Source organism: Halomonas sp. IOP_31, assembly GCF_021151495.1.
GTDB lineage: Bacteria > Pseudomonadota > Gammaproteobacteria > Pseudomonadales > Halomonadaceae > Modicisalibacter > Modicisalibacter zincidurans.
In genome coordinates this window covers 1-57,671 of the sequence record NZ_JAIRBP010000011.1, presented here as the reverse complement: position 1 = coordinate 57,671, position 57,671 = coordinate 1, and the positions used below count along the sequence as shown (strand labels likewise).

The 57,671-nt window shown below is 65.6% G+C and carries 49 protein-coding genes and 1 tRNA gene (1 of these 50 running past the window's edge); 22 read left to right on the top strand and 28 right to left on the bottom strand.

What is annotated here, in order from left to right:
- From rapZ to mgtE, 3 genes are all read left to right on the top strand, one after another.
- Positions 1 to 238, top strand: the 3' end of a protein-coding gene (rapZ, locus tag K7I12_RS07910) for an RNase adapter RapZ (RefSeq protein WP_031383121.1). The gene continues 653 nt to the left of window position 1, outside the view; the window shows 238 of its 891 coding nt (coding positions 654-891); its start codon lies beyond the left edge, outside the window; the stop codon is at positions 236 to 238.
- Positions 225 to 494, top strand: a complete 270-nt coding sequence (locus K7I12_RS07905) for an HPr family phosphocarrier protein (protein ID WP_031383120.1) — start codon at positions 225 to 227, stop codon at positions 492 to 494. The genes rapZ and K7I12_RS07905 overlap by 14 nt, the downstream gene beginning before the upstream one ends.
- A gap of 109 nt (positions 495 to 603) precedes the next feature.
- Positions 604 to 1,959, top strand: a complete 1,356-nt coding sequence (mgtE, locus tag K7I12_RS07900) for a magnesium transporter (RefSeq protein WP_231663823.1) — start codon at positions 604 to 606, stop codon at positions 1,957 to 1,959.
- Between the two features lie 117 nt (positions 1,960 to 2,076).
- Here the strand turns inward: mgtE and pmbA are convergent, their stop codons facing one another.
- On the bottom strand, positions 2,077 to 3,417 hold the full coding sequence (gene pmbA, locus K7I12_RS07895) for a metalloprotease PmbA (RefSeq protein ID WP_031383118.1): 1,341 nt from the start codon (positions 3,415 to 3,417) through the stop codon (positions 2,077 to 2,079).
- A gap of 67 nt (positions 3,418 to 3,484) precedes the next feature.
- Between pmbA and yjgA the strand changes: the two genes are divergently transcribed.
- Positions 3,485 to 3,991, top strand: a complete 507-nt coding sequence (yjgA, locus tag K7I12_RS07890) for a ribosome biogenesis factor YjgA (RefSeq protein WP_031383117.1) — start codon at positions 3,485 to 3,487, stop codon at positions 3,989 to 3,991.
- Between the two features lie 138 nt (positions 3,992 to 4,129).
- On the opposite strand, the gene tldD is transcribed toward yjgA, so the two are convergent.
- From tldD to K7I12_RS07855, 7 genes are all read right to left on the bottom strand, one after another.
- Positions 4,130 to 5,584 carry a metalloprotease TldD gene (tldD, locus tag K7I12_RS07885; RefSeq protein WP_231663822.1) on the bottom strand — a complete coding sequence of 485 codons (1,455 nt, stop codon included), beginning with the start codon at positions 5,582 to 5,584 and terminating at the stop codon, positions 4,130 to 4,132.
- A complete protein-coding gene (locus K7I12_RS07880) occupies positions 5,581 to 9,510 on the bottom strand; it encodes a YhdP family phospholipid transporter (RefSeq protein WP_231663821.1) in 3,930 nt (1,309 codons plus the stop codon). Before K7I12_RS07880 ends, tldD begins: the two co-directional genes overlap by 4 nt.
- Positions 9,511 to 9,514: 4 nt before the next feature.
- Positions 9,515 to 10,978 (bottom strand): ribonuclease G, encoded by a 1,464-nt coding sequence (rng, locus tag K7I12_RS07875; RefSeq protein WP_231663820.1) that lies wholly within the window; start codon positions 10,976 to 10,978, stop codon positions 9,515 to 9,517.
- A gap of 32 nt (positions 10,979 to 11,010) precedes the next feature.
- Positions 11,011 to 11,613, bottom strand: a complete 603-nt coding sequence (locus K7I12_RS07870; protein WP_031383113.1) for a Maf family protein — start codon at positions 11,611 to 11,613, stop codon at positions 11,011 to 11,013.
- A gap of 40 nt (positions 11,614 to 11,653) precedes the next feature.
- Positions 11,654 to 12,139, bottom strand: a complete 486-nt coding sequence (mreD, locus tag K7I12_RS07865; protein WP_031383112.1) for a rod shape-determining protein MreD — start codon at positions 12,137 to 12,139, stop codon at positions 11,654 to 11,656.
- Entirely contained in the window at positions 12,136 to 13,053 is a 918-nt protein-coding gene (gene mreC / locus K7I12_RS07860) for a rod shape-determining protein MreC (protein ID WP_268871190.1), read from the bottom strand. The genes mreD and mreC overlap by 4 nt, the downstream gene beginning before the upstream one ends.
- Positions 13,054 to 13,149: 96 nt before the next feature.
- Complete coding sequence (locus K7I12_RS07855) at positions 13,150 to 14,187, bottom strand: rod shape-determining protein (protein ID WP_031383110.1); 1,038 nt, start codon at positions 14,185 to 14,187, stop codon at positions 13,150 to 13,152.
- A 198-nt stretch (positions 14,188 to 14,385) separates the two neighbouring features.
- Here K7I12_RS07855 and gatC point away from each other — a divergent pair, with 198 nt between their 5' ends.
- The 4 genes from gatC to K7I12_RS07835 all read left to right on the top strand — a co-directional run bounded on the left by gatC (position 14,386) and on the right by K7I12_RS07835 (position 18,324).
- Positions 14,386 to 14,673 carry an Asp-tRNA(Asn)/Glu-tRNA(Gln) amidotransferase subunit GatC gene (gene gatC / locus K7I12_RS07850; RefSeq protein WP_031383109.1) on the top strand — a complete coding sequence of 96 codons (288 nt, stop codon included), beginning with the start codon at positions 14,386 to 14,388 and terminating at the stop codon, positions 14,671 to 14,673.
- A gap of 53 nt (positions 14,674 to 14,726) precedes the next feature.
- Positions 14,727 to 16,232 (top strand): Asp-tRNA(Asn)/Glu-tRNA(Gln) amidotransferase subunit GatA, encoded by a 1,506-nt coding sequence (gene gatA / locus K7I12_RS07845; protein ID WP_231663819.1) that lies wholly within the window; start codon positions 14,727 to 14,729, stop codon positions 16,230 to 16,232.
- Entirely contained in the window at positions 16,232 to 17,707 is a 1,476-nt protein-coding gene (gene gatB, locus K7I12_RS07840) for an Asp-tRNA(Asn)/Glu-tRNA(Gln) amidotransferase subunit GatB (protein ID WP_031383107.1), read from the top strand. Before gatA ends, gatB begins: the two co-directional genes overlap by 1 nt.
- Before the next feature lie 65 nt (positions 17,708 to 17,772).
- Entirely contained in the window at positions 17,773 to 18,324 is a 552-nt protein-coding gene (locus K7I12_RS07835; protein WP_031383106.1) for a cupin domain-containing protein, read from the top strand.
- A 164-nt stretch (positions 18,325 to 18,488) separates the two neighbouring features.
- On the opposite strand, the gene K7I12_RS07830 is transcribed toward K7I12_RS07835, so the two are convergent.
- Positions 18,489 to 19,988, bottom strand: a complete 1,500-nt coding sequence (locus tag K7I12_RS07830; RefSeq protein ID WP_031383105.1) for an aldehyde dehydrogenase — start codon at positions 19,986 to 19,988, stop codon at positions 18,489 to 18,491.
- Positions 19,985 to 21,391 carry an aspartate aminotransferase family protein gene (locus K7I12_RS07825; protein ID WP_231663818.1) on the bottom strand — a complete coding sequence of 469 codons (1,407 nt, stop codon included), beginning with the start codon at positions 21,389 to 21,391 and terminating at the stop codon, positions 19,985 to 19,987. Before K7I12_RS07825 ends, K7I12_RS07830 begins: the two co-directional genes overlap by 4 nt.
- Before the next feature lie 266 nt (positions 21,392 to 21,657).
- Between K7I12_RS07825 and K7I12_RS07820 the strand changes: the two genes are divergently transcribed.
- Positions 21,658 to 23,037, top strand: coding sequence for a glutamine synthetase family protein (locus K7I12_RS07820; protein ID WP_231663817.1), 1,380 nt, complete (start codon positions 21,658 to 21,660; stop codon positions 23,035 to 23,037).
- Between the two features lie 59 nt (positions 23,038 to 23,096).
- Here the strand turns inward: K7I12_RS07820 and K7I12_RS07815 are convergent, their stop codons facing one another.
- The 14 genes from K7I12_RS07815 to hemA form a co-directional block, all read right to left on the bottom strand.
- Positions 23,097 to 23,651 carry a glycine zipper 2TM domain-containing protein gene (locus tag K7I12_RS07815; protein ID WP_231663816.1) on the bottom strand — a complete coding sequence of 185 codons (555 nt, stop codon included), beginning with the start codon at positions 23,649 to 23,651 and terminating at the stop codon, positions 23,097 to 23,099.
- Between the two features lie 237 nt (positions 23,652 to 23,888).
- Positions 23,889 to 25,178, bottom strand: a complete 1,290-nt coding sequence (locus tag K7I12_RS07810; RefSeq protein ID WP_231663815.1) for an NAD(P)/FAD-dependent oxidoreductase — start codon at positions 25,176 to 25,178, stop codon at positions 23,889 to 23,891.
- A 131-nt stretch (positions 25,179 to 25,309) separates the two neighbouring features.
- Positions 25,310 to 26,674, bottom strand: coding sequence for a glutamine synthetase family protein (locus K7I12_RS07805; RefSeq protein WP_031383100.1), 1,365 nt, complete (start codon positions 26,672 to 26,674; stop codon positions 25,310 to 25,312).
- Between the two features lie 120 nt (positions 26,675 to 26,794).
- On the bottom strand, positions 26,795 to 27,859 hold the full coding sequence (locus K7I12_RS07800) for an ABC transporter substrate-binding protein (RefSeq protein ID WP_231663814.1): 1,065 nt from the start codon (positions 27,857 to 27,859) through the stop codon (positions 26,795 to 26,797).
- A gap of 37 nt (positions 27,860 to 27,896) precedes the next feature.
- Positions 27,897 to 28,694: an ABC transporter permease gene (locus tag K7I12_RS07795; RefSeq protein ID WP_231663813.1), complete on the bottom strand. Its 798-nt coding sequence runs from the start codon at positions 28,692 to 28,694 to the stop codon at positions 27,897 to 27,899.
- On the bottom strand, positions 28,691 to 29,608 hold the full coding sequence (locus tag K7I12_RS07790) for an ABC transporter permease (RefSeq protein ID WP_231663811.1): 918 nt from the start codon (positions 29,606 to 29,608) through the stop codon (positions 28,691 to 28,693). The genes K7I12_RS07795 and K7I12_RS07790 overlap by 4 nt, the downstream gene beginning before the upstream one ends.
- A gap of 10 nt (positions 29,609 to 29,618) precedes the next feature.
- Complete coding sequence (locus tag K7I12_RS07785; RefSeq protein ID WP_231663809.1) at positions 29,619 to 30,755, bottom strand: ABC transporter ATP-binding protein; 1,137 nt, start codon at positions 30,753 to 30,755, stop codon at positions 29,619 to 29,621.
- A gap of 83 nt (positions 30,756 to 30,838) precedes the next feature.
- Complete coding sequence (locus tag K7I12_RS07780) at positions 30,839 to 32,131, bottom strand: NAD(P)/FAD-dependent oxidoreductase (RefSeq protein ID WP_231663807.1); 1,293 nt, start codon at positions 32,129 to 32,131, stop codon at positions 30,839 to 30,841.
- Positions 32,132 to 32,272: 141 nt separating this feature from the next.
- Positions 32,273 to 33,211 carry a LysR family transcriptional regulator gene (locus tag K7I12_RS07775; RefSeq protein WP_051907382.1) on the bottom strand — a complete coding sequence of 313 codons (939 nt, stop codon included), beginning with the start codon at positions 33,209 to 33,211 and terminating at the stop codon, positions 32,273 to 32,275.
- A gap of 4 nt (positions 33,212 to 33,215) precedes the next feature.
- Positions 33,216 to 33,992, bottom strand: coding sequence for a HesA/MoeB/ThiF family protein (locus K7I12_RS07770; RefSeq protein ID WP_031383093.1), 777 nt, complete (start codon positions 33,990 to 33,992; stop codon positions 33,216 to 33,218).
- 66 nt (positions 33,993 to 34,058) lie between these two features.
- Positions 34,059 to 34,562 carry an Lrp/AsnC ligand binding domain-containing protein gene (locus K7I12_RS07765; RefSeq protein WP_031383092.1) on the bottom strand — a complete coding sequence of 168 codons (504 nt, stop codon included), beginning with the start codon at positions 34,560 to 34,562 and terminating at the stop codon, positions 34,059 to 34,061.
- 189 nt (positions 34,563 to 34,751) lie between these two features.
- Positions 34,752 to 35,591, bottom strand: coding sequence for a peptide chain release factor N(5)-glutamine methyltransferase (prmC, locus tag K7I12_RS07760; protein WP_031383091.1), 840 nt, complete (start codon positions 35,589 to 35,591; stop codon positions 34,752 to 34,754).
- Positions 35,591 to 36,676, bottom strand: a complete 1,086-nt coding sequence (gene prfA / locus K7I12_RS07755; RefSeq protein ID WP_031383090.1) for a peptide chain release factor 1 — start codon at positions 36,674 to 36,676, stop codon at positions 35,591 to 35,593. The genes prmC and prfA overlap by 1 nt, the downstream gene beginning before the upstream one ends.
- A gap of 8 nt (positions 36,677 to 36,684) precedes the next feature.
- Complete coding sequence (gene hemA / locus K7I12_RS07750) at positions 36,685 to 37,959, bottom strand: glutamyl-tRNA reductase (protein ID WP_031383089.1); 1,275 nt, start codon at positions 37,957 to 37,959, stop codon at positions 36,685 to 36,687.
- A 292-nt stretch (positions 37,960 to 38,251) separates the two neighbouring features.
- Here hemA and miaB point away from each other — a divergent pair, with 292 nt between their 5' ends.
- Complete coding sequence (gene miaB / locus K7I12_RS07745; protein WP_031383088.1) at positions 38,252 to 39,601, top strand: tRNA (N6-isopentenyl adenosine(37)-C2)-methylthiotransferase MiaB; 1,350 nt, start codon at positions 38,252 to 38,254, stop codon at positions 39,599 to 39,601.
- Positions 39,602 to 40,048: 447 nt separating this feature from the next.
- Here the strand turns inward: miaB and K7I12_RS07740 are convergent.
- Positions 40,049 to 40,127: transfer RNA gene (locus tag K7I12_RS07740), tRNA-OTHER, on the bottom strand.
- Between K7I12_RS07740 and K7I12_RS07735 the strand changes: the two genes are divergently transcribed.
- The 4 genes from K7I12_RS07735 to lnt all read left to right on the top strand — a co-directional run bounded on the left by K7I12_RS07735 (position 40,089) and on the right by lnt (position 43,803).
- Positions 40,089 to 40,838, top strand: coding sequence for a PhoH family protein (locus tag K7I12_RS07735; protein WP_150113149.1), 750 nt, complete (start codon positions 40,089 to 40,091; stop codon positions 40,836 to 40,838). The genes K7I12_RS07740 and K7I12_RS07735 overlap by 39 nt on opposite strands.
- Positions 40,835 to 41,368, top strand: coding sequence for an rRNA maturation RNase YbeY (gene ybeY / locus K7I12_RS07730; protein WP_031383086.1), 534 nt, complete (start codon positions 40,835 to 40,837; stop codon positions 41,366 to 41,368). The genes K7I12_RS07735 and ybeY overlap by 4 nt, the downstream gene beginning before the upstream one ends.
- Positions 41,365 to 42,249, top strand: coding sequence for an HlyC/CorC family transporter (locus tag K7I12_RS07725; RefSeq protein WP_231663806.1), 885 nt, complete (start codon positions 41,365 to 41,367; stop codon positions 42,247 to 42,249). Before ybeY ends, K7I12_RS07725 begins: the two co-directional genes overlap by 4 nt.
- 87 nt (positions 42,250 to 42,336) lie before the next feature.
- Positions 42,337 to 43,803: an apolipoprotein N-acyltransferase gene (lnt, locus tag K7I12_RS07720; protein ID WP_231663805.1), complete on the top strand. Its 1,467-nt coding sequence runs from the start codon at positions 42,337 to 42,339 to the stop codon at positions 43,801 to 43,803.
- A 49-nt stretch (positions 43,804 to 43,852) separates the two neighbouring features.
- Here lnt and K7I12_RS07715 read toward each other — a convergent pair whose 3' ends face one another.
- On the bottom strand, positions 43,853 to 44,377 hold the full coding sequence (locus K7I12_RS07715) for a zinc ribbon-containing protein (protein WP_031383083.1): 525 nt from the start codon (positions 44,375 to 44,377) through the stop codon (positions 43,853 to 43,855).
- A 241-nt stretch (positions 44,378 to 44,618) separates the two neighbouring features.
- On the opposite strand from K7I12_RS07715, the gene leuS reads away from it, so the two are divergent.
- The 4 genes from leuS to hutC are packed head-to-tail and all read left to right on the top strand — an operon-like array spanning position 44,619 to position 49,556.
- Entirely contained in the window at positions 44,619 to 47,228 is a 2,610-nt protein-coding gene (gene leuS, locus K7I12_RS07710) for a leucine--tRNA ligase (RefSeq protein WP_031383082.1), read from the top strand.
- A gap of 48 nt (positions 47,229 to 47,276) precedes the next feature.
- Positions 47,277 to 47,786, top strand: a complete 510-nt coding sequence (locus tag K7I12_RS07705; protein WP_031383081.1) for an LPS-assembly lipoprotein LptE — start codon at positions 47,277 to 47,279, stop codon at positions 47,784 to 47,786.
- On the top strand, positions 47,783 to 48,841 hold the full coding sequence (holA, locus tag K7I12_RS07700; RefSeq protein WP_231663804.1) for a DNA polymerase III subunit delta: 1,059 nt from the start codon (positions 47,783 to 47,785) through the stop codon (positions 48,839 to 48,841). The genes K7I12_RS07705 and holA overlap by 4 nt, the downstream gene beginning before the upstream one ends.
- 7 nt (positions 48,842 to 48,848) lie before the next feature.
- Entirely contained in the window at positions 48,849 to 49,556 is a 708-nt protein-coding gene (hutC, locus tag K7I12_RS07695) for a histidine utilization repressor (RefSeq protein WP_231663841.1), read from the top strand.
- Positions 49,557 to 49,664: 108 nt separating this feature from the next.
- On the opposite strand, the gene K7I12_RS07690 is transcribed toward hutC, so the two are convergent.
- Positions 49,665 to 51,008 (bottom strand): YjiH family protein, encoded by a 1,344-nt coding sequence (locus K7I12_RS07690; RefSeq protein WP_231663803.1) that lies wholly within the window; start codon positions 51,006 to 51,008, stop codon positions 49,665 to 49,667.
- A gap of 72 nt (positions 51,009 to 51,080) precedes the next feature.
- Here K7I12_RS07690 and hutI point away from each other — a divergent pair, with 72 nt between their 5' ends.
- The 4 genes from hutI to hutH all read left to right on the top strand — a co-directional run bounded on the left by hutI (position 51,081) and on the right by hutH (position 56,571).
- Positions 51,081 to 52,292 (top strand): imidazolonepropionase, encoded by a 1,212-nt coding sequence (hutI, locus tag K7I12_RS07685; protein WP_031383077.1) that lies wholly within the window; start codon positions 51,081 to 51,083, stop codon positions 52,290 to 52,292.
- On the top strand, positions 52,282 to 53,238 hold the full coding sequence (gene hutG / locus K7I12_RS07680) for a formimidoylglutamase (protein ID WP_031383076.1): 957 nt from the start codon (positions 52,282 to 52,284) through the stop codon (positions 53,236 to 53,238). Before hutI ends, hutG begins: the two co-directional genes overlap by 11 nt.
- A 109-nt stretch (positions 53,239 to 53,347) precedes the next feature.
- Entirely contained in the window at positions 53,348 to 55,039 is a 1,692-nt protein-coding gene (gene hutU / locus K7I12_RS07675) for a urocanate hydratase (RefSeq protein ID WP_231663802.1), read from the top strand.
- A complete protein-coding gene (gene hutH, locus K7I12_RS07670) occupies positions 55,039 to 56,571 on the top strand; it encodes a histidine ammonia-lyase (protein ID WP_231663801.1) in 1,533 nt (510 codons plus the stop codon). The genes hutU and hutH overlap by 1 nt, the downstream gene beginning before the upstream one ends.
- Positions 56,572 to 56,725: 154 nt before the next feature.
- On the opposite strand, the gene K7I12_RS07665 is transcribed toward hutH, so the two are convergent.
- Positions 56,726 to 57,328 carry a Yip1 family protein gene (locus tag K7I12_RS07665; protein WP_231663800.1) on the bottom strand — a complete coding sequence of 201 codons (603 nt, stop codon included), beginning with the start codon at positions 57,326 to 57,328 and terminating at the stop codon, positions 56,726 to 56,728.
- Positions 57,329 to 57,671 lie beyond the last annotated feature (343 nt).

The following is a 57,671-nucleotide window of genomic DNA, read 5'->3' as shown; positions in this document are numbered from 1 at the left end:
GGATGTCGGCGCCATGGCCGACGATATCCGCGACTGGCTCGAACGCTGGTTGCCCGCCTACCGCGCCAGCAACCGCAGTTATCTGACGGTGGCGATCGGCTGCACCGGCGGCCAGCATCGTTCAGTGTATCTGACCGAACGTCTGGCGCAGCACTTTACCGGCCGTTACCGGGTGCGAATTCGTCATCGGGAATTGGGCATCCACGCCGCCGTGGGAGCCGCCGATGCCACAGCGTGAGCTGACGCTGATCAACAAGCGCGGCCTGCATGCCCGTGCCGCGACCAGGCTGGTCCAGTGCTGTCAGGGTTACGACGCCAGCGTTACCGTTCATCATCAGGGTCGCAGCGGCGATGCCGCCAACATCATGTCGTTGCTGATGCTCGCCGCGCCCTGTGGCAGCCGGCTGACCATCAAAGCCGAGGGCCCGCAGGCCAGCCAGGCGCTCGATGCGCTCGAGGCGTTGCTCGCGGCACGTTTCGAAGAGGATCTGTAAGCGTCCATCGGCGAACGTGCGACCGCGCGACGGATCGTTGCCCTTCGAGCCCGGCCACGATGTTAGAATGACGCCGCCCACCGCGGGGCGATCAAGGACGCCGACTGCCATGAGCCAGAATCCAAGCCGACTACAGCCTCGCCTCGATCGGCTCAACGCAGCCTTGGAAAACGGCGCCCTGGATCAGGTCCGACGCATGCTCAACCGCGGCCTGGCACCGGTCGACGTGGCTCATCTGCTCGAATCGACCCCGCCGCGCGAGCGCGAGGTGCTCTGGGCACTGGTCGACCCCGAGTTGCAGGGCGACGTCCTGCAATATCTCAACGATGATATCCAGACGGTGTTTCTCAGCCGCATGGACACCCAGCAGCTGGTCTCGGCCACCGAGCGGCTCGACGTCGACGACCTGGCCGATCTGCTGCAGCGCCTGCCCAACACCGTCACTCTCGAAGTGCTGGCCTCGATGGAGGCGCAGGAACGCCAGCGTCTGGAGACCGTCCTCGCCTATCCCGAGGACACCGCCGGCGGGCTGATGAACACCGATGCGCTGACGATCCGCCCGGATATCACGCTCGACGTGGTTTTGCGCTATCTGCGTCGTCATGAGCGCCTGCCGGACACCACCGACACGCTGTTGGTGGTGACCCGCGACGACAAGCTGATCGGCAGCCTGCCGATCAACCGCCTGCTGGTTTCCGACCCGTCGATGCTGGTCCGCGAGGTGATGGATACCGACATGGTCCGCATTGCGGCGATGACCGGCGAGAGCGAGGTCGCCAAGCTGTTCGAGAAGTTCGACCTGGTATCGGCGCCAGTGGTCGGCACCGATGGCCACCTGCTGGGCCGAATCACCATCGACGACGTGGTCGACGTGATCCGCGAGAACGCCGAGCATCAGGTCATGAGCATGGCCGGCCTCGACGACGACGAGGACACCTTCGCTCCGGCCTGGCGGACCAGTCGGCGACGGGCAGTCTGGCTGGGCGTCAACCTGATCACCGCATTCATGGCGGCAGCGGTGATCGGGCTGTTCGAGGGCACCATCCAGCGTGTCACCGCCCTTGCGGTGCTGATGCCGATCGTCGCCAGCATGGGCGGCATCGCCGGCTCCCAGACGTTGACGGTGCTGATCCGCGGCATCGCCCTTGGCCATGTCTCGGGCAACAACATGCGCTGGCTGCTCAGCCGCGAGCTGATCGTCAGCGTGCTCAACGGCCTGCTCTGGGCGCTGGTAATCGCCGCCATCGCCGTGGTCTGGTTCGACGACCTGACGCTGGGCGCCATCATCGCCGCAGCGATCGTCATCAACCTGCTGATCGCCGCGCTCTGCGGCACCCTGCTGCCCGTGGCGCTCAAGAAGCTCGACATCGACCCGGCGCTGTCCGGCAACGTGATTTTGACCACCGTCACCGACGTGATCGGCTTCATGGCCTTCCTCGGCCTGGCGACGCTGTTCTACCTATAGGAGACGGAAGACCGACGCTTCGCGTCTCGAAGAGGGAAGAACGGCGCTATGCGCCTGGAAGAAGAACAAGTAGCAAGAATCATTTTGCCTCTTCCCTCTTCTGGCCGTAGGCCCTCTTTAGCCCCCCGCCACCATCATGTCGTCGATCAGCCAACTGCCGGTATGCACGCTGCCGCGGGTATCGACATCGTCGCCCACCCCGAGCAGATTGCCGAACATGCCGCGCAGGTTGCCGGCGATGGTGAACTCCTCGACCGGATATTGCAGCTGGCCGTTCTCGACCCAGAAGCCGGCCGCCCCGCGTGAATAATCGCCGGTCACGCCGTTGACCCCCTGGCCCATCAGCTCGGTGACCACCACGCCGCTGCCCATCCGCGCCAGCAGCGCCTCGGGTGTGCTCAACGGCGCGTCCAGCCGCACATTGCGCGCACCGCCGGCGTTGCCGGTGGTGGTCATGCCGAGCCTCCGCGCACTGTAGGCCGAGAGCATGTAACTGGCGATCCGCCCCTGCTCGACGTAGACGTTGTCGCGGGTATAGACCCCATCGTTGTCGAACGGCGCACTCGCCATCCCACCGATCTCGCGCGGCTTCTCCTGGAGCGACAGCCACTCGGGAAACAGCGTCTCGCCGAGGCTGTCACAGAGAAACGAGGCGTCGCGATAGAGCGAGCCTCCAGCGATGGCACTCAGCAAGTGTCCGATCAGCCCGCCGGCCAATTCAGGGGCGAACATCACCGGCATGCGACCGGTGGCCGGGCGCTTGGCGCCGAGCCGCCGCAAGGTACGCTCGGCGGCGCGCCGGCCGATCGCCTCGGGCGAGGCCAGCTTGGCCGGATCGCGCTCGCTGGAATAATCGTAGTCGCGCTGCATGCCCTGCTCGTCCTGAGCGATCAGCATGCACGACAGCGAATGCCGGCTACCGCATTGGCTGCCCATGAAGCCGTGGCTGTTGGCATAGACCCGTACGCCTTCACCGCTCGACAGTTCGGCGCCTTCGGAGTTGCTGATGCCCGCCACACCGCGCCCGGCCTGTTCGCAGGCCAGGGCCATCTCGATCGCCTGATCGGTCGACAACTGCCATGGATGGTGGACCTTCAGATCCGGCAGCTCGGTGGCCATCAACGCCTTGTCGGCCAGGCCGGACGCCGTGTCCTCGCCGGTCTGACGGGCGATTGTCAGGGCTCTGTCGACCAGCGCGCGGATCGACGCCTCGCTGGCGTCCGACGATGAGGCGCTGCCCTTGCGCTGGCCGACATAGACGGTGACGGCAATGCCCTGGTCGCGCGCCAACTCGACGGTCTCCACCTCGCCCATGCGCACGCTGACATTGATCCCCTGGTCGACGCTGGCGCCCACCTCGCAAGCGTCGGCACCCGCCTCGCGGGCCTGCTCGAGCGCGGCCGCCGCACGCGCTTCCAGCAGCGCCTGCTGCGCACTCGCATCGAAAGCCTGTGTCATGTTGGTCTCCTTGTGCGAAGGCTGGCTGGTATACTGCGCCAACCTCCCAAATGCTTATGGAAATGGCATGTCATTCGAGTCCCCCGCCGATCTTCCGGAACGGTCGAGCAAGTCCCAACTCAAACGCGAAATGCTGGCGCTGCAGGCGCTGGGCGAAAAGATCATCGCCCTGCCCGCCCCGCAGCGCGCCCGACTGCCGCTGTCCGAGGACATGCTCGCGGCGGTCGAGGAAACCTCGCGCATCCGCTCCCACGAAGGCCGCCGCCGGCACATGCAGTACGTCGGCAAGGTCATGCGGCGCGAGGACATCGCCGCCATCCAGGCCGTGTTCGACGAATTCGAGCAGGAAAAGCTGCGCCGCGATCACGCCTTCCACCGCCTTGAACAGTGGCGCGACCGGCTGGTCGAGGACGACGGCGAGGCGCTCGAAGCCTTTATCGCCGAACACCCCCACGTCGACCGTCAGGCGCTGCGCCAGCTGATCCGCAATGCCCAGAGCGAGCGCCAGCGCGGCAAACCGCCGACCAACGCCCGCAAGCTGTTCCAACTGATCCGCGATACCGCCAGCATTTAATAGTGCTATACCCGCGGGACGTAGCCGAGCGATGCTCAGGCAAGGCGAACAGCGGCGAGGCAGCGGAGTTTACAAGTTCGTAAATGAGCATGCCGAGCCGATGTTCAACGCCGCATGAGCGAGCGCAGGCACGTTCGTTCACGATTGCGTGCCGCCGACCGTCAGCTCGTCTAATTTCAGCGTCGGCTGGCCGACGCCCACCGGCACGCCCTGGCCCTCCTTGCCACAGACGCCGATCCCGCTGTCCAGCTGCATGTCGTTGCCGATCATCGACACCCGCCCCATCGCCTCGGGGCCATTGCCGATCAACGTCGCTCCCTTGACCGGCGCGGTGATGCGGCCGTCCTCGATCAGATAGGCCTCGCTGGCCGCGAACACGAACTTGCCGGAGGTGATGTCGACCTGCCCACCGCTGAAGCTGACCGCGTAGAGGCCGCGCTTGACGCTCTTGACGATGTCCTCGGGGTCGTCCTGGCCGGCCAGCATGTAGGTGTTGGACATCCGCGGCATCGGCATGTGCGCGTAGGATTCACGCCGCGCATTGCCGGTCGGGCTCATGCCCATGAGCCGCGCGTTGAGCTTGTCCTGCATGTAGCCGGTGAGGATGCCGTCCTCGATCAGCGGCGTATAGGCGCCGGGCGTGCCCTCGTCGTCGATCGACATCGAACCGCGCCGCTCGGCCAGCGTGGCGTCGTCGACCACGGTCACCCCCCTGGCGGCGACTGGCTGGCCGATGCGCCCGGCGAACGCCGAGCTGCCCTTGCGATTGAAGTCCCCCTCCAGGCCATGGCCCACCGCCTCGTGAAGCAGGATGCCCGGCCAGCCGGCGCCCAGCACCACCGGCAATTGGCCGGCCGGCGCGTCGACCGCCTCGAGGTTGACCAGCGCCTGGCGCACGGCTTCCTTGGCGTAGCGCTCGGCGACGTTCTCGTCACGCAGCCGCGACATCGCATAGCGCCCGCCGCCGCCGGCGCTGCCACGCTCGCGGCGACCGTCGCGCATGGCGATGACGCTGACGTTGAAACGCACCAGCGGGCGGATGTCCGCCGCCAGCGTGCCGTCGCTGGCGCGCACCAGCACCACTTCATGGACGCCGCTCAGCGAGGCGCTGACCTGGGCGACGCTGGGGTCGGCGGCGCGGGCGACGCGATCGGCCTGCTTGAGCAGGGCGATCTTGTCTTCCGCAGACAGCCCCGATAGCGGATCGATGCCGGCATAGCGCTGCGCCGCCGCCGCGCTGTGTACCGGCACCCGCATCAGCCGGGAACCGCTGCGCGCGATCCCCGAAGCGGTGCGCCCGGCCTCGGCCAGCGCATCGGCGGTGATCTGGTTGGAATAGGCGAAGCCGGTCTTTTCTCCGGCCAGCGCGCGTACGCCGACGCCGCCGTCGATATTGAAGCTGGCGTCCTTGACCTCGCCGTCCTCGAGGACCCAGTTTTCCTGCCAGCTACGCTGGAAATACAGGTCGGCATAATCGATGCCCGGCCCCAGCGCCTGTTCCAGGCCCGGCTCGAGCGCCTCGGCATCCAGGCCGCCGGGGGCGAGCAGGGTAGTTATGGCCTCGTCGAGAGGCGAATGGGAGCGTTGCGTCATTCGGCATCTTCCACGGTGATTCGCGGCGAGGTCCAGGGCCCCTCCACGCGATAGTAAATTCTCGTGACCTTGTCGAGCCAGCCACCGAAGACCTTGTCCGCCAGAAACAGCGCGCCGCCGACATAGGGCGCGCCGCCGACATAGGGCGCGCCGGCGATCACGGCGGCCAGAGGCAGATTCTGGCTGACCGGCACGGTGACCCCAAGAGTCAGATCGAGCTGGCGCGCCAGCAGATCCACGCTGCCATCCAGGGTGAATTGGGTGGAGGTCCCGTCGATTTCAACCGGCCCGCGGGTTTCCAGACGTCCACCATACAGTGTGGCATCGCCGCTGACACTGTCGAATGCGGTGCCTTCGCCGGTGACGTCGGAGAAATCCAGGCGCAACCGGCGCAGCAGGTTGTCGACGTTGAGCAACCCGACCAGCCGCGCAGAGGGCGATTCGAGGGTGCGGAAACTACCGTCGCTCAGACCCACTTCAATGCTGCCCCGCGAACGCGCCAGGGCGAATTGCCAGGGCGCGCCCGGCCAGGCCAGTTGGGTCTGTACCTCGGTGCGCGTCGAGTTGATGGCCACCGGCTGATCGAGCGTCGCCAACGCCGTGCCCAGATCGCCGCCGCTGATCGATAGCCGTGAACGAGTCAGGCTCGCCTGCTCGCCCGAGGCCTCCCAGACCAGTTCGCCCTGCGCGGTTATCTCGCCCAGCTTCAGCGAGACCGGATCGAGCCGCAGGCGGTCGGGGGATTCCCGCCAATTCGCCTCGAAAGGGCCGAATTGACGGCCGCTGCGCGACAGCGTGGCGATGCTCAACCGGCCTGCCGGCACCTGGGTCAGCCAGTCGGGCAGTGGTGCGGGCTCGGGCGGTGCGGTGACGATCTCGCTCTGCAGGCTGGGTGACGAGGCGTCGTTCTGTTCGCCGCCACCGGCGAGCAGCGGGTCAAGATTCAAGCGTGCGAGGCTAATAGCCAGCGGCGCGGCCTGCCTCGGCCGATATTCGGCGCGCCCCTGCATCAGCGAACCCGTCAGGCCCAGCGACCAGCCATATTCGTTCAGCGGGCTGGCCGAGGCCTGCAGATCGCCGAGGCAGCGCTGCTGGTAGTACAGGCAGTCGGTTTGCAGGTTAAAGCGCTGCAACCGACTCAGCGCCGAGCGGCCGTTGGCCTCGGCTTCATCCGCGGCCGAGGGCAGCGATACCTCGGCCAGCGCTTGCTGCCAGCCTGCCAGCGACAGCCGCGGGGTGTTCCAGGCGATGTCCCACCCGCTGCCACTCGGCCATTCAGGATCGACCGGCCAGTTTTCCAGCCAGGCCTGACCCTGGCCGCCTTCGGGGCCCAGCGAACGCCAGCGCAGACGCAAGCGCTCGGCCAGCTCGAGCTCGACCACACGATCGGGGATCGAGGCCGTCACGGCAAGCGGGACCCGGGCATCCAGCGTCTTGCCGAACGGCGCCGGCAGGTCGATGGCCAGACCCTGGAGATCGCTATTCAGGCTCAGGCTCGGCTTGTCGGCCTCGAGGTCGAGTTCGGCCGTATAGGGAAAATAGCCGCTGATCAGGCCGCCGAGGCCATCGACTCCCGCCCAGTCCAGCAGCCCGCGAGCCAGGGCGCGACCCTCCAGGGTCACCCCCTGGCCGCCGACATCGAAGTCGGCAAGCAGCGGCCCCTCGAAGACCCGTGCGCCGAGTTGACCGGTCAGGGTGTCGCTGCCAGATTCGCCGAGGTATTTATAACGCAACGCACCATTGACGTTACCCAACTCCAGATCGGCCTGGGGCAGACGGATCGACGGTGCATCGACACGGGCCTGCAGATCGACATCGACGGGCGCGTCTACCGATTCCGGAGTATCCATGGCCACAGCGAGGCGCAGTTGGCCGTCGACTCGCCCTTCGCCTCGCCAGTCGCTGAAACTCTCCAGGCCATCGAGCGGTGCGGCGGCCAGAAAGTCGAACAGGCCTTGAACGGGGCCAGCGACCGGCCCTTCGACCGTCAAGCGTTCGTCGGCCAGCGATACCTTGGCGCCTTCGCTGACCAGGCCCAGCGTCTCGGCATGCTCCACCGTCGCCTCGAGGGTCTGGTTATTCAGCGTGAGTTGACCACTGAGCGCGTCGAGCGCCGGCCATTCGGGGTCGTAGGGCAGGTAGCCCCGTTCGACGTCGAGGGCCAGGCGCAGCTCGGCGCTCTTGCCGAGTTCATCGGCGTCCTCCTGGGTCGCGCCAGTCTCCTCGCCATCGAGGTCGCCATCAAGAGTCTGACTGAACTGCAGCGAGCCGCGCGGGACATAGCCGGTGATGCCCGAGGTCAGCCATTCACGCAGCTCGCTATCGAACACCTCGAGCGGCAACCACTCGCCCAGCGGCGTCTGCGTCGCATCGACATTGCGCATGTCGAGGTTCAACGCGAATTGCCCGGGCCGCTGGCGGGCGTTTTCGCCCGGTACCGTCAGCTGAAAGTCGCCGTCGACCGAAGCGCCGCGCCAGCCGAGCGACAACTCCTCGCCAGCGACTTGCGGCTGCTCGCCGTTCAGCGACCAATTGACGCGACCGCTGGCATAATCGAGCGACAAGGGGGCAGGAAACAGCTTGGGAAAGCGCAGCTCGACACCCTGCCGGCCGGCGAATTCGACGTACCCGGTGCGACCGTCGGCCTCGACCCAGGCATCGAAAGGGCCGCCACCGGGGGCGTCCTGCCAGGGCTGGGCGGTCATCTCCTGCAAGGCGGCGCGCGCCTGCCACTGGCCCTGCTGTCGGCCCACCTGCAGGCCCTCGACGCGACCCCCGGGCTTGAGCGCATCGAGCATCGATTGCCAGCGCTCGGGCAACGGCAGCCGCCGTCGCCAGGCCATCAGCTCATCCACCGAAAACGCCGAGCTGCGCAGCCACCAGTCATCGCCCTCGCCGGCCAGTTGCAGACGCTCGGGCAGCGACGAGGCGCCGTCCCGGGCATCGTTCATGGACAAGCTATTGACCCAGGCATTCCATTCATCGCCGTCACCGCGCAGCCACTGCCCGCGGGCCTGGATATCGCGCAGTTCGAGGGTGCCCTCGCTGTCCGCGACACTCAGCTCGGGTATCGACAGGGCCAGCCGAGCATCCTCGACGCGCCCGTCGCGCCAACGCGCCCACAGCTCGGCCTCGCCACTCACCCGCTCGAGACTCAAGGGCTCACGGCGTGTGAGCAGCCGACCCAGCCGCGTCAGGCTGCCCAGATCCGTGCGCGCCTGAAGTGCAGCGCTGAAATCATTCAATCCCTGGGACCCGGGCAGGACTTCGAGCACCACGGAAAGCGATTGCTGCGACTGGTCGGCGACGAACAGTTGCCCCTCGAGATGGGCACGCCCCGATTCTTCGGCGATCAGTAACTGAGGCGCCCGTAACGTCAGCGTCTCGTCGAGGCCGTGCAGCACCACCCGCAGGTCGTTGAACACCACCCGCTGGCGCAGCAACAGCTGTACCCAATAGTCAAGCCGCGACAAGTCCATGCCGCCCTCGGGTATCACGTAGGGCGGGATTTCGGCCGGTCCCGGCCATTGCCAGCGGCCTTCGCTATCCTGGTAAAGATGCAGCGTCGCCTGGCTGATGCGCGCTTCGCCGAGCACCGGCTGCCGCGCAAGAAGCGAGGCAGCAGTGTCCAGGCGCAGGTCGGCGTACTCGATCTCGAGCAGCGGAAAGGGATCGCTGCCTGCCTGCGACATCAAGCGCAGATCGTCGATACGCAGCGCCGGATCGAACCATTGCAGGCGCCCTTCGAACGCCTTCATCGTCAGACTCGCATTGAACTGTTGCGACAGCTCGGCGACGATTCGCCCACGCACGGCGTCGAGCTGCGCGACCCTCAGACGCAGGCCGCCGATCAGCAACGCCAGCAGGACCAGCGCCAGGGCCGTCAACGTCAGGGCCCATCGCAGGGTTAGACGGAACGGGCTCATGGGCTCACATCAGCACGATGTCGTACTGCTCCTGGGAATAATGACCTTCGACCTGGAAGCGAATCGTCTTGCCGATGAAGATCTCCAGATCGGCGACCGCCGCGGACTCTTCGTCGAGCAGGCGGTCGACCACTTCCTGCGAGGCGAGCACCATGTAGGTATCGGGACTATAGGCACGCTCCTCGCGCAGGATCTCGCGAAAGATCTCGTAGCACACCGTTTCCGGCGTCTTCAGCGTGCCCCGCCCCTGACAGGTCGGGCACGGCTCGCACAATGTCTGTTCGAGGCTTTCGCGGGTCCGCTTGCGGGTCAGTTGCACCAGTCCCAGCTCGGTGACGCCGGTCAGCTTGTTCTTGGCATGATCGCGCTCCAGCGACTTCTCCAGCACCCGCAGGACCTGACGCTGATGCTCGTTGTCCTCCATGTCGATGAAATCGATGATGATGATGCCGCCGAGATTGCGCAGGCGCAGCTGGCGGGCAATGGTGGTCGCCGCTTCGAGGTTGGTCTTGAAGATCGTCTCCTCGAGATTGCGGTGCCCGACATAGCCGCCGGTGTTGACGTCGATGGTGGTCATCGCCTCGGTGGGATCGATCACCAGGTAGCCGCCCGACTTGAGCTGAACCTTTCGGCCCAGCGCCTTGTGGATCTCGTCCTCGACACTGAACAAGTCGAAGATCGGCCGTTCGCCCGGATAGTATTCGACGCGCTCGACCACGTTGGGCATGAACTCCTCGGCGAATTCGATCAGCCGCTGGTAGTTCTCGCGCGAATCGATGCGCACCTTCTCGATGTCGTCGCGCATCACGTCGCGCAGCGTGCGTATGTACAGCGGCAGGTCGTCGTAGAGGCGGCTCGGCGCGGCCGCGGTCAGCTTGCGTTCGTCGACCTTGCGCCATAGCCGCAGCAGGAATTGCATGTCGGCAATCAGTTCGTCGGCGCCCACGCCCTCGGCCGCGGTGCGAATGATGAAGCCGCCGGGCACGTCAGCGTCGTGATCGGCCAGGCAGGATTCGACCAGCGTCCTGAGGCGCTCGCGCTCGACGTCATCCTCGATGCGCTGGGAAACGCCGGTGTGCGGCGAGTCGGGCATGTAGACAAGATAGCGCGAGGGCACCGACAGATGAGTGGTCAGACGCGCCCCCTTGGAACCGATCGGGTCCTTGGTAGCCTGCACTATCAGCGACTGCCCCTGTTGCAGCAACTGGCTGATCGACGCCTGCTCATCGCTCGGGGTGTTGGGCGGCAGCACCTCGTTGGCATGGATGAAGGCGGCCCGTTCCAGACCGATGTCGATGAATGCCGCCTGCATGCCGGGCAGCACGCGCACGACCTTGCCCTTGTAGATGTTGCCGACGATACCGCGACGCCGGCTACGCTCGATGAAGGCTTCCTGCAGGACACCGTTTTCGACCACGGCGACGCGGGTTTCCATCGGGGTCAGGTTGATGAGTACCTCACCACTCATGCGGGAATCCTTGTGCTAAGCTCTTGGCTCGATTATGACACAGCGCCGGCGCCGTCAGGCCATAGTGCGAGGCCCTGACGCTCAAGCAATTGCGCGGTCTCGTAAAGCGGCAGGCCGACCACTGCCGAATGGCTGCCTTCGATGCGCTCGACGAACATCGCCGCACGCCCCTGGATGGCATAGCCACCGGCCTTGTCGGCGGGCTCGCCGGTCGCCCAGTAGGCGGCCATCTCGGTCGCGGCGATCGGGCGCATCGCCACCCGCGTGGTCACGCACGCTTGCAGCAATCCCTGCGGGCCGGTCACTGCCACCGCGGTCATCACCGAATGCCAGCGCCCGGACAAGGCACTGAGCATCGCGCAGGCATGCTCGCGATCGCGCGGCTTGCCGAGAATGGCACCATCGATCACCACCGCGGTATCCGAGCCGAGTGTCACCAACGTGCTGCCGGCCGCCCCCGCCAATGCCTTGTCGCGGGCCAGCCGCGACACATAATCGCCAGCGCTTTCACCGGCGTGGGGCGTCTCGTCGATAGCCACCGGTGCCACCTCACTCGTCACGCCAATGCTCGTGAGCAATTCACGGCGTCGCGGCGAAGCCGATGCCAGGCGCAGCACAGGGGCAACAAGCGTCATTGGCGTCTCCTTGACGAACTATCGCCGGCATGAGGCGGATTCAGCTCACCCCCAGGCGTCGCCGTAGCATTTGCAGCAAGGTATAGAACCAGGGCCATAGCACCGCGCCGATCAGTGCCGGCAGTAGGAAGGCGAGATTGATCGCGAAGGGCCCGAAGATGATCCGCAGCCACTGCTCGAGCAGTTGTGCGATACCCAGCAGCACGAACACCAGCACCGCCTGTTGAACCAGCGCGTAGGCGCGCATGCGCTGATAGACCAGCAAGGCGAGAAAGGCGATCAGCGCCATCACCAGTGCATTCTGGCCAAGTGGCGCGCCCTCGATCAGGTCGAGCAGTAGACCGAGGATGAAGCCGTGGAACACGCCGATCCGTTGCGGTGCGACCACGCACCAGTAGATCAGCACCAGGCCCAGCCAGTCGGGGCGCCAGACCAGCCAGGCATCGGGAAGCGGCATGACCTGCAGACACAAGGCCAGAAACAGGCTGATCCAGGTAGTCGCCAGGCCGCGCAGGGACACGTTCATGGCTGCTCCTTGGCGGCGCCTTGGCCGGGCTGTGGCTGGCCGGTGGCGGCCTCGACGGCAACACCGACCGCGTCGCTGCTGATCCGCGTTGCGCGCGGCGGCGGAAACAGGATCAGAAAATACCGCGAGCTTTCGGGCTGGGCGATCGGCTCGGCGCTGACCTGGGCGAACGGCTCGCCGGGATCGTGGACCACTTCGCTGACGCGAGCCACCGGGAAGCCTTCGGGAAAACGCCCGCCCAAACCGGAAGTCACCAGCAGGTCGCCGGCTTGGATGTCGGCCGTATCGGGCACATTCAGCACATCCAGGGTGTCGTAACTGCCGGTCCCCTGGACGATGAACCGCAGCCCGTTGCGGGTGCTCTGCACCGGTACCGCATGGCTGGCATCGACGGCCATCAGGACTCGGCTGGTGTAGGCGGACACCGAGACTACCTGGCCGATCAGCCCCGAAGCGTCCATCACCGGCAAACCGACACGCACGCCGCTACTGCGGCCGCGGTCGATGACCATCTGGTAGGTAAAGGGGTCGGAGTCCAGCGACAGCAGTTCGGCGCCGATATACGGCACCTGACGACGTTGCGCTGCGGACAGCAACTCTCGCAGACGCGTGTTCTCGGCAGTCAGGCTGGCCATGCGCTTGACGCGGTAGGACAGCGTCAGCAGTTGCTCGCGCAGGCGGCGATTCTCCTCGACCAGCTCGCGCTGGTCGGTGATCATCAGCGCCCCCCAGGAAAGTGCATCGCTGGGCAAGCTGACCAGCCACTGCACCGGGGTGACCAGGGTCGACAACTCCGCACGAAATTCCGCGAATCGCGGCAGGCGGTGCTCGGCAAACATCAACGCGAAGGCGATGAAGGCGCATAGCAGCATGCGATAGCCGGGGGCGGGCCCCTGCGAAAACAGCGGTTTGATAGATCGACTCCCTACGAGCTGACCACGAAAGCGGGCCGCATTCGAGAAGGCGGCCCATCTGCGACGATCAACGGCGGCGCAAAGCGCTGCCATTGATCAATCGCTGGAAAGCAGTTCGAAGGTGTGCTGGTCGATCATCTCGAGGGCCTTGCCACCGCCGCGGGCCACACAGGTCAGCGGATCCTCGGCGACGATCACCGGCAGACCGGTTTCCTCGGCAATCAACTTGTCCATGTCGCGCAGCAGGGCGCCACCGCCGGTCAGCACCAGGCCACGCTCGGCGATATCGGAGGCGAGTTCCGGCGGCGATTGTTCCAGCGCGCTCTTGACCGCGGCAACGATGGAAGCCAGCGGGTCCTGCAAGGCATCGAGAATCTCGTGGGAATTGAGCGTGAAGCTGCGCGGAATGCCTTCGGCCAGGTTGCGGCCACGCACGTCGATCTCGCGCAGCTCGCCACCCGGATAGGCACAGCCGATCTCTTCCTTGATGCGCTCCGCCGTGGCCTCGCCGATCAGGCTGCCGTAGTGGCGACGCACATAGGCGGTGATCGCTTCGTCGAAACGGTCGCCACCGACACGGATCGACTCGGAGTAGACCACGCCGTTGAGCGAGATGATGGCGATCTCGGAGGTACCGCCGCCCACGTCGACGACCATCGAGCCCTGGGCTTCCTCGACCGGCAGTCCGGCGCCGATGGCGGCCGCCATCGGCTCCTCGATCAGGAACACCTCGCGGGCGCCCGCCCCTTCGGCGGATTCCTTGATGGCACGCCGCTCGACCTGGGTCGACATGCACGGCACGCAGACCAGCACACGCGGGCTCGGGGTCAGGAACGTGCTCTGGTGAACCTTGCGAATGAAATGCTGGAGCATCTGCTCGGTGACGGTGAAGTCGGCGATCACGCCGTCTTTCATCGGGCGGATCGCGGTTATGTTGCCCGGGGTACGGCCGAGCATGCGCTTGGCGTCGACCCCCACGGCCGCGACAGAACGCATATTGCCCGACTGGCGGATCGCGACTACCGAGGGCTCGTCCAGGACGATACCGCGACCGCGTACATAAATCAGTGTGTTGGCGGTACCCAGATCAATCGACAGATCGCTGGAGAACAGCCCCCTCAAACGTTTAAACATGGAAGTCTTTCACCTAGTCCAGACCGGAACCCTGTGCGGAGGCAAACGGTATCATCGCGGGGGCAGCCCGGCAAGCGAGATGCCCTTCCAAGCGAGTTATGCTACCGTATCAAGCTATTTTCCCAACGGTCGATTGCGGCGCATCGCACCGCAATCGACCCGCCTTGCCTGAAGCCTTCATTGAGGACCGCAGACGTTATGGCGCTTGAACTCCAAGACGTGCGGCGAGCCGCCTTTCTCGCTCGCCTAGGCCTGAACGACGACGAAGCCGCGGGCTACGTGGACGACCTGAGCCGAATCCTGGACATGGTCGATCGTCTGCAGGCCGTCGACACCAGCGGCGTGGCGCCGCTGGCCCACCCGCTCGACGCCACCCAGCGCCTGCGCGCCGACGAAGTGACCGAGAGCGACCAGCGCGAACGCTTTCAGCGCTGCGCACCGGCCGTGGAAGACGGCCTGTATCTGGTCCCCAGAGTCGTCGAATAAGTCGCTGGCGACTGCGCAAGAAAGACCAAGCCTTTCAGGGAGCCCCTCTGTTCATGCATGACAAGACCTTGACCGAGCTGGCCACGGCGTTGGCCGCCGGTGAGTTCTCCAGCCGCGAGTTGAGCGAGACGCTGCTCGCGCGCATCGCGCGCCTCGACGGCGAACTCAACAGCTTCATCACCGTAACGCCAGACGCCGCCCTCGCGGCTGCAGACCGCGCCGACGCCGCGCGCGCGCGGGGCGAGGCCGGTCCGCTGAGCGGCTTGCCACTGGCCTTGAAGGACATCTTCTGCACCCAGGGCGTGCGCACCAGTTGCGGCTCGCGGATGCTCGACAGCTTCGTCGCGCCCTATGACGCCACGGTGGTCGAGAAACTCGCCGCCGCCGGCAGCGTCAGCCTCGGCAAGACCAACATGGACGAGTTCGCGATGGGCTCGTCCAACGAGAACAGCTACTACGGCCCGGTCAAGAATCCCTGGGACCTGTCCGCGGTGCCCGGCGGCAGCTCCGGGGGCAGCGCCGCGGCGGTCGCCGCCGGGCTGGTTCCGGCCGCGCTGGGCACCGATACCGGCGGCTCGATCCGCCAGCCGGCGGCGTTCTGCGGCATCACCGGCCTGAAGCCCACTTACGGCCGCGTGTCGCGCTACGGCATGGTCGCCTACGCCTCGAGCCTCGACCAGGGCGGACCGTTGGCGCGCACCGCCGAGGACTGCGCGCTGCTGCTCGGCGCGATCGCCGGCCACGACCTGCGCGACTCGACCAGCGTGGCGCGCGGCGTACCCGACTACACCGCCGAGCTCGGCGAGTCGCTGTCGGGGCTCAAGATCGGCCTGCCTCGCGAGTACTTCGGCGACGGTCTCGACCCGGCGGTGGAAGCGGCGATCCGCGAGGCGATCGGCGTCTACGAATCGCTGGGCGCCACGGTGCGCGAGGTCAGCCTGCCGCACACCGCGCTGGCGATCCCCACCTATTACGTGATCGCCCCCGCCGAGGCCTCGTCGAACCTGTCGCGCTATGATGGCGTACGCTTCGGTCATCGCTGCGACAACCCCCGCGACCTGATCGATCTTTATCAACGCTCGCGGGCCGAAGGCTTCGGCGACGAGGTCAAGCGACGCATCCTGATCGGTACCCACACGCTCTCGGAAGGTTTCTTCGACGCCTACTACAAGAAGGCGCAGCAGGTCCGCCGATTGATTCGCCAGGACTTTCTCGACGCCTTCGAGGATGTCGACGTGCTGATGGGGCCGGCCTCGCCGACCCCGGCCTTCGACCGGGGTGCCAACAAGGATCCGCTGTCGATGTACCTGCAGGACATCTACACCATCGCCGTCAACCTGGCCGGCATCCCGGGCATCAGCGTGCCGGCCGGCTTCGTCGGCCAGCGCCCCGCGGGAGGCCGCCCCGCGGGAGGCCGCCCCGCGGAAGGCCGCCCCGTAGGCCTCCAGGTTCTCGGCCCGCATTTCGCCGAGCAGCGCCTGCTCAACGTGGCCCATCGCTTCCAGCAGGCGACCGATTGGCATCGCCGCCAGCCCGCTTTCGGTCAGGAGAACGCATGATGCAGTGGGAAACCGTGATCGGCCTGGAAGTCCACGTCCAGCTCGCCACCCAGTCGAAGATCTTTTCCGGCGCCTCGACCGCCTTCGGCGCCGCGCCCAATACCCAGGCCTGCGCCGTCGACCTGGGGCTGCCGGGGGTGCTGCCGGTACTCAACGAAGGCGCCGTGGCGATGGCGGTCAAGTTCGGGCTGGGCATCGATGCCGAAATTCCCGAAACCTCGGTCTTCGATCGCAAGAACTACTTCTACCCCGACCTGCCCAAGGGCTACCAGACCAGCCAGATGTATCAGCCGATCGTCGGCCCGGGCGAGGTCGAGATTTCCCTCGACGACGGCAGCACCAAGCGCATCCGCGTGCACCACGCCCACCTCGAGGAGGACGCCGGCAAGTCGCTGCACGAAACTTTCTCTAACGGAATGGGCCAGGGCATGACCGGCATCGACTTGAACCGTGCCGGCACGCCGCTGCTCGAGATCGTCTCCGAGCCGGACATGCGCTCGGCCAAGGAGGCGGCGGCCTACCTCAAGGCGATCCACGCCATCGTCACCTACCTGGGCATCTCCGACGGCAACATGGCCGAGGGCTCGATGCGCTGCGACGTCAACGTCTCGGTGCGCCCCAAGGGCCAGGAGACGCTGGGTACCCGCGCCGAGATCAAGAACGTCAACTCGTTCCGCTTCGTCGAGAAGGCGATCGCCTACGAGATCGAGCGCCAGATCGAGCTGATCGAGGACGGCGACAGCGTGGTTCAGGAAACCCGCCTGTACGATCCCGAGGCCGACGAGACGCGCAGCATGCGCACCAAGGAGCAGGCCAACGACTACCGTTACTTCCCCTGCCCCGACCTGCTGCCGGTGGTGCTCGACCAGGCGTATGTCGATCACTTGCGCGCCAGCCTGCCGGAGTTGCCCAGCGAGAAGCGCGCACGGTTCCAGAACGAGCTGGGCCTGTCGGCCTACGATGCCGGCGTGCTCGCCTCAAGCCGCGCCATGGCCGAGTACTTCGAAGTCGTCAAGGACGTCAGCGGCGACGCCAAGCTGGCCGCCAACTGGGTCCAGGGCGAGCTCGCCGGGCGCCTCAACAAGGAGGGCCTGGAAATCGCCGACAGTCCGGTCTCGGCCTCGCAGCTCGGCGGCCTGGTGGCCCGCGTCAAGGACGAGACCATCAACGGCAAGGCGGCCAAGCAGGTGTTCGCCGCGCTGTGGAACGGCGAAGGCGGGGATGACAATAGCGCCGACGCGATCATCGACGCCCGAGGACTCAAGCAGGTCACCGACAGCGGCGCCATCGAGGCGATGATCGATCAGGTAATCGCCGACAGCCCGGTGCAGGTCGCCCAGTACCGCGAGGCCGAGCCCGACAAGCGCGGCAAGATGATCGGCTACTTCGTCGGCCAGGTGATGAAGGCCTCGCGCGGCACCGCCAACCCGCAGCAGGTCAACGCCCTGCTCAAGGAAAAACTCGACAACGCGTGAAGACCATCGCGCCGGCGGGCAAGCTGCCGGCGCGATCGCACAAGGCGCACAAGGAACCCCTCGCGATGTCAGACGATGTCGGCCCACGCCTGCGCTCGCTGCGCACCCTGCGCGGTATCTCCCAGCGCGAGCTGGCCAAGCGCTGCGGCGTCACCCACTCGAGCCTGTCGCTGATCGAACAGGGCAAGGTCAGCCCCTCGGTCAGCTCGTTGAAGAAGATCCTCGACGCCATCCCGATCAGCGTCGGCGATTTCTTCACCCTCGACCTGGAAAGCCGTGATCAGGTCTTCTATTCGGCCGACGAACTCACCGACATCGGCAGCGGCGAGGTGATCTACAAGCTGGTCGGCGCCAATCATCAGACCCGCGGCCTGTCGTTCATGATCGAGACCTACCCGGCGGGCGCCGACACCGGCCGCGAGATGATCACCCACCGCGGCGAGGAAGCCGGCGTGGTGCTCGAAGGCGAAATCGAGATCACCATCGGTATCGACACCCGGGTACTGGGCCCCGGCGAGGCCTATTACTTCAATACCCAGTTGCCCCACCGCTTCCGCAATCCCGGCTCGACGCCCTGCCGGCTGGTCAGTTGCTGCACCCCGGCGCGCACCTTCTAGGCTTCATCTGAAAAGTCGGCGAGCGATGGCCAGACAAGGCAAAAATGGGCGAAAAGGCGGAGTTTACGGGTTGTAAATGAGTACTTTGAGCCTATTTTTAACGCCGCATGGTCGAGCGCAGGCACTTTTCGGACAAAGCCTAGGCGCGCCAGGACCGTCCGGCGTCAGGTCGCCAGCGACATCCACACCGTCTTGAGCTCGGAATATTCCGCCAGGCTGTGGTGCGACTTGTCGCGGCCGTTGCCGGACTGCTTGACGCCGCCGAACGGTACCGTCATGTCACCGCCGGCCCAGTTGTTGACGAACACCTGGCCGGAATGCAGCCGCCGCGAGACCCGCATGATGCGATCGATGTCCTGGCTCCACAGCCCGGCGGCCAGCCCGTACTCGCTGTCGTTGGCCAGCGCCACGGCCTGCTCCTCGCTGTCGAAGCCGAACACCGCCAGCACCGGGCCGAACACCTCCTCGCGGCCGATGGCCATCTGCGGAGTGACGTTGTCGAAGACGGTCGGCGCGACGAACAGCCCGCCGGCGACCGGGCTCACCGCCTGGCCGCCGGTGCGCAGGTTCGCGCCCTCGGCCACGCCCTGGCGGATGTAATCGAGGATGCGCGCGTGCTGGGTCGCGTCGACGATGGCGCCCATGAAGCTCGCCGGGTCGAGCGGATCGCCGGGCTGCATGGTCTCGGCATGCGCCAGCACGCGCTCGACGAACGCCTCGCGAATCGAGTTCTCGACCAGCAGCCGCGAACCGGCGATGCACACCTCGCCCTGGTTGTGGAAGATCGCCTCGGCGGCATGACGGGCCACGGCATCGAGATCCCGGCAGTCGGCGAACACCAGGTTGGGGCTCTTGCCGCCGCATTCGAGATACACACGCTTGAGATTCGACTGGCCGGCGTACTGCATCAATTGCTTGCCGACCCCGGTGGAACCGGTGAACGACAGGCAGTCGACGTCCATCGACAGTGCCAACGCCTTGCCGGCGGTATGGCCGAACCCCGGCAGCACCTGGAACACACCCGCCGGCAGACCGGCTTCCTGGGCCAGCCGGGCGAGACGCAGCGCGGACAGCGGCGACTTCTCGGAAGGCTTGAGGATCACGCTGTTGCCGGCGGCCAATGCCGGACCGATCTTCCAGGCGGTCATCATCAACGGAAAATTCCACGGCACGATCGAGCCGACCACCCCGAGCGGCTCGCGCAGCACCAGGCCCAGGCTCTCCTCGCCGGTGGGCGCGACCTCGCCATACAGCTTGTCGATGGTCTCGGCGTTGTAGCGGATGCAGCCGATCGCCCCGGCCATGTCGCCCAGCGAGCTGCCGATCGGCTTGCCCATGTCCAGGGTGTCGAGCAATGCCAGCTCGTTGATGTGCATTTCCATCAGCGCGGCCAGGCGCAGCATGGCCTGCTTGCGCGCCCCCGGGGCCAGCCGCGACCAGTCGCCACGATTGAAGGCCGCGCGGGCATGGCCCACCGCGGCCTCGACATCGGCGGCATCGCAGCTGGCGACCCGGGCCAGTCGCTGGCCGGTGGCCGGGTTGATCGCTTCGAAGGTTTCGCCGCTGGCGGCCTCGACGAAGGCGTCGCCGATATAGGCGCGGGTCTCGAAGCTCAGCTCGCCGGCGAGACGCTGCCAGTCGGCGTGGGTCAAGTTGGCGCTCATGTTCTTGTCTCCCTTACAGTCGTATTGGTATTCAGGCGACGCGCGGTTTCGTCCAGGGCGCGACGCGCCAGCGCGACCAGCTCGTCGATCTGTTCATGGCGGATGACCAGCGGCGGCGAGATGATCATGGTATCGCCTACCGAGCGCATCACCAGACCGTTCTGGAAGCACAGGTCGCGACACAGGTTGCCCGCCGCAAGCGTTCTGGCAAAGCGCTCGCCGCTGGCCTTGTCGGCAACCAGCTCCAGCGCGCCGATCAACCCCAGGCTGCGCGCTTCGCCGACGATCGAATGCTCGCCCAGTTCGGCCCAGCGTCGGGCCAGGTAGGGGCCCAATTCGTCCCGCACCCGCGCGACGACGTTCTCCGCTTCCATCAGCTCGAGATTCCTCAGCGCCACCGCGGCGCAGGCCGGATGGCCGGAGTAGGTGAAGCCATGGAAGAACTCGCCGCCCTCGTCGATCAGCGTCTCGGCGACGCGGTCGCCAACCAGCACCCCGCCGATCGGCAGGTAGCCCGACGACAACCCCTTGGCGATCGACATCAGGTCGGGCTCGAGTCCGTAGTATTGACTGCCGAACCATTCGCCCAGCCGGCCAAAGCCGCAGATCACCTCGTCCGCCACCAGCAGAATGTCGTACTTGGCCAGCACCGCCTTGACCGCCGGCCAGTAGCTTTGCGGTGGAATGATCGCACCGCCCGCGCCCTGCACCGGTTCGGCAATGAACGCCGCCACGTTGTCCTCGCCCAGCGCCTGGATGCGCTGCTCGAGGACCTGGGCGCAGGCCCGCCCGAACGCCGCCGGCGACTGGTCGCGCCCTTGGCTGAAGCGCCCCTCTCCAAACCAATAGGGTTGCCGGATGTGTTCGATGCCCGGCACGCACGGGCCGCCCTGGCCGTGCATCGGCGCCATGCCGCCCAGGCTCATGCCGGCCACGGTGGAGCCGTGGTAGGCGTTCTCGCGGGCAATCACGAGCTGTTTTTCGGGCTTGCCCTTGAGCGCCCAGTAGCGGCGCACCATACGCAGCACGGTGTCATTGGCCTCGGAGCCGGAGCCGGTGAAGAACACCCGGTTGATGTGGGCCGGCGCCAGCCGGCAAAGCTGCTCGGCAAGACGCACCGCCGGCGGATGCGTGGTCTTGAAGAAATTGTTGTAGTACGGCAGTTCGCGTAACTGGGCCGTGGCGGCGTCGACCAGCTCATCGCGTCCATAGCCCAGGTTGACGCACCACAATCCGGCCATGCCGTCGAGGATACGATTGCCCTCGCTGTCATGGATGTAGACACCCTCGGCATGGGTGACGATGCGGCTGCCTTCTTCGCCCAGCGCCTTGAAGTCGGTGAAGGGGTGCAAGTGATGCGCGCGATCCAGCGCCTGCAGTTCGCGTGTACTCGGGCTTATCATGGGCTTCTCCTGGTGAGCTCCTTTGATAGTCAGCGCGGCTCGCGTGTTATGTTTTAATCAACATAATGCCATTGAAAACGATTGCCAAGGCACCCGGGCTTTTTTAATCATTACTGAAAAACCCCCATTAAAAGGCAAAAACCCGTTAGCAGAGGAGGCGTGAGCACTTCCTGGCGCGGAAAAGGCGTAAAAAATTTGACAACACCCGTGCCCGACGGAAAGATGAGCATCATGGACAACCACCATCAGCACAAAGGTATCGCCTCATGACGTCCGCATCCGCCCAGGCCGACGCCCGGAGCTTTCTCGAATATCACCCGGACATCGAAAGCTTCGATCTGCTGATCAGCGACCTGAATGGCGTTCTGCGTGGCAAACGCATCCCACGCGACAACCTGATCAAGGCGTATCGCAACGGCATCAACTTGCCTGCCTCGTTGTTCGCGCTGGATATCAACGGCAATACCATCGAGGAAACCGGGTTGGGGCTTTCCAGCGGCGACAGCGACCGGGTCTGCCGTCCGATTGCCGGCTCGCTGCACCCGACCCCCTGGCTGCGCGAAGGCCGCCAGGCGCAACTGCTGATGACCATGGAAGAGATCGACGGCAGCCCGTTCTTCGCCGACCCTCGTCAGGTGCTGAGGCACGTTCTCGAGCGCTTTACGGCCCGCGGATTGACGCCGGTGGTGGCAATGGAACTGGAATTCTACCTGGTCGACCGGCGCCGCGACGACCTGGGCCTGGCCCAGCCGCCGCGTTCGCCCGGCACCGGCGAGCGGGCCACCCAGAGCCAGCTCTATTCGATCAACGAACTCGACGAATATGCCGATTTCCTCGAGGAAATCCAGCAGGCCGCCGCCGAGCAGGCGCTGCCGCTGGACACCGCACTCAAGGAATGCGCACCGGGCCAGTTCGAGATCAACCTGATCCACTGCAACGACGCCCTGCGTGCCGGCGACAGCGCCGTGCTGCTCAAGCGGCTGATCAAGGGCGTGGCGCTCAACCACGGTTTCGAGGCCACGTTCATGGCCAAGCCCTACGGCGACGAGGCCGGCAGCGGCGCCCATGTGCACATCAGCCTGCTCGACGAGACCGGCAACAATGTCTTCGCCAGTACCGACGAGGATCCACTCGGCACCCCGGCACTGCGCCAAGCGATCGCCGGAATGCTCGAACTGATGCCGGCGTCGATGGCGATCTTCGCCCCCAACCTGAATTCCTATCGTCGCTTTCAGGCCGGCCTGTACGTGCCCATGGCCCCCTCCTGGGGCTACGACAACCGCTCGGTGGCGGTGCGCATCCCCTCGGGGCCCAACGCCGCGCGACGCATCGAGCATCGGGTCGCCGGCGCCGACGCCAACCCTTACCTGCTGCTGGCGACACTACTCGCCTCGGTCCTGCATGGCCTGAGCAACGAGCTCATGGCGCCGCCGCCGATCGAGGGCAACGCCTACGAGCAGCTCGAACCGACGCTGACCAACAGCTGGCAACGCGCGCTCGACCTGTTCGCCGAGAACGACGTGCTGGCCGAAATCCTGGGCCGCGGCTTCCATCACGTGTTTCTCGCCAACCGGCTCGCCGAGCGCGCCGAGACGATGCGTACCGTCAGTACTCTGGAATACGACTGGTATCTGCGCCACGTCTGAGCCCCGACAGAACGAGGCCCCGCCATTGGCAGGGCCTTATTCATTCAGCGGATGATGCACTACGACCCGGAGTTGGTATCGGCCTGCCATTGCGGCTGACCGTCGACCAGCGCCACTCGATCCCCTTCGGGCGCCTGGTCGAGACGTGCGGTACGGGTCTCTCCGTCGACACGGTATTCGACATCGTAGCCGATCAGTTTCTCGCGACTATCGGCAACCGTACGACAACGCTGCTCGGTGGTGGTGTAGGTTTCGCCCTGCTGCATGCGTTGCTGCACCTCGCGACCGGCCAGACCACCGGCCACCGCCCCCGCCGCGGTGGCGATCTTCTTGCCACTGCCGCCACCCACCTGATTGCCCAGCACGCCGCCGACAATCGCGCCGACCGCGGTGCCGGCGATACGATTGGGGTCCTTGGCCGGACGCTGGCGCGTCACCGCCACGTCTTCGCAGACCTCGCGAGGCGTCTCGACGGTTTCGGTGACCCGATCGACCTGGGTGATCCGGGCGAATTGCGGTCCGGACTGGGCCTCGTTCATCTGATAGGTGCCAAACGCCAGCCCGCCCAATCCCAGCACGGCCAGCGTGCCGCCTACGACGATCGACTTGTTCATAGTCGCCTCCTTTCTCTTTGCTGCATCCGCATGATGCCATTGTCGGCGACCGCGAGCCCGCCTCCTGGCGAGCCTGGGCCGCTATCCGATGAGCGACGCTCTGCACAGGCGATGTATACGGGAGTTCGGCGGCTTCCGATTGCACCCGTCGGGTTCAAGCGATGAGAGGGTTACAGTTTATGACAAAACGTAAGAAAAGTCAGTTTCCGAACGATGTTTCCATTCCGACAGTCTCCCTTAGACACCCAGCGCGTCGCGCATGCGATAGTACCAGGCACCCAGCGTGGTCAACGGCACGCTCAGCGCGCGGCCACCGGGGAACGGTAGTTGCGGCACCCCGGCGAAGGCATCGAAGCGTTCGCTGTGGCCGGCCATGACCTCGGCGATCAGGCGTCCGGCAAGATGCGAGCAGGTCACGCCATGCCCGGAATAACCCTGGGCATAATAGACGTTGCTGTTGATCCGCCCGAACTGCGGCAGGCGGTTGAGCGTCAGCAGGAAGGTCCCGCTCCAGGCGTAATCGACCTTTACGCCCTTGAGCTGGGGGAAGGTGGTTTCCAGCTTGGGGCGGATCGCCCCCTCGATGCTCGCCGGGTCCTGACCGCCGTAACTGACCCCGCCGCCGTAGATCAGCCGCCGATCGGCGGACAGCCGGTAATAGTCGAGCAGGTAATTGCAATCTTCCACCGCACGGTCGCTGGGCAGAATCGCCTCGGCCTGGACGGCGTCGAGCGGCGCGGTGGTGACGATCTGGGTGCTGGCGGGCATCGATTTGCCCTCCATCTGCGGCAGCAAGCCTTTCATGTAGGCGTTGCCGGCCAGCACCACCCGCTCGGCGACGACCATCCCCTGAGGGGTATGCAAGCGCACCGGCTCGCCATGCTCGATACGATCCACCGGCGTCTGCTCGTGGATCGTCCCACCCAGCGACTCCAGCGCCGCGGCCTGGCCCAGCACCAGATTGAGCGGATGCAGATGACCGCCCGAATGGTCGAGCAGCGCGCCGACATAACGCTCGCTGCCAATGTCCTGTCGATAGGCCTGGCCCTCGAGCAGCTCGAGTCGCTCATGGCCGTAGCGCTCCCACAGGGCCTTGTGCTCGATCAGCGCCTTCATCTGCTTGGCGTTGCACGCCGCGAACAGATTGCCGTCCTTGAGATCGCAGGCGATGTCGTAGCGGGCGATGCGCTCGCGGATGATCCAATTGCCCTCGAAGGCCATGTCGCCCAGCGCCCGCGCTGTCTGCTCGCCGTAGCGCGCCTCGATGACGTCCATGTCGCGGCTGTAGCTGTTGACGAGCTGTCCGCCGTTACGCCCCGAGGCGCCGAAACCGACCCGCGCCGCCTCGAGCACCACCACCTGCTGGCCTTGCTCGGCCAGGTGCAGGGCGGCGGAAATACCGGTGAAGCCGGCCCCGACCACGCAGACGTCGCACCGAGTTTCGCCCTGCAGGGCCGGGCGTGTCGGGCTGGGGTTGGCCGATGCGGCATAGTAGGATGCCACATGGGGCGTATCGGTCGTTTGCATGAAAATCTCCAACCAACGAAACGGGGTCGCTTCTAAGCGAAGGCAGGGAGACTGCTAATGACTGCGTGCTATACCACTCAATCGATACGCCTTCATGCCGCCCCTCGCCTTTCGCTCAGTGATCCAGCGGGTCAGACCCGCAACAGCAGATGCTCGCGTTCCCAGGAACTGATCACGCCGAAGTAGGCCGCATGCTCGGCGCGCTTGACCGCCAGGTAGCTGTTGACGAAGCGTTCGCCGAGCAGGTCGGCCAACGGCTTGCATTCGCGCAGCGCGGCCAGCGCCGGGCCGATGTCGTCGGGCAACTTGCTGCCCGACGACCACGCCGAACCGACCATCGGCGGGCGCGGATCGAGTTGGCTGAGCATGCCCAGGTAGCCGCAGGCCAGCGAAGCGGCGATCGCCAGATACGGATTGCAGTCGGCGCCGCCCAGACGGTTCTCGACCCGGGTCGCCACGGCGTCGCCCACCGGCACGCGCAAGCCCACGGTACGGTTGTCGAAACCCCATTCGGTATTGACCGGCGCCGAGCCGCTGGTTTCGGTGCGTACCAGGCGCCGGTAGGAATTGACGTTGGGCGCGAAGAACGGCATCGCCGCCGGCAGGTAGGCCTGCAGCCCGCCGAGGAAGTGATGAAACAGCCGGCTGGGCTCGCCATCGTCGCCGGCGAACAGATTGTCGCCGAACTTGATGTCGAGCAGGCTCTGGTGCACGTGCATCGAGCTGCCCGGCTCGTGAGCCATCGGCTTGGCCATAAAGGTGGCGTACATGCCGTGGCGCAGCGCCACTTCGCGCAACGTGCGCTTGAAGATCACCACCTGGTCGGCGAGCTTGAGCGGATCGCCGTGCTGGAAGTTGACCTCCATCTGGCCGGCGCCCTCTTCGTGAATCAGGGTGTCCAGGTCCAGGTCCATCGCTTCGCAGTAGTCGTACATCTCCTCGAACAGCGGATCGAACTCGTTGACCGCGTCGATCGAGAACGACTGTCGGCTGCTTTCCTGGCGGCCGCTGCGGCCAACCGGCGGCTCCAGCGGATAATCGGAGTCGGTGTTGGTCTTGACCAGGTAGAACTCCACCTCGGGCGCCACCACCGGGCGCCAGCCGCGCGACTCGTAGAGTGCCAGCACGCGCTTGAGCACGCTGCGCGGCGACAGCTCGACCGGTTCGCCGGTCAGGTAGAAGCAGTCGTGGATGATCTGCGCGGTGGGATCGTCGGCCCATGGCACCAGGTAGACGGCGCCGGGGTCGGGAACCAGCTGCATGTCGCGCTCGGCGGGGTTCCAGAAGCGGATATCCTCGTCGTCGGGATAACCGCCGGTCACCGTCTGGATGAAGATCGAATCGGGCAGCCGCGGCCGGCCGCCGTTGAGATACTTGCCGGCGGGCATGATCTTGCCCTTGAGGATGCCGGTCAGATCGCTGACCAGGCATTCCACTTCGGTGATGCCATGAGCATGAAACCATTCACTGAGTTCATGGCCGCTACGCTCGCTCATAAAGATTCCTTGATCGGCCGGGGGCAGGCCCGATGCTGCTGCGAAGGCCGGGGTGCGGCACCGGAGCGGCATCGGGCGTTCACGTGCTCGTGCGGCGGCGGGTCGCCCCGCCGCGAACGATCAGCGCGACTGCACCTCGGTCCACAGTTGGTTGAACATCTGTAGCTTGTCGCCCTGCAGGCTGGGCGTGAAAGAGAGCCGCTCGAGATCCGCATCGCTGGGCGTGACCGGCGGCTTTGTCAACACCGCGTCGAGATACGGCTTGGCCGCCGCGTTGGGGCTCGAGTAGTAGTTGTAGTTCGACAGCTGGGCGCCGATCTCGGGATCGAGAATGAAATTGATGAACTTGTAGGCCAGCTCCGGATTGGGCGCGCCGGATGGAATCATCATCGAGTCGACCCAGATCTCGGTGCCTTCGTCGGGAATCATGAACTCGATGTTGGCGAAGGACTCGGGGTTCTCTTCCCGGTAATAGAGATAATCGCCGTTGTACGACAGCGAGACGTGGGTGACGCCGCGCGCCAGCTGCTGCAGCGCCGGCGTGCCATCGACGAAGCCGCTGAAGTTGCCGCGCTGCTTGGTGTCGAGCAGCAGCTTGGCGGCCTCCTTCCAGGCCTCGGAATCGGTGCAGGCATAGCCGTAGCCCAGGTAGGCGCAGGCGGCGCCCATGCTCACCTGGCCGTCGCCCATCAGGCCGAACGGCCGGCCGGCATTGACCTTCGGGTCGAACAGCAACGACCAGCTCTTGGGCGCGGCGGGGAAGGTCTCGGTGTTGTAGACGATACCCGTGACGCCGTACTGGTAGGCGGCGGTGTAGTCGCTGCCGGGGTCGTAATCGGTATTCTTGAACTGGTCCATGATGTTGTCGAAGTTGGGGATCTTCGACTTGTCGAGCTTCTGGACCAGGCCGGTCTCGATCAGCCGCGGCACATAGTAGTTGGACGGTACGATGATGTCGTACTGCGAGGCCCCGCCGGTGTTGAGCTTGGCGAACATCTCGGGCAGCGAATTGAAGTAGTTCTGGACCACCTCGACATCGTACTTGTCCTCGAACGCCTGGATGATCGCCGGGTCCATGTACGCGGTCCAGTTGAACAGGTACAGCTTGCCCTCTTCGGCCTGCGTCGCGCCGGCCAGCAACAGCCCGCCCAGCGCGGTGACGACGCGTGTGGTGATTGTTTTCATGGTGTCGTTCTCCTAGTTCCAGGTTTGGCAGTCGCACCTAGCGGCGCCCCTGACGATTGAACAGCAGACTCAAGACCGCCGCCAGCGCCACCGCGCCGATCATCAGCGTGGCTATGGCGTTGATTTCCGGCGACACGCCCTTCTTGATGGCGCCCCAGATATAGATCGGCAGCGTCGCGCTCTCGGGGCCGGCGGTGAAGAAGCTGATCACGAAGTCGTCGATCGACAACGTGAACGACAGGAAGAACGCCGAGATCAGCGCCGGCTTGACGGTCGGCAGCAGAAAGTGCAGCGCGCGCTTGAACGGCGAGGCGTAGAGATCCTTGGCGGCCTCGAACAGGCTCGGATCGAGGCCCACGAACCGCGAATAGACGATCAGCGCGACGAACGGGATCTGGAAGGTCACGTGGGCGATGATCATCGTCCCCAGTCCCGGTTCGAGCAGCCCGGTCAGACGGTTGAACTGGACGAAGAAGGCCATTTCCGAAATGCCGAAGACGATGTCCGGCAACACGATCGGCAGGTAGATCAGCACGATCAGCCAGCCCAGCTTGCGATGCCGGTGGCGATACATGCCATAACCGATCAAGCAACCGATCATCAGTGCGACGATCGACGACACGATGGCCAACACCAGGCTGTTGTAGAATGCCGAGATGATCTGGTCGTTGCCCAGCAGGCGCTGGTACCAGCGCAGCGAGAAGCCCGAGAAATTGGCGGCGCTGTTGGTCGAGTTGAACGAGAACAGCACGACGATCGCCAGCGGCAGATAGAGAAAGACCAGGGTCAGCCACCAGAAACCCGCCAGACCGCGGTTGAGGGTGCGCTTTCTCATATCACCACCTCCTCGCCGCCACCCAGGCGCTTGCCGATCCGGCGCATGGCGAACAACCCGACGAAGGTCGCCAGCAGCATCAGCAGCGCCCCCGCCGCGCCCAGCGGCCAGTTGGAGCCGCCGGCGAACTGATTGGCGACCAGGTTGCCGAGCATCATGCCCTTGCCGCCGCCGAGCAGCTCGGGAATCACGTACATGCCGAAGGCGGGAATCGCCACCAGCACCGTGCCCGCCAGCAGCCCGGGTAGCGTCTGTGGAAACACCGCGTGCCAGAAGGCCCGCACCGGCGCGGCGTAGAGATCCTGGGCGGCCTGCACCTGGGCGACATCGAGTTTCTCGAAGGCCGCATACAGTGGCAGCACCATGAACGGCAGGAAGTTGTAGACCAGCCCCAGCGTCACCGCGAAATTGGAGGGATAAAGGCCCATGTAGTCGCCGATCAGGCCCAGCGCCTGGGCGGCATCGGAGAGCGGCGTGCCCGGGGCCAGCAGGTTCATCCAGCCGAAGGCGCGAATCACCTGGTTGGTCCACGACGGCACCACCACCGCCAGCAGCATCAGCGGTCGCAGCTTGGCGCGACAGGTGGTGATGTAATAGGCGATCGGGTAGGCAACCAGGATCACCAGGCCCGTCGACACCAGGGTCTGCCACAGCGAACGCAGCAGTGTATATAGGTTGCCCGGACTCCAGCCGAGAAAGCCGAAGCCGGCCAGCTGCTTGAAGGCGTCCAGCGACAGCGGCAGTTCGGGCAGTCCGTAGGTGCCGTTGGACATGAAGGCCACCGCCATCAGGTACAGGCTGGGCAACACCAGGAAGATGAAGATCCATAACGCGCCGGGCATCACGCTGAACAGCAGGTGGCGGGTCTCGCTGACCACCGCATGGCGACGTGTGACTAACTGTGTATTGGCCATGCTGCTCTCCTCAGGACGCCACGCGCACAAGGTCCTCGGGACACACGCTGATGGTGACGCGATCGCCCACGCCGTGCATGCGCTGGCCCAGGTTGCTGGCCATCGCCATCAGCGGCCGGCCGTTGACCTCGAGCCGGTATTCGATGCGGCTGCCGCGATACAGGCGCTCGCGGACGATGCCCTCGAGACGGTTGTAGCCCTCGGGGACCTCGGGGCCCAGCTCCAGCGTCTCGGGGCGAATCAACAGCCAGCCGTCCTGCTCGGCGCGCTGCTCGGCCGGCTCCAGCATCAGCCGGCCGAGCTCGGTCTCGACCCAGTCGGCTTCGCTGCGGCTGATCGCGAACAGATTATCGTGGCCCATGAAGCGCGCCACGAAGGCATTGGCGGGATGCTCGTAGACGTCGCTGGGAGAGCCCACCTGCTGGATGATGCCGCTGTCCAGCACGGCGATACGATCCGACATCACCATCGCCTCGTCCTGATCGTGGGTGACGAACACGAAGGTCATGCCCAGGCGCTTCTGCAGACGCTGCAGTTCCACCTGCAACTGCCCGCGCAGGCCGGCATCGAGCGCCGACAGCGGCTCGTCGAGCAGCAATACGTCGGGTTCGCAGATCAGCGCCCGGGCCAGCGCGATACGCTGGCGCTGACCGCCGGAGAGCTGATCGACAGGGCGCTCGACCAGCGAGCCGAGCTGAATGAATTCGGCGACTTCGGCAACCTTGCGGTCACGCTCGGCGGCCGACTCGCCGCGCATGCGCAGGCCGAAGGCCAGGTTGTCGCGTACCGACAAGTGGGGAAACAGCGCATAGGACTGGAAGACGGTGTTGACGCTGCGCCGGTGCGGCGGGGTATCGGTGACGTCCTTGCCGCCGATCTTGAGGCGCCCGCCGTTGGGCTCCTCGAGTCCGGCGAGGATGCGCAGCAGGGTCGTCTTGCCGCAGCCCGAGGGCCCCAGCAAGGTGAAGAACTCGCCGGCCTCGATGGTCAGATCGACCCCGTCGAGGGCGACGGTGTCGCGGCCGAATCGCTTGTGCAACCCTTCGAGCTCGATGGACGAGGCTTCGCGGGGCCGCGACTGGACAGGCGCGTCAGCGACTGCCGCCTCTCGAGAACCGGCCTCGGCAGCCGGCATGGGATCACTCATCGCCACTCTCCCTATCGTTGACGGGTATAACGACTGTTGACGGCATGCCGGCGCGGCAGACGGCCTCGCCCCGGGCGCGTTCCTCACAGGCGATCCCGCAACTTGTAGAAACTCGTCGCCAGCACCAATAGCGGCGTACGCAGCCAGCGCCCGCCCGGGAATGGTCGGTGCGGCATGGCGGAAAACAGCTCGAAACGCTCGGCCTGGTCGGCGATGGCATCGCTCAGCAGCTGCCCGGCCAGCCCGGCCAGCGACATGCCGTGGCCTGAATAGCCCTGGGCGTAGAACAGGTTGCCGTCGAGGCGGCCGAAATCCGGGGCGCGGTTGAGCGTGATCGCCACGTCGCCGCCCCAGCGGTAGTCGATGCCAACGCCCTTCAGCGCCGGAAACAGCCGCGCGATCTTGGCATCCATGCGCGCCTGGAGATGGCGCGGCTCGTGCCCGTCGTAGCTGACCTCGCCGCCGTAGATCAGCCGGCGATCGGCCGACAGACGATAGTAATCGAGCACGAAGTTGGCGTCGGAGAGCGCGTCGTTGTGGGGCAGCACCTGGGCGGCCTGCGCTTCGCTGAGCGGCTCGCTGGCGACGATATAGTTGGCGGCGCGCATGATGCGCCCGCCGAGCTCGGGCACCAGGCCACCCAGGTAGGCATTGGCGGCGATGACCACATAATCGGCGCTCACCCGGCCCTGGGCAGTGCTCACCCGGGCCGGCTCGCCACGTTCGATGGCCACGGCGGCGCTGTGTTCGTGGATGCTCACCCCGGCGCGCTGCGCGGCGCGCGCCAGTCCCAGCGTGTAGTTGAGCGGATGCAGGTGGCCGCCTTCGGCGTCGAACAGCGCCGCCGGGTAGGCGTCGGTGACGACCCGCTCGCGTAGCGCCTCGCCTTCGAGCAGGTGCAGCGACTCGTAGCCGTAGCGCTCGGCCATGGAAGCCTGGAAGTTGCGCAATTCACGAACATGACGGGGCTTGACGGCGGCGTGCAGATACCCCCAGTGCAAGTCGCAGGGGATCGCGTGGCGCTCGATGAGCGCGGCGGTCAGGCGCACCGATTCGCGGCTCATCTCCCAGATCGCCTTGGCGCGCTCGTGGCCCAGGGCCTTCTCGATCACGCCAATGTCGGTGCCCAGCCCGGGCAGGATCTGACCGCCGCTGCGCCCCGAGGCGCCATGACCGATCTCGCCGGCCTCGAGCAGCGCCACGCTATAGCCGCGTTCGGCCAGGTGCAGGGCCGCCGAGCAGCCGGTGATGCCGCCGCCCACCACGCAGACGTCGACACGCTGCTCGCCGGCCAGCGGCGGTGTCGGCGCGAGGGTCACCTGGGTACTGGCGGCGTAGTAGGACGCCGGGCGGCGCAGGGTCGCAGCTAGGTTCATACACACTTCCGAAAGCGTTGGTTCTCGTCGGGAGAACCCAAGTTATTGTTGAATTCTTTCACCATCGCAAATCGGCAATCGTGATAATATCCACTTAGTCTGACACCAGCACCGCGCTTATTGTCAAGTATTCGATAACACCTAGCCTGTTTCGCTATGCTCATCCGCCTCCCGGTCCTGTGCCGCCAAGGCCTCGAGAAACGCCTCCAGCACCCGGTGCGGTCGCCGTCCACGGCGGGTCACGGTGACGAAGTCGGTGGCGAAGCGTTCGCGCTCCGGCGCCAGCGCGCGCAAGCGCCCCGCCTCGATCCAGGGGCGTGCCAGGTGATCGGGCAGATAGCCGATGAAACATCCGGTGAGAATCAGGAATGCCGCACCTTCGCGATCCGATGCCGTCGCCTGGCCGTCCAGACGTTCGATGCGCTCGCGCGCCTCGCCGGGGAGCGGATAGCCCGGCACCACCGCCGGCTGACGGGCCAGGCAGGTTTCGTTCAACTGCGCTTCGTCCACGCCGAACAATGGATGCGCGTCAGCGCAATAAAGAAGCGATCGCTCGCTGTACAGCGGACGCACCTCGAGGCTGGCAAGGCGGTTGACGTCGGGTACCACACCCAGCTGCAAGCGGCCATCGAGTACCGCTCGGGCGATCTCGTCCGGCGGCGTCATGTGGATATTGAGGCGCACGTCCGGTCCGCGCGCCTTGAGATCGGCCAGCGCGTGGGTGATGCGCATGCGCGGCAGGCTGACCAGGTTGTCGGTGATGCCGATGCTGAATTCGCCGCGCAGCGTCTGATGCAGGCCGTTGACCTCGGTGCGAAAGGTCTCCAGCGAGGCCAGCAGGGTCAGCGCCGCCTGGTAGACCTCGCGCCCCTCCTCGGTGAGCGCGAAGCCGCCTCGCCCGCGCTGACACAAGCGCAGCCCCAGACGTTTTTCGAGATCGGCCATGTGCACGCTGATCGCCGAGCGGCCAATGCCCAGCGACACCTCGGCGGCGGTAAAACCACCGCTTTCGGCCACCGCCTTGAAGATCCGCAGCAGGCGAATGTCGAAATCGCTGACCTGACCGAGCGGCCCTTCCATCGGCCTACCTCGCCGCGCGGGCGGATACGCCGCAGACCGGGCAGTCCGGGTCGCGGGGCACGTTGAAGCGGCGCCACTCGCCGTCCAGGCCGTCGAAGGTCGAGAGGCCGCGGTGGGGCCTGCCCGCGCCGCTCAACAGCTTGATCGCCTCGAGCGCCTGAAAGCAGCCGATCAGCCCGACCAGCGGGCCGATCACGCCATTCTCGGCGCAACGCAATTCGTCATCGCCGTCGTCGTCGTCGTCGGCCGCGGGCGGGTAGAGGCAGGCATAGCAGGGACTTTGCGGGTCGCGCGGATCGAACACCGCCAACTGACCGGAAAAGCGGATCGCCGCTCCCGAGACCAACGGACGCCCGACCTCGACGCAGGCACGATTGATCGCGTAGCGGCTGGCGAAGCGATCAGTACAGTCGAGCACCACGTCGGCCGCCGCCACTGCCGTGGCGAGCGTCTCGCCGTCGAGATGCGCGGTCAGTGGAACAATCTCGCAGTCGCTGTTGAGGGCACTTGCCGCCGCGGCCGCGGACTCGGCCTTGTTGCGCCCCAGGTCAGCCTGACGGTGGGCGATCTGGCGCTGCAGGTTGCTGATCTCGATGACATCGGCATCGGCGATGCTCAACCGGCCCACCCCGGCCGCCGCCAGATAAAGCGCGACCGGCGAGCCCAGTCCGCCGGCGCCGATCACCAGCGCATGGCCGTCGAGCAGGCGCTGCTGGCCCTCGATGTCCAGCGCAGCGAGCATGATATGCCGGCTATAGCGCAACAGCGCCTCATCGTTCATCACCACTCCCGGGTTCGCAGTACGAATTGATGGTTACCGCCATGGCCGGAATCGTCGCTGGCCGGACTACTTGTTGGCGTCGAGCTCGTCGAGCTCGGGAACGTGCAGGGAAAACTCCTCCTTGACCTCCTCCATGACCACATAGCTCTTGGATTCCTTGACCCCGGGCAGCGTCAGCACCACGTCGCCGAGCAGTTGGCGGTAGGCGGACATCTCGGGAATCCGGCACTTGAGGATATAGTCGAACTGGCCCGATACCAGGTGACACTCCTGGATCTGCGGCAACTTGGCGACGGCCCGACGGAATTCGTCGAATACTGCCGGCGACTGGGTTTCCAGGCAGATTTCGACGAACACCAGCAGATTCGCCTTGAGCGCTTGCGGATCGAGAATCGCCCGGTAGCCGCGAATGATGCCCGCCCTTTCCAGCCGCTTGACGCGCTCCAGGCAGGGCGTTGTCGACAGTCCCACCTGGGCGGCCAGATCGACATAGGAGATGCGCGCGTTTTCCTGCAGGCTGCGCAGGATCTTGAGATCGATACGGTCCAGCGAGCGTGTCTTGGCTTTCATTGTAAGAATGTTCCCTACTGCACGATAGCAGGATGATCACCTACGTTGACCGCGTCTTGGCGCAGCAAGTGATGGTCTTATCGCGAAATGCCACAAGCAAACAGCAATATCTGCCAATGCGGCATGACGGCTCGATAGTCTTATCACATCGGCCCGAAGGATAACCAGCGGGCATATTCCACGCTGCGTTCAGTCGTCGCGCCGACCCAGCGAAACCCGCGGCCGGCCGGCCAGGTCGAGGCGGGTCGCGACCGCCCCATAGCCTGCCTGATTCAGCGCCTCGCGCACCGCTTCGCCCTGCGCCATGCCATGCTCGAGCAGCAGCCAGCCCTCGGTCTCCAGGTAATGGCGCGCGGCGCCGATCAGATAGTGCAGGTCGGCCAGGCCCTCGCCCCCGGCCACCAGCGCCGAGCGCGGCTCGAAGCGTACGTCGCCGAGCGCGAGGTGCGGGTCGTCTTCTGCCAGATAGGGCGGATTGGCGACGATCAGTTCAAAGCGCTGGTCGGTGAGCGCGGCAAACCAGTCGCTGACCTGGAAGTCGGCATTGGCGATGCCCAGGCGGCGCGCATTGGCGCTGGCCAGCGTTACGGCCTCAATGATCCTGTCGACGCCGGTGACCCGCCAGGCGGGTCGTTCGCTGGCCAGCGCCAGGGCGATCGCCCCGCTGCCGGTGCCCAGGTCGAGCACCCGCTGCGCCGTCGCCGGCCTCAGCGCCAGCGCCGTTTCGACCAGGCATTCGGTGTCCGGCCGCGGGATCAGCGTCGCTGCGTGCGTGGCAAGCGCCAGCCCCCAGAATTCGCGCTCGCCGGTCAGGTAGGCCACCGGTTCGCCGACGACCCGTGCGGCGATCAGCGCGGCAAAGCGGGCCCGCAGAAAACCCTCGACACCGTGATCGTTCCAGGTGTAGAGCCAGCTGCGCTCGCGGCCCAGCACATGGCCCAGCAGCACCTCGGCATCGAGTCGTGGGGTCGGCGAGCCGGCGGCGGCCAGACGCGCGGTGGCCTCGACCAGCAACCGATCGATGCGCATCAGGCGTCCTGCAAGGCCGCCAGCCGCTCGGCCTGGTATTCGTTGATCAGCGGCGCGATGACCTCGTCGAGTTCGCCGCCCATCACTTCGCCGAGCTTGTAGAGCGTGAGGTTGACGCGATGGTCGGTGATCCGGCCCTGGGGGAAGTTGTAGGTGCGGATGCGCTCGCTGCGATCGCCGGAACCGACCAGCGACTTGCGCGTATCGGCCTGCTGCTGACGCTGGCTGTCGACGGCGTTCTGCTTGAGCCGGGCGGCCAGCAGCGACATCGCCTTGGCGCGGTTCTTGTGCTGGCTGCGCTCCTCCTGGCACTCGACGACCACGCCGCTCGGCAGGTGGGTGATGCGGATCGCCGAATCGGTAGTATTGACGTGCTGGCCGCCGGCGCCGCTGGAACGGAAGGTATCGACACGCAGATCGTTGGGGTTGATGTCGATGTCGCCGACCGCGTCGGCCTCGGGCATCACCGCCACCGTGCATGCCGAGGTATGAATGCGCCCCTGGGACTCGGTGGCGGGAACGCGCTGGACGCGATGCGCGCCGGATTCGAACTTGAGCCGCGCGTAGACGCCGTCGCCCTTGATCCGCGCGATGATCTCCTTGTAGCCGCCCTGCTCGCCGTGGCTGGCGCTGATCACCTCGACATTCCAGCGGTGCTTCTCGGCATAGCGCGAGTACATGCGAAACAGGTCGCCGGCGAACAGCGCCGCCTCGTCGCCGCCGGTACCGGCGCGCACCTCGAGGAACACGTTGCGCGCATCGTCGGGGTCCCTGGGCACCAGCAGCACCTTGAGTCGCGTCTCGAGCTCGGCGAGCCGCTCGCGACCGGCGTAGAGCTCCTCGTTGGCGAGTTCGCGCATCTCGGCATCGGCGTCGCCGGTGAGCTGCTCGGCGGCCTCGACGTCGCTCTCGGTGGCACGGAATTCGCGCCACGCCTCGATGAGTTCATCGAGTTCCGCGTATTCCCGCGAGTAGTCGCGAAAGCGCGCCTGATCGGCGATGACGTCCGGCTCGGCGAGCAGCGCGGCGAGTTCGTCGAAGCGTTCGTGAAGGCTTTCAAGACGCTGGCGCAAAGACGCTTTCATGCAGTGTCCTATTCCGGATCCTGGGCAGGCGCGGCCGGGTCGAGCAGCAGGCTCTCGGCCGCCTGGATGACATCGTGTCGTTCGGCGCCCGACGCCTCGCGCAGGCGCAGCGTCGGGCCATGCATCAGCTTGTTGGTCAATTGCTGGCTGAATCGGCGCAGTACCTTCTCGGGGTCCTCGCCACGCGCCAGCTGCGCCAGTGCCTGGGCCTCGGCGCCCTGGCGCAGCGCCTCGCCCTGTTCGCGATAGCGCTTGATCAGCTCGCCGGCGCCGCGCACCCGGCGCTCGTGCTGCCAGTGGCTGACGCCCTGGCTGATCAGCTCCTCGGCCTGGTCGGCGGCGACCTGCCGATGGCGCCGGTTCTCCTCGATCACCTCCTGGAGGTTGTCGACGGTGTACAGGAACACGTCGTCGAGTTCGCCGACCTGCGGCTCGATGTCCCGCGGCACGGCGATGTCGACCATGAAGATCGGCCGATGGCGACGCACCTTCAGGGCCCGCTCGACCATGCCCTTGCCGATGATCGGCAACGGCGCCGCGGTCGAGGTAATGACGATGTCGGCTCGCTCCAGCGCCTGAGGGATCTCGCCGAGGGTGATCGCCTGGCCGCCGAACTCGCCGGTTAGTTGCGCGGCGCGTTCACGGGTGCGGTTGGCGACGATCAGCTCTCTGATGCCCGCTTCGTGCAGGTGCCGGGCGACCAGCTCGATGGTGTCGCCGGCGCCGACCAGCAGCGCCCGGGAACGCGTCAGGTCGTCGAAGATGCATGTCGCCAGGCTGACCGCCGCGTAAGCCACCGAGACCGGATTCTCGCCGATGCCGGTCTCGGTGCGCACTTGCTTGGCGACCGCGAAGGCGTGCTGGAACAGCCGCTCCAGCTCGCCGCCCAGCCCCTGATGCTGGCGCGCCTGCTGGTAGGCGCCCTTGATCTGGCCGAGAATCTGCGGCTCGCCGAGCACCATCGAGTCCAGCCCCGAGGCCACGCGCATCAGATGCCGCGCCGCCGACGCATCCAGATAGTGATAGGCACAGCGCATCAGTTCCTCGACCGGCAGGTCGTGGAAGCGACCCAGCCAATCGATGACCGCCTGCTCGCCCTGCGCCTCGGTGACGCAGTAGAGCTCGGTACGATTGCAGGTCGACAGCACTGCGGCCTCGCTCACCGCCGGCAGCCCCTTGAGCGCGACCAGCGCCGCTTCCAGTTGACCGGGGGTAAAGGCGACCCGCTCACGCACCGCAACATCGGCGGTCTTGTGGTTGATTCCCAGGGCGAGAAGCGTCATTGCAATGAGCCGTTGGATCCTGCGCAATAGTCGAAAACATGGGTCGCAACGCGGCCAGCGTGCGACCTCAGGCGCGCCCGCCGCCAGGCCGGTGCCGAGCGTATTCGGGCGGCTTAGTCTACCACATGGCCGCCCGCGTAGGCATGCGCGCCTTTGCCTTCACAAGGCCAAGGCTGGTCAAGCCGGGGGCCGGGTACGTATAATTTGCTCGATCTGTCGCAGGCGACCCTTCGGTCACGCCTTCACTCCCTCGACTCACGGACAAAGCGGGCGCCAGGCGCCGACGCATTCTATGGCGAAGAAACTCTTCATCAAGACCCACGGCTGCCAGATGAACGAGTACGACTCCGCACGCATGGCGGATCTGCTCGGCGAATCGCATCAGATGGAGCTGACCGACGACGAACGCGATGCCGACGTCATCCTGCTCAACACCTGCTCGATTCGCGAGAAGGCGCAGGAGAAGGTCTTCCATCAGCTCGGCCGCTGGAAGAAGCTCAAGGAGCGCAATCCCGAGCTGGTGATCGGCGTCGGCGGCTGCGTGGCCAGCCAGGAAGGCGAGAACCTGCGCAAGCGCGCCCCCCACGTCGACATGGTGTTCGGTCCCCAGACGCTGCATCGCATTCCCTCGATGCTCGAGGCGCGCGGCAAGAATGCCGAGCCGATCTCGGTGGTCGATGTCACCTTCCCCGAGATCGAGAAGTTCGACCATCTGCCCAAGCCCAGCGCCGACGGCGCGACCGCCTTCGTGTCGGTGATGGAAGGCTGCTCGAAGTACTGCACGTTCTGCGTGGTGCCCTATACCCGCGGCGAGGAGGTCTCGCGGCCGTTTGCCGCGGTGATGGAAGAAGTCGTCCACCTCGCCGACCAGGGGGTGCGCGAGATCAACCTGCTGGGCCAGAACGTCAACGCCTACCGCGGCGAAGACGAGACCGGCGAGGAGATCGACCTGGCCGAGCTGATCGCCTGCGTCGCCGCCGTCGAGGGCATCGACCGCATTCGCTTCACCACCTCGCATCCGGTGGAATTCTCCGACAGTCTGATCGAGGCCTATGGCGAGATCCCCGAACTGGTCAGCCACCTGCACCTGCCGGTACAGGCAGGGTCCGACAGGATCCTGGCGGCGATGAAGCGCGGTCACGGCGTCGAGGAATACGTCGCCAAGCTCGAGCGCATTCGCGCGCTGCGTCCCGACATCAGCTTCTCCTCGGACTTCATCATCGGCTTCCCGGGCGAGACCGAGGCCGACTTCGAGGCCACCATGGACCTGATCCAGCGGATCGGTTTCGACGTCTCGTTCAGCTTCGTCTACTCCGCACGCCCCGGCACGCCGGCCGCGGCGCTCGAGGACGACACGCCCGAGGCGGTCAAGAAACAGCGCCTGGCGATCCTCCAGGAGCGCATCAACCAGAACGCCATGCAGATCAGCCGGCGCATGGTCGGCTCGACCCAGCGCATTCTGGTCACCGGCTTCTCGCCCCGCGACCCCGGCAAGCTCACCGGACGCACCGAGAACAACCGGGTGGTCAACTTCAGCGCCGACGACCCCACCGCAACGATCGGCACCTTCGTCGACGTCGAGATCACCGAAGCGCTGCCCAATTCGCTGCGCGCCACGCTGGTCTCGCCGGTCCGTCACTGACCGCGCCCCGCTTGCAAAGTCCGCTTGCAGAGACAGTCGACTGCATTTGTTTGCCCCGGGCTCGCCCGGGGCACTAAGCTGACTGCATGTTCCCAGATACCCTATTTCCCAGACACCCTATGGAAGCCTGTTCTTGAGTCAACAAAGTTCTCCGGCCAATCGCGTCCTCACCCTGACCCTCGAGCCCAATGATCCCATGCGGCTGGCCAAGCTCTGCGGGCAGCGGGATGAACATCTCAAACTGATCGAATCGCGCCTCGGCGTGACCCTGCGCAACCGCGGCAACACCTTCCAGCTGGCCGGCCCCGGGCCGCACGTCAAGGCGGCGGCCAATGTAGTCGAGCATATTTACCGCGAGACCGAATCCGGCGACCTGGATCCCGATACCGTGCATCTGTTTCTGCAGGAATCCGGCATCGAGGCGCTCGAGGAAGAAGAAGGCACGAGCGGCGACGGCGAGGTGATCATTCGCGCCCCGCGCGCCGTCATCAAGCCGCGCGGTCTGAACCAGCAGAACTACGTCGCCAGCATCCGCAAGCACGACATCAATTTCGGCATCGGCCCGGCGGGCACCGGCAAGACCTACCTGGCCGTCGCCGCCGCCGTCGAGGCGCTCAACCAGCAGCAGGTGCGGCGCATCCTGCTGGTGCGCCCGGCGGTCGAGGCCGGCGAGAAGCTGGGCTTTCTGCCCGGCGACCTGGCCCAGAAGATCGATCCCTATCTGCGCCCGCTCTACGACGCGCTCTACGAGATGATCGGCTTCGAACAGGTGGCCAAGCTGATCGAGCGCCAGGTGATCGAGATCGCCCCGCTTGCCTACATGCGCGGGCGCACGCTGAACAATGCCTTCATCATTCTCGACGAGAGCCAGAACACCACCCGCGAACAGATGAAGATGTTCCTGACTCGCATCGGCTTCGGCTCCACCGCGGTGATCACCGGCGACATCACCCAGGTCGACCTGCCGCGCGGCCAGCAGTCCGGACTGATCCAGGTGCTCGACGTGCTCAAGGACACGCCGGGGATCGGCGTCACCCACTTCGCCGCCAAGGACGTGGTCCGTCATCCGCTGGTGCAGCGGATCATCGAGGCCTACGACTACTTCGAGGCCGAGCAGGAAGCCGATGACCGCGCCCGCCGCGAGGCCCGCGAGGCGGCCCGCCGGGAGAGACAGGCCGCCGAGACAGGGGCGTTTGAATCGCGCGGCGCGGCCTCCTCGGGCGAGAACGCCTCATGAACGACGCCCCCGGGCCGCTGATCGACCTGCAGCTGGCCATCGAGAGAGGCGATGAGCTGCCCGGTGTCGAGGCGCTGAGTCGTTGGGTCGCGGCGACCCTTGCCGCGCATGCGCGCGTCACCGGGCAATCCGGCGCCGCGGCGCCGGAGCTGACCATCCGCCTGGTCGACGACGCCGAGAGCCAGGCGCTCAATCGCGACTATCGCGGCAAGAACCGGCCCACCAATGTGCTTTCCTTTCCTTTCGAGGCGCCCCCCGGAATTGACCTGCCGCTGCTCGGCGACCTGGTGATCAGCCATCCGGTCATGCGTCGCGAAGCCCGCCAGCAGCACAAGCCACTGGCCGATCACTACGCCCATTTGGTGATCCACGGCACCTTGCATTTATTGGGTTACGACCATATAGATGAGGCTGAAGCCGAGATCATGGAAGCCATCGAGCGTGCCGTTCTCGATGGCTTCGGCATTCCCGATCCCTACGCGCTTGCCGATGACGAGCGTGACAGCGAGGACACGAGACCCGACGCATGAGCGAAGACCGATCGAGCAGCCAGGGCGGCAAGTCCTGGCTCGAGAAGTTGTTCACTGCCTTTTCCAGCGATTCCGACGAACCCAATTCACGCGACGAGTTGCTGGTCTTTTTGCGCGAGGCCGCCGCCAAGCTGCGCCTGGACCCGGACGCGCTGACGATCATCGAGGGCGCCTTCCAGATCAGCGATCAGCAGACCCGCGAGGTGATGATCCCGCGTTCGCAGGTTACCGCCATCGGCATAGACCAGCCCCCCGAAGACTACCTGCCGGTGATCTTCGAAACCGGCCACTCGCGCTATCCGGTGATCGGCGAGAATCTCGACGAGGTACTCGGCATCCTGCTGGTCAAGGACCTGCTGCCGTTGCTGCAGGTCAACGACGGCAAGCGTGACCGCATCGCCCTGCGCGAAGTGATTCGCCCGGCGATGTTCATCCCCGAGTCCAAGCGCCTCAACAGCCTGCTCAAGGAGTTCCGCGACACCCACAACCACATGGCGGTGGTGATCGACGAGTATGGCGGCACGGCGGGCATCGTGACCATCGAGGACATCCTCGAGCAGATCGTCGGCGACATCGAAGACGAGCACGACACCGACGAGGAAGACGACATCCGCGACATGGGCGACGGCAGCTTCGCGATTCGCGCCTTGACCCCCATCGACGATTTCAACGAGCGCTTCGATACCGCGTTCTCCGACGACGAGTTCGATACCGTCGGCGGCCTGGTGATGCAGCGCTTCGGCTACCTGCCGCGGCGCGGCGAGCAGGCCCATCTCGGCGAGTGGCGTTTCACCGTACTGGGCGCCGACAACCGGCGCATCCGCCTGCTGCAGGTCGAGCAGGTCGCCGAAGGCGCGAGCGACGACGGGCACGACGGCTAGGATCAGCCCGACCCGGCCGATCGCGGCAGTTTCGTTTTGCACAACGGCTCTGGTATAAGAGGCACGTCCCGCTACGGAGTACCTCGAATGCCGACTGTTTATCGGCCCTGGATGGGCTACCTGGCCGCCCTGCTCGCCGGCGGCCTGACCACGCTGACCTTCTCGCCCTTCCAGCTGTGGTGGCTGGGGCCGGTGGCCGTCGCTCTGGTGTTCGCCGGGCTTCATACCCAGACCCCGGGACAGGCAGCACTGCGTGGCTGGAGCTACGGCGTCGGCCTGTTCGGCTCGGGCACCTCGTGGATCTACGTGTCGATTCACGACTACGGCTATACCGGCGTGCCGCTGGCGGTGTTCCTGACCGCGCTGTTCGTGGTGACCCTGGCGCTGTTCTACGCCGTGCCGTTCTGGTGCTACCGGCGATTCACCGGAGCGCGGCTGGCCTGGCTCAGCTTCGCCGGGCTCTGGGTACTCGTCGAAGTGCTGCGCACCTACCTGTTCACCGGCTTCCCCTGGCTCTTGCTGGGCAGCGCCCATGTCGACTCGCCGCTGGCACCGCTGGCGCCGCTCGGCGGCGTCTATCTGCTGAGCCTGATCACCGCGCTCAGCGGCACGCTGCTGGTCGAACTGCTGCGAAGGCGCTGGTGGGCGCTCGCTCCCCTCGCCGCGATGTGGCTGGCGCCACTGACGCTACCCGGGCAATGGACGACGCCCGGCGAGACGACTCGCGTGGCGCTCTTGCAGGGCAATCTGCCGCAATTGATGAAATGGACCGACGAGGGCCGACGTACCGCTGCCAACACCTATACCCGCCTGACCCGCGGCCTCGATGACAATATCCAGTTGATTGTCTGGCCGGAAACCGCCCTGCCGATGTTCGAACGACAGGCCCTGCCGCTACTCGAACGCCTCCAGGCGACGCTGCCCGCCGATACGGCACTGTTGACGGGGATCGTCGAACGCGACGCGCAGGACGATTACTACAATGCGGTGATCGGTTTCGGCGACAGCCAGGGGCGCTATCGCAAGGAGCACCTGGTGCCGTTCGGCGAATACATGCCGCTGGAAGGGCTGTTGCGCGGCGTCATCGCCTTCTTCGACCTGCCGATGTCGAGCTTCTCGGCCGGCGCGAATGACCAGCAACCGATCCGCGCGGCCGGCCTGAGAATCGGCACGGCGATCTGCTACGAGATCACCTATCCCGACCTGGTGGCGAGCCGGGCACGCCAGGCCGAGGTGTTGATGACAGTGTCCAACGACACCTGGTTCGGTGATTCCATCGGCCCGCTGCAGCATTTGCAGATGGCCCGTCTGAGAGCGCTGGAGAACGGCCGCTATCTCATGCGCGCCACCAGCAACGGAGTCACCGCGATCATCGACCCACAGGGGCGAATAACCAGCCGCGCGGCGCAGTTCGAGACCGCGCAGGTCATCGGCGAGGTCCGCACCATGCAGGGCGAAACGCCCTTCACCCGCACCGGCAGCTGGCCGACCTGGCTGCTCGCCGGGCTGATGCTCGCCGCCGGACTACGCTTGCGCCAGGCCCGGCGGCGCTGATTGACAGCGGCACCATTGATAGCGAATCAGGGCGCCGATCAACAGCCAGTCACTCGGCCGCGCCACGCGCCGGGGCGCGCTCGAAGTAGCGATGCCCGCAGGCATGGCAGGGCTCGAGCCGGGCGACGCGCTCCAGCGCCAGCGTCTCGCCACAGTGCACGCAGGCCATGCGACCCGGCGCGGCCAGCTCGCCCTCGACGTAATCGGCGCGGGCGGCTTCCAGGTCGTCCTCGAAACGCTCGCGCTCCACCACGCTGCGATCGGCGATCGACAACAGCGCCTCGCTGATCTTGCGCGACAGCACGTTCAGGTCGATGCCCAGCCAACTGGCCACGCCGCTGCCACCGGCGGCCAGGTAGCGACGCAGGTCCTTCAAGTCGCGCTCGACCCAGGCCCGCAACAGCGACATCTCATCCTTGGTGAACTCCTCGACCTCGACTTCGAAAGCCACCGCTTCGTCGAGTTCATGCTGCAGCCGCTCCCAGGAGAGCTCGTCGGCCCCGTCGCGCATGCGGTGCAGCACGCGCTCGTAGGCATCGTGCAGCCGCCGGTCCTGTTGCTTGTCGTCACTCATGGTGCCTCTCCTATCATTCTCGGGTGCTGGCCTGACGGTCGCCGCCTTGCCGGCGGCCCTACCTGCCCATGCACGTCTTGGGGTATCCTTGGGCCAGCATTGACGGTATTCCATGCCTGCCTCCATTAATTTTCTCACACATTGTGTGGCAGGGTGTTATCTCCAGCGGTTGCATCGCGCTCCCCGCCGCCGGGTCGAGCCGACGCCACCGATCCCCAACGCAAGGTGCCCCACGCAAACGATGGACACTCAGTACCAGCCCCACGCGATCGAATCGGCCGCCCAGAGCTACTGGGACGAGAATCAGTGCTTCAAGGCCGTCGAGGACGCCTGCCGCGAGAAGTTCTACTGCCTGTCGATGTTCCCCTACCCCAGCGGCAAGCTGCACATGGGGCACGTGCGCAATTACACCATCGGCGACGTGGTCTCGCGCTACCAGCGCATGCAGGGCAAGAACGTCCTGCAGCCGATGGGCTGGGACGCTTTCGGCATGCCGGCGGAGAACGCCGCGATCAAGAACCGCGTGCCGCCCGGGGACTGGACCTACCAGAACATCGACTACATGCGTCGCCAGTTGAAGGCGCTGGGCTTCGCCTACGACTGGAGCCGCGAGTTCGCCACCTGCGACGTCGACTACTATCGCTGGGAGCAGTGGTTCTTCGCCAAGCTTGTCGACAAGGGGCTGGTCTACAAGAAGATGGCCGCGGTCAACTGGGATCCGGTGGACAACACCGTGCTCGCCAACGAGCAGGTCATCGACGGGCGCGGCTGGCGCTCCGGCGCGCTGGTCGAGCGCAGGGAGATCCCGCTGTGGTTTCTCAAGATCACCGATTACGCCGAGGAACTGCTCGCCGACCTCGATCACGTCGACTGGCCGGAACAGGTCAAGACCATGCAGCGCAACTGGATCGGCAAGTCCCGCGGGGTCGAGCTGAGCTTCGACGTCGACGGCCGCGACGAGACGCTGGATGTCTACACCACCCGCCCCGATACGCTGATGGGCGTGACCTACGTCGCCGTTGCCGCCAGCCATCCATTGGCCAAGGCCGCGGCCGCGAACGACCCGTCGCTGGCCGACTTCCTCGAGGAGTGCGCCCGCGGCGGTACCTCGGAAGCGGATCTGGCAACCATGGAGAAGCGTGGCCGCGATACCGGTTTCACCGCGCGTCACCCGCTGAGCGGTAACCCAGTGCCGATCTACGTGGCCAACTTCGTGCTGATGGAATACGGCACCGGCGCGGTGATGGCCGTCCCCGGCCACGATCAGCGCGACTGGGAGTTCGCCACCAAGTACGACCTGCCGATCGTCGCGGTGATCGCCGACGCACGAGGCGACGCTCCGGATCTCAGCCAAGGCGCTTATGTCGAGCATGGCGCGCTGATCAATTCCGGCGAGTTCGACGGCCTCGACTTCGACGCCGCCTTCCAGGCGATCGCCGCGCGGCTCGAGTCCGACGGCCGCGGCACGGTCAAGACCAATTTCCGGCTGCGCGACTGGGGAGTGGCCCGTCAGCGCTACTGGGGCGCGCCGATCCCGGTCAAGTACGGCCCCGGGGGTCAGACCGTGGCGCTGACCGACGAGGAGTTGCCGGTCGCGCTGCCGATGGAGGTCGAGGTCGACGCCAGCGGCTCGCCGCTCAAGAAGATGCCGGCGTTCTATGATCTGGGCGACGGCTGGACCCGCGAGACCGACACCTTCGACACCTTCATGGAGTCGAGCTGGTACTACGCACGCTTCGCCTGCGCCGACAACCGCGAGGCGATGCTCGACGAACGCGCCGACTACTGGCTGCCGGTAGATCTGTACATCGGCGGTATCGAGCACGCCATTCTGCACCTGCTCTACGCGCGCTTCTTCCACAAGCTGATGCGCGACTTCGGCCTGATTGCGAGCGACGAGCCGTTCCAGCGCCTGCTGACCCAGGGCATGGTGATCGCCGAGACCTTCTATCGCGAGACCGGAAACGGCGGCAAGGACTGGTTCAATCCGGCCGACGTCGAGGTCAAGCGCGATGACAAGGGCCGGCCGGTCAGCGCGGTATTGAAGAGCGACGGTGAGCCGGTGCAGATGGGCGGCATCGAGAAGATGGCCAAGTCGAAGAACAACGGCGTCGACCCGCAGGCGATGATCGAGCGCTTCGGCGCCGACACCGTGCGCCTGTTCATGATGTTCGCCGCCCCGCCGGAGCAATCGCTGGAATGGTCCGATGCCGGCGTCGAAGGCGCGCATCGCTTCATGAAGCGGCTATGGAAACTGGTCGCCGATCACCTGGCCGCCGAGCAAGACGCCGGCACGGCGCCTGCACTCGACCCTCACTCTTTCGACCCTCAGGCGCTCGATGACGCGCAAAGGGGGTTGCGTCGCAAGACCCACGAGACCATCAAGAAGGCCAGCGATGACATCGGCCGGCGCACCACCTTCAATACCGCCATTGCCGCGGTGATGGAACTGACCAACGCGCTCGGCCGCTTCCAGGGCGAGCGCGCCGGCGGCGCGCCTCAGGATCTGGCGGTCGCCCGCGAGGCGGTCGAGACCTGCGTGCTGCTGCTCGCCCCGATCACCCCGCATGCCTGCCATGCGCTGTGGCAGGCCCTCGGCCATCGCGAGCCGGCCATCGACGCCCGCTGGCCCGAGCTCGACGAGCACGCGCTGGTCAAGGACAGCCTCGAGCTCGTCGTGCAGGTCAACGGCAAGCTGCGCGCGCGCATCGAGATCGCCCCCGATACCGTCAGGGACACCGTCGAGGCCGAAGCGCTGGCCAACGAGAACGTCCAGCGACACATCGAGGGCAAGACGCTGCGCAAGGTGATCGTGGTGCCGGGAAAACTGGTCAACATCGTTGCCAGCTGAGCGTCGCCACCCAGCGCGTGTCGCTAACCACAATGCAAGGAGCTAGCCGTGAAGCGTCGAACCTTTCTCGCCCGGTCGCTGAGCGCTGCGCTGCTCGGTGCCGGCATCACCGCCCTGCCCGGCTGCGGCTTCCAGCTGCGCGGCACCGGGGCCACACAAGACGCAGGCATCGAGCGTCTGGTCCTGGCGACGACACCCTCGGCGCTCAGCGATAGTGTCACTCGCGCGCTGCACGACGCCGGGATCGAACTGAGCGACGCCGCACCGTTGCGCCTCAATCTCGGCACGGAGCGCATTCAGGAGATCAGCCTGAGCGGAAGCGACAGCGGCACCCAGGAGATCGAACTGCAGCTCGAGGTGCCGTTCTCGATCCAGCGCACCGCCGACAACGCCTACCTGCTCGACCAGCAGCGAATGCAGGTGACGACCACGTTCCGGGCCAACGACAATGAGCTGTTGACTCGGGACAACGACCGCGAGCGGGCGCTCGAGGCGCTGCGCCGCGACGCCGCCCAGCGCCTGATCGACCGGCTGCGCAACCTGGACGCCACGCGGTGAAGGTCTTCCCCGACAAGCTGCCCGAGACGCTGGCCAGGAAATTGCCGCCGGTGATCATCGTCGCCGGCGACGAGCCGCTGATCCAGCGCGACGCCTGCGACGAAGTCAGGCGGGTGGCCCGCGAACGCGGCATCGAGGAGCGCGAGGTGCTACACGTCGAGAGCGGTTTTCAATGGGGGCGGCTCACCGAGTCCGCGGCCAGCATGTCGCTGTTCGCTACCAGCAAGCTTATCGAACTGCGCCTCGGCGACCAGGCGCCCGGCCAGGAAGGCGGCAAGGCGCTGGAAGCGTTCGCCGCGCAGGCGCCGAACAGCGACGACGTGCTGCTGATCTCGGCGGGTCGGCTCGATCGCAAGCAACAGCAGAGCAAATGGTTCAAGGCGCTCGACAAGCTCGGCGTGTTCGTGCCGGTGTGGCCGGTCGATCATTCGCGGCTGGGCTTCTGGATGCGCGACCGGGCCGCCCGCTACGGCCTGCAACTCGACATGGACGCCGCCCGGCTGCTCGGCGAACGCACCGAGGGCAATCTGCTCGCCGCCGACCAGGAGTTGCAGAAGCTCTCGCTGCTGCTGCCCCCCGGCGCGCGACTCGACACCGAGGCGATCACCTCGGGGGTCGAGGACAGCGCCCGCTACGACGTCTTCACGTTGACCGATGCCTGCCTGCGCGGCGAACGCGAGCGCACCGTGCGTATTGTCAGAGGCCTGCGCAGCGAAGGCATCGAGGCACCGGTGGTGCTGTGGGCGCTGAGTCGCGAGATGCGTACGCTGCTCTCCCTGCAACAGCACCTCGAGCAGGGCCAGAGCCTCGAGCATGCCTGCAAGCAGCAACGCCCGATGATTCCCGAAAAGCGCCGTCCCAATTATCAGCAAGCATTGCAACGCCTGCCCCACCGCCGCCTGCACAAGTTGCTGCTGTTCGCCCAGCGCATCGACCAGGCCGTCAAGGGCGGCCTGGCGCTGCCGGTGTGGGACGCACTCAACGACCTGGCCCTGACCATGGCCGGCGGGCGTGGCCTGCTCGCCGAACTGCCGCATGCTTACCGGATCGCCTGAGATGCCTGTGACCCAAGCGCCACGCTATCTACAGATCAAGCAGTTCCTTCTCGAGCGAATTCGCTCCGGAACCTATCCGGTCCATCATCAGATTCCGCCGGAAGAGCAACTTGCCCAGCAGTTCGACGTCAGCCGCATGACCGCCAACAAGGCGATTCGCGACCTGGTTCACGAAGGCTATCTGGTCCGCCAGCCGGGGCTGGGGACGTTCGTTACCGACTTGAAGGCCGAATCATCGCTACTCGAGATCCGCAACATCGCCGAAGAAGTGCGTCAGCGGGGGCATCACTACCGTAATGACATGCTGCGCTGCGAATCCATCGAGGCCGACGATGAAGTCGCCTTGCGCCTCGGCGTGCGCCTCGGCACGCAGGTCTTCCATACCATCCTGATTCATCGCGAGAACGAGATTCCGATCCAACTGGAAAATCGCTACGTCAACCCACGCTGGGTGCCGAATTACCTGAAAACCGACTTCTCGCGCTATACGCCCAACGAGGTGCTGGTCGCCGCCTGCCCGATTTCCGATATGGAGCATGTGGTGGAAGCCGTGCTGGTCGATACCCAGACCGCCGACTGGCTGGAAATTCCTGTCAGCGCACCGTGCCTGAGCATGGTGCGACGCACCTGGTCCGGAGAACACCTGATCAGCTACGCCCGATTGATCCACCCCGGCGACCGCTACAAGTTGCGCTCACAGGCACGCTCTGCCTGAATTTGCCAAGCATCATTCCGGATAGGCCCTTTGCAAACTACCAAACGCCAGCGGCGGCGCGTTGATCGCGCCGCCGCTGGACGTGGCGGGCCTTCCCTTCGTACGCGGTTAACCGCCAACCAAGGCCTGGGCCAGATAACCAGCCGGCACCGCCAGCAACAATCCCAGCGCCGTGCGCAAAAACCAGACGACGACAATGCGCCCCACCGAAAGCGGAATCGTGGTCGAAAGGATGCAGGGGATCGAAGCCGAGAAGAACAATACCGACGATACCGATACCACGCCCGTGGCGAAGCGAGCCACGAAACCGGCATCCCCCATCAGCAGGGCCGGCAGGAACATTTCGGCCAGCCCGGTCGAGGCGGCTTGGGCCAGCGCCATCGCCTCGTCGAGCCCCCACAACGCCGTCATTGGGTAAAACAGCAGACCCAGCCAATCGAACAGCGGCGTGTACTTGGCGAGCAGCAGACCGATCAACCCCACCGACATGATCGACGGCAGAATGCTGATCGCCATCAGCAGCCCTTCCTTGAAGTTGAGTGCCACACTGCGCATCAGACTCGGCGCGTGATGCGCAGCATCAAGGCCAGCGCGCCAGGCGGTCACCAGCCGGCGTCCGCGAGGCACTCCAGGCTCGTCATCAGATTTCTCGTCGTCCATCCGTGCCAGCGGTGGCAAGCGCACGGTAATCGCGGTCACCGCGAAGGTGATCAGCAGCGTCAGCCAGAAATACAGGTTCCATACCGCCATCAAGTCCAGCGTCTTGGCGACGATAATCATGAAGGTCGCCGATACCGTGGAAAACCCGGTCGCAATGATGGCCGCCTCGCGCGGCGAATACTGCCCCGCTTGATAGACGCGATTGGTGATCAGCAGACCAATCGAGTAACTGCCGACGAAGGATGCCACGGCGTCGATCGCCGATTTTCCCGGCGTCCGCCAGATCGGCCGCATGATCGGTTGCAGCAGAATGCCGATCAACTCGAGCAGGCCATAACTGATCAGCAATGCCAGGAAGATAGCCCCAATCGGCACGATCAGCCCCACCGGGATCACCAGTTTGCCGAACAGAAAAGGCAACATGTCCGGCGTATGCAGCAACGCCGGCCCCCAACCGCTGAGCGCCATTACCGCCGCCACGACGCCCAATAGCTTGAGCACGGTGAAGACCCGGTCGGTAACGCTACGTCGCCAGTTACCGGTCACCAAAGGATAGGCCGCCCCGGCGACGATCAGTGCCAATGCATACCAGCCATCCAGCCCACCCAACAAATATCGTGCCCCAGTGACCATGTGATCGAGCGGGATGGTGGTCCGTCCCGCCAGTGTCACGGGCACGAAAAAGATCAGGATCCCCAGCAGGCTGGGAATGAACAGGTAGAGCATCGTCTTCAGGGAATACCGACGCTCCTGCTCCTCGCTCGCAAATGATGTCTTTTCTTGGTGCGACATGAAGACCTCTCGTTTCTTGTAGTCAACGCATTTGTATATACAATTAGAAGCGATATTCTTCAAGGAGCCTCCATGCCCGAGATATCCTCCCTGCTATGGCGTGACATGACGGTATTCGACGGCAATCGAGAATTGCCGGAGCCGATGGCCGTTCTGGTACGCGATGGCCGGATCGAAGCGCTGCAGCCGATGCAGGAATTCGACGCGATGCGCTGCGAGTACGCCCACGACGCCGGCCGGGGCGGGGTGATGACCCCGGGGCTGGTGGACTGCCACACCCACCTGGTGTTCGGCGGCAGCCGTGCCGACGAGTTCGAGATGCGCCTGGAGGGCGCCAGCTACGAGGCGATCGCCAAGGCCGGCGGCGGCATTCTGAGTACCGTGCGCGCGACGCGGGCCGCCAGCGAGGAAGCGCTCTTCGACAAGGCCCAGCCGCGTTTGCAGGCGCTGATCGACGACGGCGCGACCACCGTGGAGATCAAGTCCGGCTACGGGCTGAACGTCGAAGACGAGCTCAAGATGCTGCGGGTCGCCCGGCGCCTCGGCGAGACACTACCGGTGCGGGTCGTCACTACCCTGCTCGGCGCCCATGCCTTGCCGCCGGAATACGCAGCCGCCAGCGACACCTATATCGATCTGGTGTGCGACGAGATGATTCCTGCCGCCGTCGCCGAAGGGCTCGTCGATATGGTCGACGTGTTCTGCGAGGCGATCGCCTTCTCCGTGGCCCAGTGCGAGCGCGTCTTCCAGGCGGCCCAGACCCATGATCTGCCCATCAAGGCGCACGCGGAACAGCTTTCCAAGCTGGGTGGCAGCGCCATGGCGGCGGGCTACGGCGCGCGCTCCGTGGACCATATCGAATACCTGGACGAGGCGGGCATCGCGGCCATGCGCCAGGCCGGCAGCGTCGCGGTCATCCTGCCCGGCGCCTTTCATACCCTGCGGGAAACCCAACTGCCGCCTATCCAGGCGCTGCGCGACGCCGGCGTGCCCATGGCCGTAGCCACGGACTGCAACCCGGGCAGCTCGCCGCTGTTCATGCCGACGCTGATGCTCAACCTGGCCTGCACGCTGTTTCGTCTGACACCCCGTGAGGCGCTGGCCGGCATGACCGCCCACGGCGCCGCCGCCCTAGGCCGCCGCGAGCTGGGCCGCCTCTACGAGGGCGCGCCCGCCGACCTGTGCGTGTGGGACATTCAGCGCCCCGCCGAACTGGCCTATGCCGTGCAACCCGGCCGGCTGCGCCAGCGCCTGTTCAGGGGAGAGCTCACCCATGACCGCTGAGACCATCGACATGTCCGCCTGGACCGGGCGCATCGACCCGGAAAGCAACAGCGAGCGCTGGCATCAATGCATTCGGCCGCTGGATCAAGCAGGTAGCAAGGGCGTCGCCCTGCTCGGCTTCGCCTCGGATGCGGGGGTCAAGCGCAACCAGGGCCGGCCCGGCGCCACCCAGGGTCCGCAGGCGATCCGTCGCGCCCTGGCGCCGCTGGCCTGGCATCGCCAGGCCCCGGCCTTCGATGCCGGCGATGTGGTGTGCCGAGGCGATGCCCTGGAAGAGGCCCAGCAGCGTCTTGGTGAGCGCCTGGCCGAATTGCTCGACGCCGGCCATTTCCCGGTGGCGCTGGGCGGCGGCCACGAGATCGCCTTCGGCAGCTGGCAGGGGCTTGCCCGGCACCTGGAAGCGCAAGGCAGCAAGCACGACCGGCCACCGCAAATCGGTATCGTCAATCTCGATGCGCACTTCGATCTGCGCGACCCGAGCCATGCGCACTCCTCCGGTACGCCCTTCGCCCAGATCGCCGATGCGTGCGAGCAACGTCACTGGCCGTTCCGCTATGCCTGTCTGGGCGTCAGTCGCGCCAGCAATACCCGCGCCCTGTTCCAGCGTGCCAAGGATCTCGGCGTGCTGGTGCGCGAGGACCGCGAATTCACCGCGGCCACACTCGAGGCCATCTTGCGCGACGTCAAGCGTTTCATCGCTCACTGCGAGCATCTTTATCTCACCATCGATCTCGATGTACTGCCCGCTACCGAGGCGCCGGGGGTCAGCGCGCCGGCGGCGCGCGGCGTGTCGCTGGCGCTGATCGAGCCGCTGATCGAGATCATCCGCGATAGCGGCAAGCTGCGACTCGCCGATATCGCCGAACTCAATCCTGAGCACGACATCGACGGCCGCACCGCCAAGGTCGCGGCGCGACTCGTCCATCAATTGACCCTGACCGGCTGAATCGGCCACCAGCCACCAGCCACCAGCCACCAGCCACCAGCCACCAACCGCAGTGTTTGTCTAAACCAGCCTCAATATTTGTCTAAAAGAACCAAGAGAGACCACAAGCATGTCCGACACCGACAAGCGTCACGACCCCAGCCGCCAGATCGCCGCACCCACCGGCACCGAGCTTACCTGCAAGAGTTGGCTGACCGAAGCGCCGCTGCGCATGTTGATGAACAATCTGCATCCGGACGTCGCCGAGCGCCCCGAGGACCTGGTGGTCTATGGCGGCATTGGCCGCGCCGCGCGGGACTGGCCATGCTTCGACAAGATCGTCGAGACGCTCCAGCGCCTGGAAGATCATCAAACGTTGCTGATTCAGTCCGGCAAGCCGGTGGGCGTGTTCGAGACCCACAAGGATGCCCCCCGGGTATTGATCGCCAATTCCAACCTGGTGCCGGCCTGGGCCAACTGGGAGCATTTCAACGAGCTGGATCGCAAGGGCCTGATGATGTACGGCCAGATGACCGCCGGCTCGTGGATCTACATCGGCTCCCAGGGCATCATCCAGGGCACCTACGAAACCTTCGTCGAGGCCGGTCGCCAGCACTATGGCGGCAAGCTCGCCGGTCGCTGGATCCTCACCGCCGGACTCGGCGGCATGGGCGGCGCTCAGCCGCTGGCGGCGACGCTCGCCGGCGCAACTTCGCTTACCATCGAGTGCCAGCAGTCACGCATCGATTTTCGCCTGCGCACGCGCTATCTCGACGAACAGGCCAACGATCTCGACGACGCCCTGGCACGCATCGAGAAGTACATCAAGGCGGGCCAGGCGGTCTCCATCGGCCTGTGCGCCAACGCCGCCGAGGTGTTGCCGGAACTGGTCAAGCGCGGCGCACGTCCGGATATGGTCACCGACCAGACCAGCGCCCACGACCCGCTGCACGGCTACCTGCCAGCGGGCTGGAATTGGGACGACTACGTCGCCCGCGGCAAGCGCGAACCCCAAGCAGTGGTCAAGGCCGCCAAGCAATCCATGGCGGTGCATGTGCAGGCGATGCTCGACTTCCAGGCCCAGGGCATCCCGACCTTCGACTACGGCAACAATATCCGCCAGATGGCAAAGGACGAAGGTGTCGCGAATGCCTTTGACTTCCCCGGCTTCGTACCCGCCTACATCCGGCCGCTGTTCTGCCAGGGTATCGGCCCGTTCCGCTGGGCGGCGCTATCCGGCGACCCCGAGGACATCTACAAGACCGACGCCAAGATCAAGGAGCTGATACCCGACGACCCGCACCTGCATAACTGGCTCGACATGGCCCGCGAGCGCATCCGCTTCCAGGGCCTGCCGGCACGCATCTGCTGGATCGGCCTCAAGGACCGCGCCCGTTTGGGTCAGGCCTTCAACGAGATGGTCAAGAACGGCGAGCTCAAGGCGCCGGTGGTCATCGGCCGCGACCATCTGGATTCCGGCTCGGTGGCCAGCCCCAACCGCGAGACCGAGTCGATGCTCGATGGCTCCGACGCCGTATCCGACTGGCCGCTGCTCAACGCCCTGCTGAATACCGCCGGCGGCGCCACCTGGGTGTCGCTGCACCACGGCGGCGGCGTGGGCATGGGCTATTCCCAGCACGCCGGGGTGGTGATCGTCGCCGATGGCAGCGACGATGCCCACAAGCGCCTCGGTCGCGTGCTGCGTAACGATCCGGCCACCGGGGTGATGCGCCATGCCGATGCGGGCTATGACATCGCCAAACAGAGCGCCCATGAGGGTGGCCTCGATCTGCCGATGATCGACGCACAGGAGGGCAAGTGATGAGCCATCTCGAGATTTCCCCCGGCAAGATGACCCTGGCGCAAATGCGCCAGGTTTTCGAGGCCCCGCTTCAAGTCAGCCTGCCGGATAGCACCGACACTGCCATCCAGCGCAGCGTGGACTGTGTCAATCGGGTGCTCGCGGAAGAGCGTACCGCCTATGGCATCAATACCGGCTTCGGCCTGCTGGCCCGGACACGTATCGAGAAGGGCCAGCTCGGGGACTTGCAGCGCTCGCTGGTGCTGTCCCACGCCACCGGCGTCGGCGCGCCCATGGACGACGCTCTGGTGCGGCTGATCATGGTGCTCAAGGTCAATGCCCTGGCGCGAGGCTTCTCGGGTATTCGCCGCCAGGTACTGGACGCACTGATCGCGCTCATCAATGCGGAGGTTTATCCACGCATTCCGCTCAAGGGCTCCGTAGGTGCCTCCGGCGACTTGGCGCCCTTGGCCCACATGAGCGCCCTGCTGCTCGGCGAGGGCAAGGCCCGCCACGGCGGCGAATGGCTGCCGGCCCGAGAGGCCCTGGCCATCGCCGGGCTCGAGCCGCTGTCGCTGGCGCCCAAGGAGGGCCTCGCCCTGCTCAACGGCACCCAGGTGTCCACCGCCTACGCCCTCAAGGGCCTGTTCGAGGCCGAGGACCTGTTCGCGGCGGCCACGGTGTGCGGCGCGTTGACCGTTGAGGCGACGCTGAGTTCGCGCGCGCCCTTCGATGCGCGTATCCATGAGGCGCGCGGTCAACGTGGCCAGATCGATGCCGCCGCGGCCTACCGTCACTTGCTTGGCTCACGCAGCCAGATCAGCGATTCGCATGCCGACTGCGATAAGGTTCAGGATCCCTACTCGCTGCGCTGCCAACCGCAGGTGATGGGTGCGTGCCTGACGCAGATCCGCCAGGCCGCCGAGGTACTGGCCATCGAGGCCAACGCGGTCTCCGACAATCCGCTGGTATTCACCGACAATGGCGACATCATCTCCGGCGGTAATTTTCACGCCGAGCCGGTGGCCATGGCGGCCGACAATCTGGCGCTGGCCATCGCCGAAATCGGCTCGCTTACCGAGCGGCGCATCTCGCTGATGATGGACAAGCATATGTCGCAGTTGCCACCGTTTCTGGTCGAGAACGGTGGGATCAACTCCGGCTTCATGATCGCCCAGGTCACCGCCGCGGCGCTGGCCAGCGAGAACAAGGCACTGGCGCACCCGCATAGCGTCGACAGCCTGCCGACATCGGCCAACCAGGAGGATCACGTCTCGATGGCCCCCGCAGCCGGCAAACGGCTATGGGAAATGGCCGATAATGTGCGTGGAGCCATCGCCATCGAATGGCTGGCCGCCTGCCAAGGACTCGATTTCCGCAACGGCCTCACCACCACCGCACCCCTGGAGCAGGCCCGCGGGGCATTGCGTGAGCGCGTGACTTACTACGACAAGGACCGTTTCTTCGCCCCGGATATCGAGGCCGCCGGCGAGCTGCTCAAGGCACGCACCCTGAGCCACCTGGTGCCCGCCGAGCTGCTGCCCAGCTACTGAAAGGCCGCCCGCCATTCCACCTATAACAGCCCCGAATCATCTAAAGGCATCGTTACAGTGAACAGACATCATGTCTCGGCACCTCCCGAGCGCACAACAAACCGGACGTCGTCGACACCCGGTTGTTCACCTCGCATTGCAAGAGACCTGGACATCACAATTCGACACCCAGCAGTCTCGCGCCGTAGCCCCACAGCAGCACGGTCAGCCCCAGCAATACCTCGAGTACCAAGACGCCGATTCCCAGTGTCGAGCCGGTGACGATGAAGCCTTCTTCGTTGCTGATGCCTAGAAACGCGGGAATACCGATATACAGCAGGACGGCGCTATAACAGAGCCCCACGATGATCGCCAGCAGGCATAGCCAGAGCAATGGATAGAGAGCCACCAATCCGCTCAAGAACATCGGCGTCGCCACGTAGCCGGCGAAAATGATGCAGTCGCGGCGACTCGGTTGGGTAGAGTAGCGCCGCGCCAGCCAATGAATGACCATCCCCATCAAACCCACCGCCGCCAGAATGGCCACGTAAAAGGCGATGCCGGCGAAAAAGGCATCCGAGTATGCAAGGCGTATCGTTTCGCCACCGCCGTAATCCCACCCGATCTGCGTGGTGCCGATAAAGGCGCTTACCACCGGGATCGCCGCCAATGCCAATACGTGGTGAGCATAGAGGTGGGTCAGCGTCTCCCGTTCGCTATGGATCTGCCTCCATTCACGGTTCGGGTGCGCCAACAGTCCCCAGACGTGCGTGAGCATATCAACACCTCCTTTATCGCCGATTTCGCAAATAGGCTGCGTGCCCGTAGCGTAGCCGATATCAGCTTTCATGTTGGCAGTATAGGCAGTATTTCCTCAGCAATATAAGCGTTTGACGGCTATTACCGGCCACAGCGACGATGCCGCTTCATTAGGGCCTGTTGACGTTTCAAGATGTCTTCCAGACGAGACGCTTGCGGTAGAGGGTCGAAGGCGCTACCTCTAGCCCGGATATTTCATCAGACATGAAAAAAGCGGCTGAAAATCGGTTATAATTCAAGCTCCTACACAAGAATCAACCGCATCAACCGCCATGACGAAATGTACCATGCCGACCGCCTCG

Bases quoted from the DNA above. Each gene is read 5' to 3' on its own strand.
- K7I12_RS07905 (WP_031383120.1), top strand. From the start codon at position 225: ATGCCACAGCGTGAGCTGACGCTGATCAACAAGCGCGGCCTGCATGCC.
- mgtE (WP_231663823.1), top strand. From the start codon at position 604: ATGAGCCAGAATCCAAGCCGACTACAGCCTCGCCTCGATCGGCTCAAC.
- pmbA (WP_031383118.1), bottom strand. From the start codon at position 3,417: ATGACACAGGCTTTCGATGCGAGTGCGCAGCAGGCGCTGCTGGAAGCG.
- yjgA (WP_031383117.1), top strand. From the start codon at position 3,485: ATGTCATTCGAGTCCCCCGCCGATCTTCCGGAACGGTCGAGCAAGTCC.
- tldD (WP_231663822.1), bottom strand. From the start codon at position 5,584: ATGACGCAACGCTCCCATTCGCCTCTCGACGAGGCCATAACTACCCTG.
- K7I12_RS07880 (WP_231663821.1), bottom strand. From the start codon at position 9,510: ATGAGCCCGTTCCGTCTAACCCTGCGATGGGCCCTGACGTTGACGGCC.
- rng (WP_231663820.1), bottom strand. From the start codon at position 10,978: ATGAGTGGTGAGGTACTCATCAACCTGACCCCGATGGAAACCCGCGTC.
- K7I12_RS07870 (WP_031383113.1), bottom strand. From the start codon at position 11,613: ATGACGCTTGTTGCCCCTGTGCTGCGCCTGGCATCGGCTTCGCCGCGA.
- mreD (WP_031383112.1), bottom strand. From the start codon at position 12,139: ATGAACGTGTCCCTGCGCGGCCTGGCGACTACCTGGATCAGCCTGTTT.
- K7I12_RS07855 (WP_031383110.1), bottom strand. From the start codon at position 14,187: ATGTTTAAACGTTTGAGGGGGCTGTTCTCCAGCGATCTGTCGATTGAT.
- gatC (WP_031383109.1), top strand. From the start codon at position 14,386: ATGGCGCTTGAACTCCAAGACGTGCGGCGAGCCGCCTTTCTCGCTCGC.
- gatA (WP_231663819.1), top strand. From the start codon at position 14,727: ATGCATGACAAGACCTTGACCGAGCTGGCCACGGCGTTGGCCGCCGGT.
- gatB (WP_031383107.1), top strand. From the start codon at position 16,232: ATGCAGTGGGAAACCGTGATCGGCCTGGAAGTCCACGTCCAGCTCGCC.
- K7I12_RS07835 (WP_031383106.1), top strand. From the start codon at position 17,773: ATGTCAGACGATGTCGGCCCACGCCTGCGCTCGCTGCGCACCCTGCGC.
- K7I12_RS07830 (WP_031383105.1), bottom strand. From the start codon at position 19,988: ATGAGCGCCAACTTGACCCACGCCGACTGGCAGCGTCTCGCCGGCGAG.
- K7I12_RS07825 (WP_231663818.1), bottom strand. From the start codon at position 21,391: ATGATAAGCCCGAGTACACGCGAACTGCAGGCGCTGGATCGCGCGCAT.
- K7I12_RS07820 (WP_231663817.1), top strand. From the start codon at position 21,658: ATGACGTCCGCATCCGCCCAGGCCGACGCCCGGAGCTTTCTCGAATAT.
- K7I12_RS07815 (WP_231663816.1), bottom strand. From the start codon at position 23,651: ATGAACAAGTCGATCGTCGTAGGCGGCACGCTGGCCGTGCTGGGATTG.
- K7I12_RS07810 (WP_231663815.1), bottom strand. From the start codon at position 25,178: ATGCAAACGACCGATACGCCCCATGTGGCATCCTACTATGCCGCATCG.
- K7I12_RS07805 (WP_031383100.1), bottom strand. From the start codon at position 26,674: ATGAGCGAGCGTAGCGGCCATGAACTCAGTGAATGGTTTCATGCTCAT.
- K7I12_RS07800 (WP_231663814.1), bottom strand. From the start codon at position 27,859: ATGAAAACAATCACCACACGCGTCGTCACCGCGCTGGGCGGGCTGTTG.
- K7I12_RS07795 (WP_231663813.1), bottom strand. From the start codon at position 28,694: ATGAGAAAGCGCACCCTCAACCGCGGTCTGGCGGGTTTCTGGTGGCTG.
- K7I12_RS07790 (WP_231663811.1), bottom strand. From the start codon at position 29,608: ATGGCCAATACACAGTTAGTCACACGTCGCCATGCGGTGGTCAGCGAG.
- K7I12_RS07785 (WP_231663809.1), bottom strand. From the start codon at position 30,755: ATGAGTGATCCCATGCCGGCTGCCGAGGCCGGTTCTCGAGAGGCGGCA.
- K7I12_RS07780 (WP_231663807.1), bottom strand. From the start codon at position 32,131: ATGAACCTAGCTGCGACCCTGCGCCGCCCGGCGTCCTACTACGCCGCC.
- K7I12_RS07775 (WP_051907382.1), bottom strand. From the start codon at position 33,211: ATGGAAGGGCCGCTCGGTCAGGTCAGCGATTTCGACATTCGCCTGCTG.
- K7I12_RS07770 (WP_031383093.1), bottom strand. From the start codon at position 33,992: ATGAACGATGAGGCGCTGTTGCGCTATAGCCGGCATATCATGCTCGCT.
- K7I12_RS07765 (WP_031383092.1), bottom strand. From the start codon at position 34,562: ATGAAAGCCAAGACACGCTCGCTGGACCGTATCGATCTCAAGATCCTG.
- prmC (WP_031383091.1), bottom strand. From the start codon at position 35,591: ATGCGCATCGATCGGTTGCTGGTCGAGGCCACCGCGCGTCTGGCCGCC.
- prfA (WP_031383090.1), bottom strand. From the start codon at position 36,676: ATGAAAGCGTCTTTGCGCCAGCGTCTTGAAAGCCTTCACGAACGCTTC.
- hemA (WP_031383089.1), bottom strand. From the start codon at position 37,959: ATGACGCTTCTCGCCCTGGGAATCAACCACAAGACCGCCGATGTTGCG.
- miaB (WP_031383088.1), top strand. From the start codon at position 38,252: ATGGCGAAGAAACTCTTCATCAAGACCCACGGCTGCCAGATGAACGAG.
- ybeY (WP_031383086.1), top strand. From the start codon at position 40,835: ATGAACGACGCCCCCGGGCCGCTGATCGACCTGCAGCTGGCCATCGAG.
- K7I12_RS07725 (WP_231663806.1), top strand. From the start codon at position 41,365: ATGAGCGAAGACCGATCGAGCAGCCAGGGCGGCAAGTCCTGGCTCGAG.
- lnt (WP_231663805.1), top strand. From the start codon at position 42,337: ATGCCGACTGTTTATCGGCCCTGGATGGGCTACCTGGCCGCCCTGCTC.
- K7I12_RS07715 (WP_031383083.1), bottom strand. From the start codon at position 44,377: ATGAGTGACGACAAGCAACAGGACCGGCGGCTGCACGATGCCTACGAG.
- leuS (WP_031383082.1), top strand. From the start codon at position 44,619: ATGGACACTCAGTACCAGCCCCACGCGATCGAATCGGCCGCCCAGAGC.
- K7I12_RS07690 (WP_231663803.1), bottom strand. From the start codon at position 51,008: ATGTCGCACCAAGAAAAGACATCATTTGCGAGCGAGGAGCAGGAGCGT.
- hutI (WP_031383077.1), top strand. From the start codon at position 51,081: ATGCCCGAGATATCCTCCCTGCTATGGCGTGACATGACGGTATTCGAC.
- hutG (WP_031383076.1), top strand. From the start codon at position 52,282: ATGACCGCTGAGACCATCGACATGTCCGCCTGGACCGGGCGCATCGAC.
- hutU (WP_231663802.1), top strand. From the start codon at position 53,348: ATGTCCGACACCGACAAGCGTCACGACCCCAGCCGCCAGATCGCCGCA.
- hutH (WP_231663801.1), top strand. From the start codon at position 55,039: ATGAGCCATCTCGAGATTTCCCCCGGCAAGATGACCCTGGCGCAAATG.
- K7I12_RS07665 (WP_231663800.1), bottom strand. From the start codon at position 57,328: ATGCTCACGCACGTCTGGGGACTGTTGGCGCACCCGAACCGTGAATGG.